Origin of the sequence: Mycobacterium sp., from assembly GCF_965277065.1 — a bacterium.
Classification (GTDB): Bacteria; Actinomycetota; Actinomycetes; order Mycobacteriales; family Mycobacteriaceae; genus Mycobacterium.
Window position 1 is genome coordinate 508,592 of record NZ_CBDIBT010000017.1, and the last position, 56,968, is coordinate 565,559.

Consider the following 56,968-nt stretch of genomic DNA (forward strand, 5'->3'; position numbering starts at 1 on the left):
ACGTATTTCCACGCTTTGACGAACGGATTGGCCATCAGTTAGCTCTGCCTTCGTGTGTCGATGTATGCCGTCAGGCTCAACTTATCGTCTCCGCCGCAATTGCCACACCCTTGCGTGTCGTGATCAGGCGATAGCTAGGGCGGCGACCGGGGGAATGACGACCTTGGTGCTGGCATCGATACTCGTGGCGATCGGCGAGCCGACCTTGGTCGACTCCTGCGCCGCCTTCTGGCCGAGCAGCTGTTCGCTGGCGTCCGTGAGCAACTGCGACAGCGGAAAGTCCAGTGCATTGCAGATCGCGCTGAGCAGCTCGCTGGATGCCTCTTTGCGGCCGCGCTCGACCTCGGAGAGGTATCCCAGGCTGACCCGGGCAGCGTCGGAGACCTGTCGCAGTGTCCGACCCTGGTTGATGCGGGCTTCACGCAGTACGTCGCCGAGAACCTCGCGTAGCAATGACGGCATCGCGCTCTCCTTACGTCCGGTCAGCTTGATTCTTCATCAGCTCAACGCACCCGGCGCGGCCATTGGTTCCCGGCTGGATTCATTCGACCCGTTAGGCCGCTTCGACAAGTGCCCGCAGTCGGCTGATCGACTCGCGAACCGCTGAGAGTCGGATATCCCAGCGCGTCCCGGACAGGTGTAGCTCGACCACTTCGACGGCAGCTGTTTCACCGGGGCCAGCCAAACCCAGGAACACGGTGCCCACGGCATGGCCGCCGTGTGGCTCGGGTCCGGCGACGCCGGTCAACCCCACACCCCAGGTCGCTTCGCAGCGTTGACGTGCACCGACAGCCAAGGCCCGAGCCGTCGGGGCCGCGACAGGTCCGACTTCTTCAAGAATCTGCGGCGCAACACCGGCCAGCGCGATTTTGGTGTACTCGGTATAGGTGACCAGGCCACCGCGCAGTACCTCACTGGCGCCGGGCACGCCGGCGAGCGTTGCCGCCAGCAGCCCCGCCGTGAGCGATTCAGCGGTCGCGACGCTCTGTTGGCGAATCCTCAGATCGGCGACCAGCCCACGCGCGTCCTCAGTCAGCAGCGGGTCGTCCACGGCTGTCTCTGACAGCGGAAACCACGTAGTCCAGTCCCGTGACCACGGTCAGCACGATCGCGGCCGCCATTATCACCCAGGCGACCACCAGCCACGTCCCCGATACCGGCAGCACGTACAACCCGATCGCGACGGCCTGGACGAGGGTCTTGAGTTTCCCGCCGCGGCTGGCGGGGATGACGCCGTGACGCAGCATCACAAACCGCAGCACGGTGACCCCGACTTCTCGGGCCAGGATGACCACCGTCACCCACCAATGCAGGTCGCCGAGCATCGACAACCCGATCAGCGCCGCGCCGATCAACGTCTTGTCTGCGATCGGGTCGGCCATCGTGCCGAATTCGGTCACCATCCCGTAGTTGCGAGCCAGCGCACCGTCGAAGCGATCGGTGATGACCGCGACCGCGAAAACGACGAAAGCGATGATGCGGCTGGGGGTTTCGTGCCCGTTACCGGCGAACAACGCCAGCAGGAAGACCGGCACCAACACCAATCGCAACAGCGTCAGGACGTTGGCGAGGTTGGTGACCCGCACGCGCGGAACCACCGGACCTGACTGCGGCTGCCCCGACACCGCAACAGAATATCCGTAACCGGGCTCATCAGCTGTATTGCCCGCTCCTCCTCATCGCGCCACGCGCTCTGCATCGTCGCCGGGCGGGGCCAAACCGATACTCTGCATTTCGTGAGCGCTGCGAGCGAAGCACCTGCCGACGAGCCGACGATCCGGCGCGCGCACACCTCCGACGTCCCCCTGATCAAGCGGCTCGTAGACACCTACGCCGGCAAGATCCTGCTGGAAAAAAACCTGGTAACGCTCTATGAGGCCGTCCAGGAGTTCTGGGTGGCCGAGTACGAGGGCAAGGTGGTCGGCTGCGGAGCGCTGCACGTGCTGTGGTCAGACCTCGGCGAGGTTCGCACCGTGGCCGTCGATCCCTCGATGACCGGCCGCGGGATTGGCCATGCCATCGTCGACCGGCTGCTGCGCGTCTCCCGCGACCTGCAGCTACAGCGGCTTTTCGTGCTGACCTTCGAGACTGAGTTCTTCGGCAGGCACGGGTTCACCGAGATCGAGGGCACCCCGGTGACGACCGAAGTGTTCGCCGAAATGCAGCGCTCCTACGACATCGGTGTCGCCGAGTTCCTCGACCTGAGCTACGTCAAGCCCAACACCTTGGGTAATTCGCGAATGCTGCTGATCCTTTAGTCGCCGAGTGCCCGGCTAGCGGAGCGCTAGGAGCCGAGTGCCCGGCTGGCGGAGCGCTCCAGCCCGGCTACCCGTCGTCGTCGGACCCGTCGGCGTTGGAACCGCCACGGATCAGCATCAGCGTTCCGGCCAGATCCTCGGGCTTGACCAGCACGTCGCGGGCTTTGGATCCCTCGCTGGGTCCGACGATTTCGCGGGTCTCCATCAGGTCCATCAGCCGGCCGGCCTTGGCGAATCCGACCCGAAGCTTGCGCTGCAGCATCGATGTCGACCCGAATTGACTCGACACCACCAACTCGACGGCTTGCAGGAACACGTCCATGTCGTCGCCGATGTCGGGGTCGACGTCCTTGCGCTCGCCGGTGGACTTGGCCGCGGTGACGCCCTCGGTGTATTCGGGCTCCGCTTGTTCCTTGCAGGCGGAGACGACGGCCTGGATTTCCTCGTCGGAGATGTAGGCGCCCTGTAGCCGCACGGGCTTGCCGGCCCCCATCGGCAGGAACAGGCCGTCACCCATACCGATCAGCTTCTCCGCGCCGGCTTGGTCCAGGATCACTCGGCTGTCGGTCAGCGACGAGGTGGCGAACGCAAGACGCGACGGCACGTTGGTCTTGATCAACCCGGTCACCACGTCGACCGATGGCCGCTGGGTGGCCAGCACCAGGTGAATGCCTGCGGCACGGGCCTTTTGGGTGATCCGAACGATGGCGTCCTCGACATCACGCGGGGCGGTCATCATCAGGTCGGCCAGCTCGTCGACGATCGCGACGACGTACGGGTAGGGCCGGTATTCGCGCTGGCTGCCCAGCGGTGCGGTGATCTCTCCGCTGCGGACCTTCGCATTGAAGTCGTCGATGTGACGCACCCGGGATGCCTGCATGTCCTGGTAACGCTGTTCCATCTCCTCGACCAGCCACGCCAGCGCCGCCGCCGCCTTTTTCGGCTGCGTGATGATCGGCGTGATCAGGTGCGGAATGCCTTCATATGGCGTCAGTTCGACCATCTTCGGATCGATCAGGATCATCCTGACCTCTTCGGGGGTGCAACGAGTCAACAGCGACACCAGCATCGAGTTGACGAAGCTGGACTTTCCGGATCCGGTGGAGCCGGCGACCAGCAGGTGCGGCATCTTGGCCAGGTTGGCCGAGATGAAGTCGCCTTCGATGTCCTTGCCCAGACCGATCACCAGCGGGTGGTGGTCGCGGCGCGTCGCCGGCGCGGTGAGAACGTCGGCGAGGCGCACCATTTCGCGGTCGGTGTTGGGCACCTCGATGCCCACCGCGGACTTGCCCGGGATCGGCGCGAGCATCCGGACGCTCTCGGTGGCGACCGCGTAGGCGATGTTCTTCTGCAGCGCGGTGATCTTCTCCACCTTCACGCCTGGGCCCAGTTCGACCTCGTAGCGCGTGACGGTCGGTCCGCGAGTGCAGCCGGTGACCGCGGCGTCGACCTTGAACTGATCCAGCACCGAGGTGATCGAGTCGGCCATCTGGTCGTTGGCGGCGCTGCGTTTCTTCGGCGGATCGCCCGCTATCAGCAGGTTCAGCGACGGCAGTGCGTATGAGCCCTCGACGATCCGGTCCACCACGAGAGTGTCTTGCTTGGCGGCCGCTTTGGGCTCACGCTTGCGGCCGCGCGACACCGCGGGCTCCGGCACCGTCGGGCTCTCGTCGACCGCCACGGCGCTCGACGGCCACGCCTGGGCTGCCGCAGCGTCGTCATAGGCCGACGGATCGTCGTAGTAGCCGTCGGAAAAGTCCTCGGCGACATCGCCTTCGACGGCTTCGTCGTCGTAGTAGACATCGTCGCCGTCGCGATAGTCGAACATCCGGGTGCCAAACATGGTCCGCACGGTGTCGGGCACCTCGCGAATTGTGGTGCCGGTCAACAGCAATAGGCCGAACAACACACCAATGAACAGCAGCGGCGCGCAGATCCAGGCGGTCAGCCCTTCCGAAAGCGGTCCCCCGATGGCGAAGCCGATGAATCCTGCGGCGTGTGCGCGTCCTGCCGGCGTGTCCGGCGAACCGGCCCACAGATGCCACAGCCCCAGTGCCGGCAGCGCGACCATCGCCGCGCCCAACACGAGCCGTGGGCGGGCCTCGGGGTTCGGCTCGGTGCGCATCAACAGCAGCGCAACCGCAGCAATGGCGACGGGCAAAACCCCAACGGCGGAGCCGATGAAGATCCGCACCACCGAGTCCACCCAGGCGCCGACCGGTCGGGCGGCGTGGAACCAGGAACTCGCGGCGATCACGACAGCAACACCCAGCAGCGCCAGGGCAATACCGTCGCGACGGTGACCCGGATCGATCTCGCGGGCCCGACCCACCGACCGCGCGGTGCTACCGGTCCCCTTGGCCAGCATCAGCCACGTCGCGCGGACCGCTCGGCCCGCGGTGAGTCCCGCGCCGGCCACCACACCGTGATGACGCCGCCCGGCCGGCCGGCGCCGAGCGGGCTTCTTCCGCGGCCGCGCCGATCGAGCGTCGCTTCGCGGAGCCGCCTTTGACCTGCTGGTTCGAGCTCCTGAGCGCACGACAGTCTTGCTAGGCATGGGGCAAGCGTAATCGCAAATACACCATCCGCACCATCCGCCACACTGGTTACCTCAGCGTTACCGTCGAACCGGCGATTCAGCGGGGAAAACAGCTGGGTAGGGTGACAACCGTCACTCTTCGTCCAGGAGGCCTGAATGCCCGTCGTCGTCGTCGCCACCCTGACCGTCAAGCCCGAATCAGTCGACATCGTTCGTGACATCCTCACGACAGCGGCCGCGGAGGTGCACGAAGAGCCCGGTTGTCAGTTGTATTCGGTGAACCAATCCGGCGAGACGTTCGTCTTCGTCGAGCAGTGGGCCGACGAAGACGCGCTGAAGACGCACAGCAGCGCCCCGGCGGTTGCCAACATGTTCAGCGCGGCCGGCGAGCACCTGGCCGGCGCCCCCGACATCAAGATGCTGCAGCCCGTTCCGGCCGGCGATCCCGACAAAGGAGTGATTCGCCGGTGACCGATGCCGGCCCGGCAGGGCCGCTAGCGGGGAAAGTCGCGCTGATCACCGGCTCTGCCCGCGGTCAGGGCCGCGCCCACGCGGTCCGGTTGGCAGCTGAGGGCGCCGACATCATCGGGGTCGACATCTGCGCCCCGATCGCCAGCGTCCCCTATCCGCTGGCGACCACCGAAGATTTGGCCGCCACCGTCAAACTCGTCGAGGACACCGGAGCACGAATCGTTGCCAAGGAGGCCGACGTCCGCGACCGCGCCTCGCTGTCGGCCGCGGTGCAGATCGGCATCGACGAACTCGGCCGCCTCGACATCGTGGTGGCCAATGCCGGCATCGCGCCCATGCAGTCGGGTGACGACGGCTGGCACGACGTCATCGACGTCAACCTGACCGGGGTCTACAACACCATCAAGGCCGCGATACCGACCATGATGCGACAAGGGGCCGGCGGATCCATCGTGCTGATCAGTTCCGCGGCCGGACTCGCCGGCGTGGGTAGCGCCGACGCCGGCTCGGTAGGCTACGCGGCCGCCAAACACGGCGTGGTCGGCCTGATGCGTGTGTACGCGAATTTGCTTGCCCAGCACAATATTCGGGTCAATTCGGTTCACCCGACCGGGGTCGAGACACCGATGATCAACAACGAGTTCACCCGCGAGTGGCTGGCCAAAATGGCTGCCGCGACGGACACCCCGGGCGCTATGGGCAACGCGTTGCCGGTGGAGGTGCTGCAGCCGGAGGACATTGCCAACACCGTGGCCTGGCTGGTCTCCGACCAGGCCCGCTACATCACTGGCGTGACCCTGCCGGTCGATGCGGGCTTTCTGAACAAGTAGGCCGAGATGCCACAAAATCCCGCGGCGCAAACAGCTTTCGGCCCGATGGTGCTGGTCGCCGTCGAGCAGACCGAACCGACCGGCCGCCCCCTCACCACCTCGCCGATCGAGTGGACGGCCTATGCCGAGAAGACGTAGGCGAGTAGCGCCCCGACACGCCGTGACGTGGGCATTCCCACGGCACGGCGGCCGGCAGGGCCATACTCCATACGTGGCCAGCGACGAGGCTGTCCCGCTACCGGGAATACCGCCGGGGGCTGTTGCCGAACCGGCGTACCGCTACCTGTCAGCACATCAGGCCGCTGTACTCGACGCCGCCACTCGCGGTTTGGATCTCGGCTCGCAGGACGACCCGGACGAGCATCGCGTGATCATCTACGTCGACCGGCTGCTGTCGGTGCTCAACGTCGCGCCGGGCGGCCTGCATGTGGTGGGATCGCTACGACAGCGGGTGGCCGAACTTCGCAATCAATACACCGGCGGGATCGCCCTACTCGATCAGCTGGCCGGCGGCGATTTCACCACGGCGTCGCCACTGCGCCAACAACTCATCCTGGCGCGCAGTCAGCTGGCCGCGTTTGTCGGCATGCTGTTCGGCCACATCATCGAAGCGATGGGCCTGCTCGACGCCGAGGTCAGATTTCGATAACAGTCGGCACGATCATCGGCTGGCGGCGGTAGGTCTCCCCCACCCATTTGCCGACAGCGCGCCGGACTGCCTGCGCGATGCGCGTTGGATCGGTGACATTCTGTGCCGCAAGCGATTCCAGCTCCGCTTCGACCTTGAGGACGGCGGGCTCCAGCGCCTTGGGGTCCTCGGAGAAGCCGCGCGAATACAGCAGCGGCCGTGCGGCCGGCACGGCGGTCTCGCGCCGGACCACCACGGTGATCGCGATGAAACCCGAGGAAAGAATGAGCCGTTCACCCAACGTCGTGTCACCGACGTCCCCGGTGATCAAGCCGTCGACGAACATCTTGCCGACCGGCACCGCACCCGCGATGCTCACCGCGCCGCCGACCAGGTCGACGCTGACGCCGTTCTCGGCCACCACGATCGACTCTTCGGGCACACCGGTACTCGCGGCAAGTTTGGCGTTCGCGCGCAGCATCCGCCAAGTGCCATGCACCGGCATCACATTGCGTGGGCGGATCCCGTTGTAGAGGAACAGCAGCTCGCCAGAATAGGCGTGACCCGAAACATGCACTCGGGCTTGCTGATTGGTGACGACCCGAGCCCCGATCTTGGCCAGCTCGTCGATGACGCCGTAGACGGCCTCCTCGTTGCCCGGTATCAACGACGACGACAAGATGATCAGGTCCCCGGACGTCAGCGTGATGCTGCGATGCTCGCCGCGCGACATCCGCGACAGCGCCGCCATCGGCTCGCCCTGTGTTCCCGTGGTGATCAGCACCACCTGGTCGGCCGGCATCATCTCGGCGGCGCCGATTTCAACCAGGTCGGATTCGTCGACTTGCAGGAATCCCAGATCGCGCGCTATTCCCATGTTGCGCACCATCGACCGCCCGACGAAGGACACCCGCCGGCCCAATGCCGTTGCGGCATCGATGATCTGTTGCACCCGATCCACGTTGGAGGCAAAACAGGCGACGATGACGCGACCGTCCGCACCGCGGATCAGCCGGTGCAGCGTCGGCCCGATTTCGCTTTCCGAGGGCCCGACGCCGGGGATCTCGGCGTTGGTGGAGTCGCACAGGAACAGATCCACCCCGGAGTCCCCGAGCCTGGACATGCCCGGCAGATCGGTGGGCCGGCCGTCGAGCGGCAGCTGGTCGAGTTTGATGTCGCCGGTGTGCAGCACGGTTCCGGCACCCGAGCGCACCGCGATGGCCAGCGCGTCGGGAATGGAATGATTGACCGCGAAGTACTCGCACTCGAACACTCCGTGCGTGCTGCGCATCCCCTCTGCCACTTGGATGAACACCGGCTTGACCCGGTGCTCACGGCATTTCGCCGCTACCAGGGCCAGGGTGAACTTCGAGCCGACGACCGGAATGTCGGGACGCAGCTTGAGCAGGAACGGAATCGCCCCGATGTGGTCTTCGTGTGCGTGAGTGAGAACCAGCGCCTCGACGTCGTCGAGTCGGTCTTCGATGTGACGCAGGTCGGGCAGGATCAGGTCGACGCCGGGCTCGTCGTGGGTCGGAAACATCACCCCGCAGTCGATGATCAGCAAGCGGCCCAGATGCTCGAAAACAGTCATGTTGCGACCGATTTCGCTGATTCCGCCCAGCGCTGTCACCCGCAGACCACCTTTGGCCAACGGACCTGGCGGCTGAAGGTCTACCTCCACTGGCTCACCTGAGCACCGAGGCTGCACGCATGTCGGCAGCCAGCGCATCGATTTGCTCGGCCGTCGCGGCCACCTGCGGCAACCGTGGGTCACCCACCTCGATGCCCTGCAGTCGCAATCCCGCTTTCGACATGGTCACGCCCCCGAGTCGGCTCATCGCGTTCGACAGTGGGGCGATCGCCACGTTGATCTTGCGGGCGGTGGCGTGATCTCCAGAAGCAAAGGCAGTCAACAAATCTCGAAGCTGGCCGGGCGCCAAATGCGAGATCACGCTGATGAATCCGGTGGCGCCCATCGCGAGCCACGGCAGGTTCAGCGCGTCGTCGCCGGAGTAATAGACCAGACCCGACTCGGCCATCAGTTGGGTGCCGGCGTGCAGATCGCCTTTGGCGTCTTTGACACCGACGATGTTCGGGTGTGCCGACAGCGCGCGCAACGTGTCGTATTCGATTGGTACCACCGAGCGCGGCGGAATGTCGTAGAGCAGAACCGGCAACGGCGTCGCGTCGGCCACCGCCGTGAAGTGCGCGAGCAACCCGGCCTGCGGTGGCCGCGAGTAGTAGGGCGTCACCACCAGAAGACCGTGCGCTCCCTCGGCGGCGCTTGCCCTCGCCAGGTGGACACTGTGGGCGGTGTCGTAGCTTCCCGCACCGGCGATGACGCGGGCCCGGTCGCCGACGGCCTCGAGAACGGCCCGCAGCAGGGCGAGCTTTTCGGCGTCGGTGGTGGTCGGCGATTCGCCGGTGGTTCCGGATATCACCAAACCGTCGCAACCGGCGTCGACCAGATGCGTCGCTAGTCGGGCCGCGGCCGGCAGGTCCAGGGAGCCGTCCGGGGTGAACGGCGTCACCATCGCGGTCAGCAGCGTGCCCAGGCGCGTGTAAACGTCGATTCCGCCGGTGCTCACGGACCCAAGGTTACCTGGCGGTACCAAACCCATTTGCCCCTGCAGCGCCCTTTGCTCAGGCCCTGAGTGCTCAGGCCTCGGTGGCCAGCGGACTTGTCGCCACCTCGGTGCCGTCGGCCAGCGCGGCGATCTCGAAGTCGTTGAATATCGCCGGTGCGACGCCCACCAGCAACCGCAGGCAAGCAATGGCCAGGCGCCGAATCTCGATATCGGCGTGTTCGCTGGCCCGCATTGCGACGAAGTGCCGCCACGCCCGGTAGTTGCCGGTGACCACGATGCGCGTCTCGGTGGCATTGGGCAATACGGCTCGCGCGGCCTGACGGGCCTGTTTGCGGCGCAGCACCGCATTGGGTTGATCCGCCGCGAATTTGGCTTCCAGTTTGTCCAGCAGATCGCGATAGGTGGCGCGGCTGGCGTCGGCGGCCTCGGCGAGGATGCGGCGCAGTTCCTCGTCGTCTTCGATACCTGGCGGCACGACGATCTGTGACTGGTGTTCCGGCACGTACCGCTGCGACAGCTGCGAGTAGGAGAAGTGACGGTGACGGATTAGCTCGTGACTGCACGACCGCGAGATGCCGGTGATGTAGAAGGAGACGCTCGCATGCTCGAGCACCGAAAAATGACCGACGTCGATGATGTGCCGCAGATAGCTGGCATTGGTCGCGGTTTTGGGGTTGGGCTTGGACCAGCTCTGGTAGCAGGCCCGACCGGCGAATTCGACGAGCGCCTCGCCGCCGTCGGCGTCGGTGTCCCATTGCACCTCGGGCGGGGCGATGAAGTCGGTCTTGGCGATCAGTTGCACGTGCAACGGCGCGGCGCGGTCTCGGCCACGGCGAATGAGGAGGAACCGGGCAACCCTAGCCCGGCGACGATGCAGAGCGCGCAGCGCGATGAGGAGGAACCGGGCAATCAGGCCTAGCCCGGCGACGATGCAGAGCGCGCAGCGCGATGAGGAGGAGCCGGGCAATCAGGCCTAGCTGTTGGCCCTAGCTATTGGCCCTCAGCTGTCCCTCAGCGCCAGCGCGCCCAGACGTACGGCACCAGCGCGCGCAGGAAATCCAGATCCGGCCCGGGCTCGGCATCGGCGAACGCTTCTTCGAAATACTCTTCGGCCACCAGCAGGATGCCCTCGGCGTATTCGCTGGTGTACTCGATGCTTCCGTAGTCGTCCATCAGCGCGCGGACGCGCCGCACCAGTTCGTCCGATCGCTCCGGTCGGCTGCGCACCAGATAGTCGCGGACCAATTTGCGGTCGCCGCCTTGCGCGTTGGAAAGCAAATGCACCAGCGGCAGCGTCCGCTTGCCCTCGTAGAGATCACCCAGAATTTCTTTGCCGTAGACCTGTTCGTCGCCCACCAGGTTCAGCAGATCGTCGCGGATCTGAAACGCGGCGCCGAAATGAAAGCCGAACCGCACCAGTGGTCCAAGGTTGGCGGTACCGCCCGAGCCGACGATGGCGCCGACCCGCAGCGGATGGATCGTCGTGTACCAGCACGTTTTGTGCATGATCAGATGCAAGTAATCGTCAGGCCGCAGATCTTCGACGTTGTCGAGCTGCCAACCGACCTCGGTGGCCTGCCCCTCGAGGGTGCGCATCGCCATGGTGTCGAACTCAGCCCAGACCAGGTCCGCAAGATTGCGGTCCAGGCGCCGGGTTGCCCGACGCAACACCTGGCCGGCGACCACCGCCAGTGCGTCGCCGGCGTTCAGGGCGGCAGCCATCCCGTGCGAGGCGGCCAAAGTTGGCCTGCCGCGCCGCATTTCGCTGCCGTCAGCGATGTCGTCGTGTACAAGAAATGCGTTGTGCAGCAATTCGATCGCGACGGCCAGACCCAACAGCTCGTTCGGCTCGGCCCCGAATGCGCGACCCGCCGACAGGCAGAGTGCCGGGCGCAACGCCTTGCCTGGCCGCGACGGATATTCGCGCATCGGCGCGTAGAGCCACTGACTGGGCTCCCCATCGGGCAACGCGTCGAGCATGGATCGGCGAACCAGCTTCGCGACCTCGCGCAGACGTTCATCGACGACACCCACCAGCGCGGCGCGGTCGGCGGTGCTGGTCATGTGGTGGGCAGCCGGACGGTGAGCGTCACGGGCAGCCACAGATCGGGGTTGCCACTGGCCAGCACGGTGCCCCGGTAGACCCCGGGCCGCACTTCCGCACCGACGTCGACCGTGACGACTACACCGCGACTGGATCGGGCCGGCATCGGCACCACCTCGGTGTCGATGCGTAGTGCGGCAGCGGGAATCACGCTGCCGTCGTGGCCGAGCAGATCACTGGCTTGCAGCCGCACGTCACCGCGGTCGTCGGATCCCCGGTTATGCAACCAGATTTCGCTGCTGGTCGATTCACCTATGGCCACATCAAAATTCACTCCGCGTGGGGTGCCGGGTCCACCGACATCCAGACTCACCGATTCGCCGCCGGTCTTTGCCGTCGCCGGCAGCGACTGGAGCAGGAACTGCCCGGCCATCGACCACCACGCCCGCGTCAGCCGCTCGAACTCGTGAACGCCATCCCCTGCCGCGCTGTGGCTACCCGGATCGGCGTCCGACTCCGGGGCATCGGCGTGGGGTTCGACGGCGCGAACGAACCGGTTGACGATGCGGCTGGCGGCCCGGAACCCCTCGGCCTGAATCGCGCTGAGGGCCCTCGCATTAGCGGCCGGGTCGAACACCGACGCCCAGGGCAGATCGTCGATGGTGCCGTCGTCGCTGAACCCCCGATCGGTCAACGATCCTCCCGCGCGGCCGGCCGTAGTGGGCAAACGTGAATTCCATATGAGTTAACGCTGTAAATCAACCCTTGCGACGGTATGGTAGCTGGGCAAACCGGTACCGGGAGGCCCAATGGCAACTCCTTCTCCAGCGACGCCTGCTCAAGCACTGCTCGCGCTCTATGGCGCGCTCGATCAAGCGGTGAGCACTGGCAACACCGACATCGAAGCCACCGTCGCGCGATATCTTCCCGGCAGCACCGGCGCCACCGCGGGCTGGTACGAACAACTCCTGGTGTTTCTCGGACACCGCGCCGGCCAATTCACCCACACGGCAAGCGTCCCCGATTTGGGCGATGCGTTGTCGGTCCTGAAGCAGCATGCAGCGGCGTCACAGCCGGCCCCGGCATCGCGGGCCGTCAGCAAGAAGACCGGCAAAACTCCCAAAAAAGAACCCGCTGCAACGGCGGGTTTTAGCGGAACCCGGCCCACTCCGCCCGAGCCAGACCGGCCGTTGTCTACTGTGCAAAAAGCACGCATGGTGTACGCGATCGCAATGCTCAGTCAGCTGCCGGGCTGGTATCTGCAAAACGTATTGGGCGCCTCGTGGGAACAACAGCTCGACGACGCACTCGACTTGGTCCGCGGCACCAATAGTGGCCTATTCGACCACCTCCGGCTCAATCTGAACTCTCGCGACGGATACCCGAAAGTCATCGAAATTGCCGGCGACCGGGGGCTGGTCGATCCCAAAGTGGCACTCGTGCCGCTGTGTCAGCCCAAGCTGATGATCGTGCGTAACCATCCCTCTCTTGTGATCACCACCGAATTCAGCAGCGACGACGTCTCGCTCGACGAGCTGAAAGATGTGATCGATCCGGCCAACTGGGCCAAGTGTCTATCGACTTTCTTCTGCGACATGCGCCCGAAACCGGACCGCGACGACGGCTGGGCCCGAGTGCTCGAGCAAGTCAGCACGACCTGCCCAATCCTGCCGACCCGTATGACAACCCCGCTGAAATACTGGAAGACCGAGGGGCTGGACGACACCACGCAGCTGCCCACGGCCTGCCTGGAGTACGCGCTCGACGAGCAGCCCGTTCACGACGCAGAAGGCGACGGGCTTATCGTCCTCGACGAGGGATTCATCAGAATGACGTCGACGGGCAGCGGCGTGCGAATACGCACGAGAAAGGTTGTCGGCTTTCGCAACTCGGCGATCACCCCGTGGGGTGTACTCGCCTGCGCGATGGGATACGGCGACCAGGGCATCGACATGATTCTCGATGGTGTGGAGAATCACGCCAGCAATTCGCAAGGCTGGACGCCTTGGAAGATGTCGACCTTGCCACCGGTGAAGGCTCCGAATCAACCCACAACCCCGCCGTCGCAAACACCCCCGGCGCCGGCACCGGATACGAGTCGTCGTGCCGTAGAACTGGCGGTCGAGATGGTCAACGAATGCGTCGACGACATGTCCGAGAAAACCGCAGCCGTCGCGGCAAAATGGGCGAGCGGTACGGTGCCGATCGCCGAGATGATCGAGCTGAACGCCGAATTCACGGCCCGGGTGATCACCGATCCCTGGCGTTATCTGGAGCGGCTGCGAAACCCGGCGCGGAAGGGTGGCACGTGACAATCGACCCGAAAACGCGCGCGTCGCAGTACACCGCAACCTCGCGTCGCCTCGTCGATAAGGCGGGCAAGATCGTGCTGGACGCCAACGCCGAGATCACCAATGGAACATTCAGTTTCGAGAAGTGGGCGAAATCGGCCAGCCAGTTGTTCGATCTCGCCCTGAACACCGGCCTCGAGATGATCCCGACCACGATTCCGTATCCCTGCATTCCGACCGGATCGGAGAGCTACGGGCTCTCCGACTGGATCGTTGTCGACGTCGACAACAGTTGCGAGAGAGCACTATCCGTAGCCGTGCCGTTCACTAGAGCCGGTGAGCCGTCATGCGTGATCCCGAGCGAGTATGTCGCCTTTTCCGTCGCGATCCTCCCCCGCGGTGAGAGCAGGTTCCGGGTGAAGGTCACCTGGCCCGAACTCCGCAGTGGGGCGTACGGCGGAAAGATCCGGTTGACCCAGATCGGGGTCGCCAAAGCGCATGCCGTCGAGGTAACCCGCACCATCGACCTGTGAGCACGACCGGCGAGCCTCGCGCGATCGACGAGTTGCTGGACCGCGCGGTGCGCGCACTCAACAGTGGGGATCGCGCCACCGCGAGCGCGCTGGCCCAGCAGGTGCTGGCCGTCGACAGCGGCAATCAGGACGCCGAGGACCTGCTTGCCACCCCAGCGGCTGGGACCGGCGAATTACGGCGGTTGACAATACTTTTCGCCGATATCGTCGACTCAACCGCGCTGTCTACCCGCATCGAGCCCGAAATATACCGCACAGTGATCGGGCGTTACCGCCAGCAGGTCAACGACATCGTGAACCGCTATGAGGGTCATGTCTTCTCCACCAAGGGCGACGGCCTGCTCGCGGTGTTCGGTCACCCAAAGGCCCACGAGAACGACGTGCGACGGGCGGTACAGGCCGGTCTGGATATCGCCCGGGAGGTAGCCCGGCTCAGCACGCAGGTGCGATCGCGATTCGACTTCGACATCTCGGTGCGGGCCGGAATCCATCGCGGCCTGGTGTATCTGGATGTCGCGCAAGACGATGTCTATGGCCTCGGCGCCAACCTGGCTTCCCGGGTATCAGGGCTGGCGCCACCGGGTGGCGTCGTCGTCTCCGGCGCGATCGCGCCATTGGCTCGGGCCTACTTCGAACTCGAAGCGAAGCCGGCGCAAACGGTCAAAGGAATCGACGAGCCCGTCGAGCATTCCCAAGTCCTCGGCGAACGCGTCAACTGGACTCGAATACCCCTCGGCCCCCTTGTCGGCCGTAGCGCGGAGTTAGATCATCTGCAAGCCAGTTGGGCTGAGGCGCAACGTGGCTCGCTGACCAAGCCGGGCGTTGGCTTCACCGGTGAGGCCGGTGTCGGGAAGAGTCGGCTGGCCACCGTGGCCGCCGACATCGCCGAGCAGTCGGGCCACCCGGTTCTCGCCCTGATCGGGTCGCCATTTCACAGCGACGTCGGCCTGTATCCGATTCGCGCACTCATCGAGCAACGGTGTGGGATCGAGCGGACCACCGAACAGGCCGACCGGTTGAGACTGCTGGACGAGCAGGTGCGCACCCACGGCTTCGATCCGGAATCCTCGGTCCCGCTGCTGGCGCTGGTGTTGGGTATCTCCGCCGACCACGGTTACGAACCGGTTCGTGCCGAGGGAGCCAAACTGTCGCGTTTGATCACCAAAGCGATCCAGCGCTATGTGATTGCCGTCGTCGGCGACAGCCCGGCCGTGATTTTAGCTGAGGACATGCACTGGTTCGATTCGTCGACCCTCGGCGTTGTCGAATCACTGCTCCGCGCGAGCACTGGGCGGGTACTCGTCATCCTCACCGCGCGCGAGCCCAACTCGTTGCCAAACATCCCTGAAATCAAGACCTTTGAATTGTCGCCGCTGACATCGACAGAGACCGATGAACTGATCACCGCGCTCGACCCCACGTTGTCGGCAGACGAGCGGGCCGACGTCCAGCATCGCTGCGACGGTGTGCCGCTCTACATCGAAGAGATCGTCACCAAGCTGCACGAGCAGCCTACCGACGGCGCACGTTGGGCACGCGTACCGGACGCGCTGTACGAGCCGCTGTTCGCCCGTCTTCGGGCCAGCGACGTCACTATTCAGGTCGTGGAGGCCGCAGCGACGATCGGCCGAGAATTCGACCGCGACACGCTGCGAAGCGTGCTGGACATGGCTGGAACGGACTTCGACGTCGCCATCCGCGATCTCGAGAACGCGCGTGTTTTCGAGCCGACGACGGTGGACAGCTGGCGATTTCGTCATCAGCTGTTGCGCGAGGTCGCGTACGAACTCCCGCCGCCGAGCGTCCAACGAATCCTCCATAGTCGGGTGGCCGATGCCCTTGTCGGCGACTCGGAGCATCCGGATTGGCACCTGGTCGCCCTGCACTATGAGCACGCGGAACGATTCGATGAGGCGGCAAATGCGCACCGACAGGCGGCGCATGACGCTCGGCGTCGCGGCGCGCTCGACGAATCCCGCGCCTGCCTGACCCGTGCCATCGCACAGATCGAACGCGCGGCGCCCGGGATTGCGCGGGACCGAAGGGAAGTCCGCCTCCGGCTTCGCCGCGGGTTCCTGGCGTCGGCTGCTGAAGGTACCGCGAGCCCGCAGGCGGCGATCGACTTCGAACGCTGCCTTGAGCTTGGCGGGACGGAACTGCGTGAATCGGAGCTCTTTGCGACCTTGACCGCGCTGTGGGCCTACTACCTGCCGCGCAGCGACCTCAGGCGCACGTTACGGCTATCGGAATCGATGCGAGAAAGGGCGTCGAGATACCAGAACTGGTTTCGCCCTGCGAATGACATCGCCTTCGGCATCGTCGCCTGGTACAGCGGGGATTTCACTGCGTCCCTGGCGTTACTCGAAGAAGCCACGGCAGCACTGGCCGCCGGGGGCATCCCCAATCTCGACACCGCATGGTTTGTACCCAACGAGCCGATCGTGTCGTCGCATACCCACCTGGCTCTCGCGCGGTGCGTTCACGGTGATTTCAAAGGCGCCGAGGAGCAGTTCAACGACGCTGTGCGTCAAGCGGTTCTGCTTGACTTCCCGCAAGGGCCATACAGTCATGCCTTTCAGCGCTGCTACGAGATTTGGGTGCGCACGGAGGCTGGCCAGCTCGATCGTGCCGCAACCCTCGCCAACGAACTCCACAGTGAAGCACGACGGCACGGCTTCGACTACTGGGTTGCAATGGCTACCGCTCAGCAGGCGACCGTCGCTGCGCTTGCGACGCTATCGGGCAGCGAAATTCCTCCAGGGGATTTGCAGAATCACATCGCGATCCTGACGTTCATCGTGCAGAGCTGGCGGGAAGCCGAGGCGACACTGTTTGTGACGTACTACGACGCGGTGCTTGCGCAATTGCTCGCCGCAGCAGGCAAGCGCGACGATGCCCGTGAGCGTCTCGACATCGCGTTGCAGTTGGGCGACGAGACCGGGGTGAATTTCTACCGCGCGGAGCTGTTGCGCCTGCGCGCCCGTATGACCGACGACCACGACACACGCGATGCGGACCTGCACGCCGCTATCGAGACGGCTCGTGCGCAGCAGGCGCCGATCTTCGAATTACGCTCCGCGATAGATGATTTTGAACTGCACGGTGAGCGCTCGAGGAACACGCTTTCTGATGCCATGAGTCGGTTTCCCGCCGCCAGCCAATGGCCGGACCTGGTCCGAGCGCGAGCACTGCTCGGGTGAGCCGGCCGGGAGGCAAGGTCGCCATCCTCGGTGGCGGCATGGCCGGATTGAGTGCGGCCTGGCGGCTCAGCGAGCCGGGTTGGCGCGATCGCTTCGATTCCATCACCGTCTATCAGCGTGGCTGGCGACTCGGCGGCAAGGGCGCATCCAGCCGCGGCCCGAACGGCCGCATCGAAGAGCACGGCTTACACATCTGGCTGGGATACTACGAGAACGCTTTCGGAATGCTGCGGGAGTGCTACGCCGAAATCGACCGCGCCACCAGCGATCCGAGCGCTCCCATCACAACCTGGGATCAGGCGTTGATACCTGGCGACAATCTCGGGTTGGCCGACCGGTTCGGCAACGACTGGCTGATGTGGCTGGGAACGTTCACCCGCAATGGCGGGCTTCCCGGCGAACCGGACGCCACCGGCCGCGAGATGACCGTGTTCGACTTCACCCGACGGGCCGTGCGATTGGTCCGCGACTTCGCCGAATCCCAGCGCAGCGCCGCACCTGTCGGACTGGAACTGTCCACCTCCGCCGACCCCTCGCCGGTGTCGGGTTGGATCGACGCGGTCCAGTGCGCGGCGATGGCCGCGCTCCTCGCACTCGCCGACCCCCAGGCTGTAAAGCCGACGTTCAACTCGCTGATCGACAACGCGGTCACCGCCACGCGAGAGGCGCTTGAGTACGAACGACGCCCGGACCACCGGCGATCGTGGCAGCTGCTGTCGATGATGGTCGCGGTGATCCGCGGAATACTCGCCGACAACCTGGTCACCGATCCGCGTGGGTTTCGCGCGATCAACGACGAGGACTACAACGCATGGCTGTTGCGCCACGGCGCGCATCCCGACGTCTTGGATTTCGCGTTGGTGCGCGGCCTCTACGACCTGGTCTTCGCCTACGAGGATGCCGACCCGCAGCGGCCGTCTTTCGGTGCGGGACAAGCCATCTTCCTGACCGCGTTGGCCCTGTTCCAATACAAGGGCGCGATCTTCTGGAAGATGACCGCCGGAATGGGCGACATCGTGGTCGCCCCGCTGTATCAGGCACTACGGCAGCGCGGCGTGGAATTCGAGTTCTTCCACCGCCTCGACGCCCTGCATCTCGATGACCGGCATCTAGCGGTTGAATCGATCACGATGGGCCGGCAGGTCCGCCTCGCCGAAGGCATCGACACCTACGATCCGTTGACCAAAGTGCTTGGTCTGCCGGCGTTTCCGAGCATCCCGTTGACCGAGCAACTGTCGGACGGCCAGATCCCCAGCGGAGGTTGGCATTCGCTGGAAACTCACTGGTCCGAGCGCGCCGACGCAGAGACGCGGGTGTTGCGCCGCGGCACCGATTTCGACCACGTCGTGCTCGCGGTGTCGGTGGGCATGCTGCCGATCGTGGCCGGCGAGCTGATCGAGGATCGGGTCGACTGGCAGGAGATGACGTCGCGGATTCGCACCGTCGCCACTCAGGCGTTCCAAATCTGGCTCCGCCCAGACGAACCCACGTTGGGCTGGAACGAGCCGGCGGTGACGATCAGCGCCTACCTTCGTCCCTTCGAGACCTGGGCATCGATGCCACAGACGCTGTGGAGCGAGGACTGGCCGGAGCATGATCGACCCGGCACCGTCGCCTACTTCTGCGGCACGATGCATGCGCCGTGGCCGACCAGCGAATCGGGTGCCGGCTATCTGGATCGGTATCAGCAGCAGGTGCGCGACCAGGCCGCCGATTACATCGACCGGAACCTGCGACCGTTCTTCCCCAACGCGGTCACCGAGCACGGATTCGACTGGCATCTCCTCAGTGGCGTCAACGGCAAACGGGGCCGCGCAGCGCTGGACACTCAGCACGTGAGCGTCAACGTCGATCCGTCGGACCGCTACGTGCAGTCGATTCCCGGCACCGAGCGCTATCGCCTGCGGCCCGACGAAAGCGGCTACGACAACCTGGTTCTGGCCGGCGACTGGACGGACTGCGCCATGAACGCGGGCTGCATCGAAGCGGCCGTGATGTCAGGGCTCATCGCGGCCAACGCACTGCTCGGCCGGCACCGCTTCCACCGCATCCGTGGGCTCTACCTGCCCTGAGCCCGCAGCGCGCCGGCCAGATCGCCCCGTCTGCCAACGGTCACGCGGGCCAGTCCCAACCACTGCGCCATGGTGTCCAGCTCGCGGGCCAACGCCTCGGCCACCCGCGATGGCGAGCGATCCGCCTCGACGAACGCACCCACCACATGCAATGCGTCCGCGGAGCGGTCGGCTTTGAGGTCAACGCGCGCCACCAACTCACCGTCGAGCAGAAACGGCCACACGTAGTAGCCGTATTGACGCTTCTCGGCCGGCGTATAGATCTCGATGCGGTAGTGAAACCCGAACAGCCGCTCCACCCGCGGCCGGAAAAAGATCAGCGGATCGAACGGGCACAGCAGCGCGATACCGCGGTCGCGGCGTGGAATCGTCTGTCCTGCAGGTAGATACGCCAATGCCGACCAGCCTTCGACCTCGGCCTGCTCCAGCTTACCGGCGGCGAGCAGCGCGGCGATCGCCGGCTTCGCCTGGCCCGCGGCCAGCCGGAAGTAGTCGCGGAGGTCGGCCTCGGTGGCTACCCCGAGCGCGGTGGCCGCGCGCAGGACGAGCTCACGCACCGCGTCGTGTTCAGCGACGCCGCGCGCCACGACCTCGGCCGGCAGCACCCGTTCGGCCAGGTCGTAATGCCGGGCGAAACCCACCCGGGTCGCGGTGGTCAGAGTGCCGGCGGCGAACAACGCCTCAGCCACCCACTTGGTGTCGCTTCGGCTCCCCCACCAATCGCCCCGCGGACCACGCGGCGTGGTGGCCAGACGCGCCTCGATCTGCCCGGCCGTACTCGGCCCGAGTTCCTCGACGGCGGCCACGATGTTGTCGGCGAGCTTCGGGTTGGCTTTGACGATGTGGGTGCCCCAGCGGCCGTGCCGGTATTGACCCATCCGCCAGCGCATCAGCGGCCAGTCGTCGACGGCCATCAGCGCGGCTTCGTGCGCCCAGTACTCGACCAGCAACCGGGGCGAGCGCGCGCTGTGTGCCCATGCCGCACGATCCAGTACGTCCCGGTCGTAGGGCCCGAGCCGGCTGAACACCGGCGCATAGTGGGCACGTACCGCGACCGACACCGAGTCCAGCTGCAGCACCTGGATCCGGGAGATCAGCCGGCGCAGATGCGCGCGGGTGACCGGTCCGCTCGGTTTCGCGTCCGCGAAGCCCTGCGCGGTCACGGCAATCCGCCGGGCCTGCGCAGCACTCAGCCGAATCATGCGCGGTGGTAGCTGTGAAACCGGTATCGCACGCCCGCGCGGCTGGTGTGCCACCCTCCCGGCGTGCCGACCCACTGCTCGTCGAGCACCGGGGCCACGGCATCGCCGTCATCGCGGGGCAGGTCGATATCGATCTCGGTGACCTCACAGCGACTGGCCTGCGGCAGCGCCAGCGTGTAGATCTGTTCGCCGCCGATCACCCAGGTGTCGGGATCGGTCAGCGCCGCATCGAGGCGGTGTACCACGGTCGCACCGTCAGCCATGAAGTCGATCTGGCGGGTCAGTACGACATTCCTGCGTCCCGGCAGCGGCCGGAATCTCGGGGGCAACGAATCCCAGGTCCGACGGCCCATCACCACGGTGTGACCGAGGGTGACCTCTTTGAAGCGGATCAGGTCCTCAGGGACCTGCCACGGGATATCGCCGTCTCGCCCGATCACTCCCGACGTCGACTGCGCCCAGATCAGGCCGAGTCCCGTCATACAGCGACGGGGGCTTTGATCGCGGGGTGCGGGTGATAATCCTCGACGACGACATCGTCGTAGGTGTAGTCAAAAATCGAGTCTCGCTGTGCCAGAACAAGTTTAGGATACGGGCGCGGATCACGAGTCAGCTGCTCGGTGACCTGCTCAACATGGTTGTCGTAGATGTGGCAGTCGCCGCCGGTCCAGACGAAATCGCCGACACCGAGGCCTGCCTGCGCAGCCATCATGTGAGTCAGCAGTGCGTAGCTCGCGATGTTGAACGGCACGCCGAGAAACAGGTCGGCGCTGCGCTGGTAGAGCTGGCAGCTGAGCCGGCCATCAGCCACGTAGAACTGGAACAACGCGTGACAGGGCGCCAACGCCATCTGCGGGATCTCGCCGACATTCCAGGCCGACACGATGATGCGTCGCGAGTCCGGGTCGGTCCGCAGCAGGTGCAGGGCCGCGCTGATCTGGTCGACGTGTTCGCCGGACGGCGTCGGCCAGGATCGCCACTGAACCCCGTATACCGGACCGAGATCGCCTGTGTCGCTGGCCCATTCATCCCAGATCGAGACACCGCGCTCGTGCAACCAGCTGACGTTGGAGTCGCCGCGCAAAAACCACAGCAACTCATAGACCACCGACTTCAGGTGTACTTTTTTGGTGGTGATCAGCGGGAAGCCGTCGGACAGGTCGAATCGCATCTGGTGTCCGAACAGGCTGCGGGTACCGGTGCCGGTGCGGTCGGCTTTGGGTGTGCCCTGCTCGAGTACCAGCCGCAGGAGGTCCTCGTACGGCGTGGGGATCGGCACGGTGTTCACATTAGCGGCGATCGCAAGCGCAGCGAAGCTGGGCGCGGCGGGTCGACGTCGTTAAATCACGTTCAGACCCCAGCGGCGTAGCACAGTATGTGCTACCTTGGTAGGCATGGAGGTCATCGGCGTCCGAGAACTACGACAGCACGCATCGCGATATCTCGCCCGGGTTGAAGCCGGCGAGGAACTCGGTGTCACCAACAACGGACGGCTCGTGGCTCGACTCGTCCCGGTGCAGGCTGCAGCACGGTCTCGTGAAGCACTGATTGATGCAGGTGCCCTGATTCCAGCGCGGCGCCCACGAAACTTTCTCACGGTCACCGCCGTGCCCGCCCGAGGCCGCAAGCGCAATCTGTCCGATGTTCTCAAAGAGATGCGCGCCGAGCAGTGATCTACATGGACACCTCAGCCCTGACGAAGCTACTCATCGCCGAGCCTGAGACACCCGAACTGCGATCATGGCTCACGGCGCACAGTGTCCAGGGCGAGTACCCGGCGACGAGCTCGCTCGGCCGGGTCGAATTGATGAGAGTCGTTGCCCGGTATGGGGAACCGGGCCAAGCGGAGCGTGCGCGTTACCTACTCGACGGGCTCGACATCCTGCCGCTGACCGAACCTGTGATCGCTCTGGCTGAAACCATCGGCCCGGCCACCCTGCGCTCTCTCGACGCGATCCATCTCGCGACCGCAGCCAATATCACGAGGGAACTGACCGCGTTCGTCACATACGACCACCGCTTGTTGGACGGCTGCCGCGAGGTCAGGCTCCCGACTGCATCCCCCGCGTAGACCGCTGAACGCGATCAAGGGGATCCTCATCGAGCGAAACAACTCATTTCCCAAGCGAACAACCAAACAAAAGAGATGAGTAGCAGTAGAACGGATGGCATGCCGAACATCACCGACACCGTCACCACTCCCGATGGCTCCGCCCCGGTCCGCCTGTTCACCCCCGAAGGACAGGGCCCCTGGCCAGGTGTGGTCATGTTTCCCGACGCCGGCGGAACCCGACAGACCTTCGTCGACATGGCCGCCAGGCTTGCCGACTTCGGTTACGCGGTCCTGCTGCCCGACGTCTATTACCGCCAGGGCGACTGGGAGCCGTTCGACATGAAGACCGCATTCAGCGACAACGCCGAGCGCAAACGCCTGATGTCGTTCATCGGCAGCATCAGCCCCGACAATTGGGCATCGGATGCAAACGCGTACTTCGACTACCTGGCGGCACGGCCCGAGGTCAGTGGGACAACATTCGGCACCACCGGCTACTGCATGGGCGGTCGCGCGTCATTCATCGTTGCCGGGCGTGTTCCGGACCGGGTTGCGGCCGCGGCGTCCTTCCACGGCGGCGGGCTGGTCACCGACGGCAGCGACAGCCCGCATCTGCGGGCCGATCAGATCCGGGCCGCGGTCTACGTGGGCGGCGCCGCGAACGACGCATCGTTCACCGCCGACCACGCCGAACAACTCGAGAAGGCGTTGACGGCGGCCGGCGTCGACCACACAATCGAAACCTATTCCGCCGCACACGGCTACGCCGTGCCGGACAATCCACCCTATGACGCAGACGCCGACGAGCGGCATTGGACCGCCACCCGCGAGTTCTTCGGGGCGAACCTCTGAGCACTGGCTAGCTCCAGCTATGCACGTCGATGCGATGACCGTCCCGCAGCCGCTCGGCCAGGTCGCCGGACTGGCCGAGCGAACGCAGGCCGCCGGCTTCTCCGGTCTGCTGTTCACCGAGACGGGCCGCACGGCGTATCTGAACGCCGCGGTGGCCTCGCAAGCCGCACCCGGCCTCGAGTTGTCGACCGGTGTCGCGGTGGCCTTTCCGCGCAGTCCGTTCGTGACCGCCGCCGCGGCGTGGGAACTGCAGGAGGCGTCCGGCGGTAACTTTCGGCTGGGCCTGGGCACCCAGGTACGCACTCACGTCGTCCGGCGTTACGGCGTGGATTTCGAGCGACCGGGCCCACGGCTGCGCGACTATCTGCTGGCGGTCAGGGCCTGCTTTTCAGCGTTTCGGTCCGGAAAGCTCGATCACCACGGCGAGTTCTACGACCTGGATTTCATCACCCCGCAATGGAGCCCGGGTCCGATCGACGCCCCTGACCCCAAAGTCGACGTCGCAGCGGTGAATCCGTGGATGCTGCGGATGGCCGGCGAAGTGGCCGACGGCGTGCACGTCCACCCGATCGGCGAGCCCGGTTACATCGCCCGCCACGTGATACCGCAAGTCGCTGAGGGAGCCCAGAAATCGGGGCGGTCCCCGTCGGACGTCGCGATCATCGTGCCGGTGATGACGATCGTCGGCGACACAGACGAAGAGCGCGACAAGCAGCGCGAAACGGTGCGCGCCAGCATGGCGTTCTATGGGAGCACGCCTAACTACGCGTTCATCTGGGACGAGGCCGGGTTCGAGGGCACGACCGCGCGGATCCGGGAACAGCAGAAGTCCGGCGACTTCGCCGGGATGGCGGCTCAGGTCAGCGATGACCATGTGGCCGCCTTCGCCACCGAATCGTCCTGGGACACGTTGGCCGACAAGCTGATCGACAAGTACGCCGGGACCGCGACGCGCTTGGTGTTGTACAACGCGGTGGGCGATCCGGAACGCTTCGAGCGATACGGCGAGGTGGCCCGCCGGGTCAGCGCCCGATCAGCCGCTGCATGAAGTCGGGGTAACGCGCGCCCTGCACCTCGATACCGGCTGACACGGAATCGATTTCGCTCAAGTCCTCAGCGCTCAACTGGACCTCGGCTGCCCCGAGATTCTCCTCGAGCCGCTGCAACCGCCGGGTGCCGGGGATCGGCGCGATCCAGGGTCGCTGAGCAAGCAACCAGGCCAGCGCGATCTGGCCGGCGGTCGCGCCCTTGCGGTCCGCGATCGCCTGGAGCAAATCGACGACGGCGCGATTGGCGCTGCGGTTGTCGGCAGCGAAACGCGGGATGCTGCTGCGGATGTCGGAGCTGTCGAATTGGGTGCTGTCGCTGATACTTCCGGTGAGAAATCCTTTGCCCAGGGGGCTGTAGGGCACGAAGCCGATACCGAGTTCGGACAGGGTCGACAGCACGCCGGTCTCCGGAGACTCCGGTTCGCGCCACCACAGCGAATATTCGCTTTGCAGCGCGGTGACAGGTTGTACGGCGTGCGCTTGGCGAATCGTCTGCGGTGACGCCTCCGACATCCCGAAGTGCCTCACCTTTCCGGTGTCGATCAGTTCCTTGACGGTTCCGGCGACGTCTTCGATGGGGACGTCGGGGTCGACGCGGTGCTGGTAGAGCAGGTCGATGGTCTCCACGCCGAGTCGGCGCAGCGAGTTCTCGGTGACTTCTCTGATGTGCTCGGGCCGGCTGTTCAGCCCGCTGATGTTGCCGTCGGCGGCGAAGGCGAACCCGAATTTTGTCGCGATCGTCACCTGCCCCGCGAATGGCGCGAGGGCCTCGCCGACTAGTTCCTCGTTGTCCCCGTACGCCTCCGCGGTGTCGAAGAACGTGACGCCGCGCTCGACCGCGCCACGGATCACCGCAATCATGTCGGCCTTGGGCCCCGACGGGCCGAAGCCCCGACTCATTCCCATGCAGCCCAACCCAATTGCCGAGACTTCGAGATTGCCACCCAGAATGCGTGTGTCCATGTGTTACTCCCCTTACGACGCCGGAAGACCCACCAGCCCGGCCAACCGGGCGCGGTGACGGTAGGTGGTGCCGAACGCCAACTGATCGCTCTTGGCCCGCTTCAGATACAGATGCGCCGGATATTCCCACGTCATGCCGAGGCCGCCGTGCAACTGCACGCACTCCTCGGCCGCGTGCACCGCTGTCCCGCTGCAATAGGCCTGCGCAACGGCGGCAGCGATCGTGGCGTCGGCGTCGTGGCGGGCACACGTGTCGGCGGCGTATCGGGCCGCTGCCGCAGCGGAATTCAACTCGACCCACAAATCCGCGAGGCGATGCTTGATGGCCTGGTAAGAGCCGATCGCCCGGCCGAATTGCTTGCGCTGCTTGGCATATGCCAGCGTGGTTTCAAAGCACCACTGAGCGACGCCCAGTTGCTCGGACGCGAGTAGCGCCGCACCGGTCTCCAGCGCGGCCGCCACTGCGGCATCGGCCGGCTCCGAACCGACCCGCGATGAGTCCGCACCCGAGAATTCCACGTTGGCAAGGGGTCTCGTCATGTCCAGGCTCAGGACCGGTGACACCTTCACTCCCGCTGCGTCGCGGCCGACGGTGTGCAACTCCAGCCCGTCGGTTCCCGCGACCGGAACCAGCAGCACGTCGGCCTCCCCGACCCCGATCACGCTGGTGACCCGGCCGGTCAGACCGTTGCCGCCGGCAGAGACGCCGGTGATCGTGTCACCGGGCGCGGTCGACAGCGGCAACGTCAGCGCAGCGGTGACCGAACCCGCCGCCAACCGCCGGATTGTGTCGGTGTCGCCGACCTGGCGCAGCGCGACCGTGGCCACCACGGCGCTGGACAGATACGGCACCGGCGCGACGGCGCGACCGATCTCCTCCATCACCACGGCTGCCTCGCGGGCCGATGCGCCCGCCCCGCCGAGCTCCTCGGGTATAAGCAGCCCGGCCATGCCCAGTTCGGCAGCCAGCGTGTGCCAGACACCCGAAAAATTCTGCGGCGCAGCGTCATACACCGATGTTATTGCCTCGGGTGGACACCGATCGGCGAACAGCCGTCGCACACTGTCGCGTACCGCGTCCTCGGTGTCGGAGTACAGCAGATCGCTCATTTGTTCAGGTCCTTATACGCGACGTCCTTGTCGACCCGGTGCTCCGGCGGCAGACCGAGAATGCGTTCGGCGATGGTGTTGCGCAGTATCTCTGACGTGCCGCCCTCGATCGAGTTGCCTTTGGCCCTCAGATATCGGTATCCGGGATCGCGGCCGACGAAATCGACCGAATCCGGTCGCCGCATCGTCCAATCGTCGTACTGCAAGCCCTCTTCCGGATGCAATTCGATCTCGAACCCCGAAACCGCTTGGGCCAGCCGGGCGAACGCCACCTTCATCCCCGCGCCTTCGGGTCCGGGCTGTCCGACGGCCATGCGCTGACGCATTCGCAGACCGGTCAGACGGACGACTTCGGCCTCCACCCACAGCTTCATCAGCTCGTCGTGCATCGCGGCATTGCGCAGCGTGGGTTGCGTGCGCCACGCCTCGGTCACCTTGCCGATGATCCCGCTTTCCCGTGTGCCGCCGGCCATCGAGCCGATGGCGACCCGCTCGTTGTTCAGCGTGGTGGTGGCGACCTTCCAGCCGCCGCCCTCGGCGCCCAGCCGGTTGGCGTCGGGCACGCGTACGTCAGTCAGGAACACCTCGTTGAATTCGGCTTCGCCGGTGATCTGCCGCAGCGGTCGTACGTCGACGCCGGGGTCGGTCATGTCGAGGACGAAGTAGGTCAGGCCTTGGTGTTTGGGCACGGTCGGATCGGTTCTGGCGACCAGGATCGCCCGCTGCGCGTTCTGTGCGCTGGACGTCCATACCTTCTGCCCGTTGACGATCCAGCTCTCACCGTCACGAACCGCGCGGGTAGCCACGCCGGCCAGATCGGACCCCGCCCCCGGCTCGCTGAACAACTGGCAGTAGATGTGTTCGCCAGTGAACAACGGCCGCAAAAAGTCGCGCCGCTGCTGATCGCTGCCGAAGGCCGCGATGGTCGGCGCGGCCATACCCATCCCGATGCCGTTGCGGGCGCCCCCACCGCCCGGGGGCGCACCCGCCGCGGTCAGCTCGTCCTCGACCTGCGCCTGGAAATTGCGCGACAGGTCCAGCCCGCCGGAGCCGACGGGAAAGTGCACCCAGGCCAGTCCGGCGTCGAACCGCGCCGCGAGGAATTCGTGCGGGTCGCTATGCGCCGGGTTGTGCTCGTCGAGCAGAGCTCGCAACCGCGTGCGCAGATCCTCGGCGCTCACCGGAAGCCCGCCGGATCGCCGAGCAGCCGGCCGCCGTCGAGCACCAACGTCTCACCGGTGATCCAGCTCGACTCATTAGAGACCAGGAACGCCACCGCCGCTGCCACGTCGGGCGGCTCGCCGATGCGTCCCAGCGCGGTTCCCGCAGCCACCAGGTCTTCATGCTCCTTCCAGAGCGCTTCGGCGAGCTTGGTCCGAACCACACCCGGGGCGATCGCGTTGACCCGGACCCGTGGTGAAAGTTCCAGTGCCAGTTGCTTGGTGATGTGGATCAGCGCGGCCTTGGTCGCGTTGTACATGCCCATGTTCGGCGCCTGATGCATGCCGCCGATCGAGGCCGTGTTGACCACCGCGCCGCCGTGTTCGCGCATCCAGGCTTTGGCGGCCAGCGATGTCCACAACAGCGGCGCCCAGAGGTTGACGTCGAAAGTCTTGGCGAAGCGCGCGTGGTCCTGTTCGATCAGCGGGCCGTAGGCCGGGTTGGTGCCGGCGTTGTTGATCAGGATGTCGATGCTGCCGAAACGTTCGAGGGTCACATCGACGCAGTGCCGGGCGGCGTCCTCGTCGACCGCGTGTGCGGCAATGCCAATTGTGTTGCCGCCGACCTGCTCCGCGGCGACATCAGCGCTCTCTTGCTTGCGTGAGGTCAGCACGATGTTCGCACCGCCTTGGGCCAGCCGTTGAGCGATGGCCAAGCCGATCCCCCGGGAGCCTCCGGTGATGATCGCGGTGCGGCCGTCAAAATTCGTTGCAGTCATAGCGCCTCCATCAGGCTGTGTTGGTAACGACGCATGCCGCGCAGCCAGCGGTCATAGTCGGCGCCCTTGTGCCGGTACATGTCCAGCACGGCTGGGTGCGGGAGGATCAAGAAGCGTTCCTCGTCGACCGCGGCAAGCACGATCTCTGCGACGTCGGCCGGCTCGATCACGTTGCCGGCGGAGGTGACGGCGCGGGTCGCGAGCCGGGCCAACGGATCTTCGGATTCCCCAGGCGAATACAGCAGTTTGGTGTTGACACCCATCGGGCACAGGCAGCTGACCCGCACGCCCTGATCGCCGAACGTGATGTTCAGCCATTCGGCGAAGCCGACCGCGGCGTGTTTGGTCACCGAGTACGTGGCCGATCCGAGTTGGGTGAGCAACCCGGCCGCCGAGGCGGTGCTGACAAAGTAACCCTCACCGCGTTCGACCCAGGCCGGCACCAGCAGCTGCGCGGCGCGAATATGCGCCTTCAGGTTCACGTCGATGGACTTGTCCCACTCGTCTTCGGTGACCTCCAACCCGGACACCCCGGTGATGCCCGCATTCGCGAAATACAGGTCGACAGGTCCGAATTCGTTGTCCGCCAACCCGATCAACTGTTGTATATGTGCGGTGTCGGAGACGTCGCCCCCGGACGCGACGGCCACCCCCGGCCGCTCGGCGTTGATGGTGTCCGCCACCGCCTGCGCGGCATCACCATCTAAGTCGGCCACGACGATCCGGGCATCCAGGTGCGCCAGCTTCGCGGCCAGCGCGGCTCCGATACCGTTGCCGCCACCAGTAACGATGGCGACCTTGTCGGCAACTTTCACAAGCGGCCCCCTTCTTGGTTGATGTGGGCTTCTCTGCACAGCAGCCGGATGATCCAGCCCCGGGTGTCTGCCGGGTCGATCACGTCGTCGAGCTCGAATGTGGTGGCCGAGGTGAGCGCCTTGCCGTGCTGATAGGCGGCCTCGACCAGCTTGTCGAACAGGTTCTGGCGTTCGTTCGGGTCGTCGAGGGAAGCGAGTTCCTTGCTGAACCCCAACCGAACCGCGCCCTCGAGACCCATGCCGCCGATCTCCCCGGTCGGCCAGGCAACGGTGAATTCCGGTGCGTGAAAAGAGCCGCCGGCCATCGCCATCGCGCCGAGCCCATAGCCCTTGCGCAGGATGACCATGCCGAACGGCACGGTCATCCGCGCACCGACGATGAACAACTTGCTGAATCGCCGAACCGCGGCCGCGACTTCGGCGTCTGGGCCGACCATGAAGCCGGGCGTATCGCACAGCGAAATGACCGGCAGCCCCGCCGATTCGCAGAGCGTCAGGAAGTCGGCCAGCTTGTCGGAGGCATCGGCATCGATCGCGCCACCGGGGTGATGACTGCTGTTGGCCAGCAAGCCGAAGGGCGCACCTTCGACGCGAACCAGCGCGGTGACCACGCCGACCCCGTAGTCCGCCCGTAACTCCAGAACGGATCCGACGTCGACGATCGACTCGATCGCGTGGTGGACGTCGTAGGCCCGTAATCGGTTCTCCGGCACCACATGCCGCGCCCGCCGTGGATCGGGCGCCTCCCAGTCACTCTGTCTGCCTTGGAAATACGACAGGTACTGCTTGGCCAAAGACACGGCGTGCGCCTCGTCGCGGGCAGCCAACCCGACGACACCGTTGCGTCGCTGCACATCGATGGGGCCGATGTCTTCGGGACGGTACCGCCCGAGGCCGCCTCCCTCGATCATCGCCGGACCGCCCATGCCGATGTTGGCGTCCGGCGTCGCGATGATCACGTCGCAGGTGCCGGCCAGCGCTGCATTACCGGCGAAGCAGCGGCCGGACACGATCGATATCAGCGGCACCTGGCCGCTGAGCGCGCCGAGCGACCGGAACGTCGGCACGTCCAGCCCGGCAACGCTCGCGACGTCGGTGTCGCCGGGCCGGCCGCCGCCGCCCTCGGCGAACAGCACAACCGGCAGCCGTCGCCGGGCGGCGAGGTCGAAGACCCGATCGGTTTTGGCGTGGTTGCGCATGCCCTGCGTTCCCGCGAGCACGGTGTAGTCGTACGACAGCACGACCACCTCGCCGCCGCCGATCCTGGCCACCCCGGTGATCAGGCCGTCGGCCGGGGTGTTGGTGATCAGGTCCTCTTCCGAGCGCCGGCTGCGTTGCGCGGCCACCGCCAGCGCGCCGTATTCCACGAAACTCCCCGTGTCGACCAGGTCGTCGATGTTCTGCCGCGCGGTGCGCCGATTCTGGTTGTGCCGCTTGGTGATCGCTGCCGGCCGGCCCTCGTCCAGGGTGAGCAGGTGCCGGCGCCGGACCTCGTCGAGGTCAGCTCGATCCCGGTCGAGGTCGAGCACCCGGTCAGTGTCGGCGGCTCCCACGCTGTCGCCGGTGCGGGTGAATACGACCAGCGGGTCACCAGTTCCGATGACTTGACCGGGCGTCACCAAGTTCCGGATCGTGCGCACCGCGTCGGGTGCGGTCAGCACGTGCTGCATCTTCATTGCTTCAAGGACCGCCAACTGCTCGCCCGCGGCGAACTCCTCCCCTTCGGCGGCGACCTCGATCACGGTGCCGGCGAGCTGAGCGCGCAGCACCTCCTCACCCGGATACAGCTCGGGGGTTGTCAGCCGCGCCTCGTGGTGCTGTGACTGCGCGGCACCGACGAATGCGGACAGGTTCTCGTCGACGAAGCTCGTGGTGACCGGGTCTGCCTGAGTGAGGCTGTGCGACAGGATCTCCCGGAGAAATCCGATATTGGTGCGAATGCCCTCGATGCCGAACTCGTCCAGCGCGGTCTGCGCTTTGCGCACCGCCCCGGAGTACGAGGATCCACGCACCCGGGTGATCACCTTCGCCAGCAACGAGTCATACCGTGGGCTTGGCGTCAGCCCCGCCCGGCCGAAGGTGTCCACCCGCACTCCGGGTCCGCTTGGCGGCGAGAACGCCGTCAGGGTGCCCGCCGTCGGAATCACCGACCCGTCGGCGTCCATCGTTTCCATGTTGACCCGCGTCTGGATCGCGATCCCGCGCACCGCGGCCAGCGCGCCGACCACCTCGCCGCCTTCGGCCGTCACGCCGGCCGGCAACCTCAGCTGATGAAACGGTGCGCCCTGCGCGATGCGCAACTGTACGGCCACCAGGTCGACGCCGGTGACCTCTTCGGTCACCGTGTGCTCCACCTGGATACGCGGGTTGACTTCGAGGAAGACGAACCGTTCACCGGCCACCAGAAACTCGACCGTGGCGACGCCGCGGTACTTGGCCTGTGCGCACAGTCGAGCCGCGGCCCGGTGCAGATCACGGCGAAGCGTCGGTGAAATAGCCTGTGCCGGAGCGATTTCGATCAGCTTCTGATGGCGCCGCTGGATGCTGCAATCGCGGTCGCCCAGCGCAAGTGCGCGACCCGGCATGGCGACGATCTGTACCTCGATATGACGCGCGCCGGCCAGGTGCGCCTCAGCGAACAACGCCGGATTTCCGAATCCCAGTTCCGCTTCGGCGGCAGACTGCCGATAGGCATCGCCGATCCGCTCGGGGTCGTCGACGATTCGCATACCGCGACCACCGCCGCCGGACAGCGCCTTGATCACGATCGGGCCGCCCTGGGCGGTCGCAAAGGCGCGAATCTCGTCGACGCTGCTCGGCCCGTCGGTGCCGGGCAGCACGGGGACGCCCGCGGCCGTCGCCGCCCGTCGTGCCAATGCCTTATTGCCGAACAGGTCGAGCGAGGCAGCGTCCGGTCCGATGAAAGTGAACCCGGCGCTCGCGCATGCCCTGGCGAACCCGGGTTGTTCGCTGAGGAACCCGTAGCCGGGATGGATCAACTCTGCGCCGGAGTCCTTGGCCGCCGACAGGATCGCCGCGTGGTCGAGGTATGCGGCCGGGCCGGCGCCTGGCAGAGCGATCGCTTCGTCGGCTGCGTGCACGTGCGGGCTGTCGGCATCGTCCTCGGCGTAGACGGCGACCGTGTCGAGCTCCAACTCGGTTGCCGTACGGATGATTCGGAGCGCGATCTCACCGCGGTTAGCGATCAGCAGGCGCGTCACGTCTGGTCCTTCTCGAGGTCGACCCGGGCGGAGTTCAGCATCCATCCCGATCACATCATGCCGCTCCCGCGAATACCTGAATATCGGCCCCCATCGGGTCAGGCGTTTAATGACCCACCGACGCCCATCGATGATCGAGCAGTACACCTCTGTAGTGGAGAACAAGATGACGAAGCGCTACCTGACCGCAGCCATGGGAGCCGTGATCACGACCGCTGGATTGATCGCCACCGCGGCCCCGGCCAGTGCCGGATGTGTGAACCCCGGGCCTGGGATGACGCAGTTGTGTGACAGCCCCGTCGACAGCGACGGCATGTGGGAACGCTGTCTGACCTCGTATCCCGGCGGCCCGCTGAACCCCGCCAAACTCGACTGCGAAACGATGAGCGCGGGTGATCCTCCGAAGGAGTCCGACCCGATCTTCACGTCGATCCCCACGCACATCGACCCATAGCGGAAAACCAGATCGACATTACGCGGTGGCCCGGATAGGGCCTCTGGGGTAATTTCGGCGAGTGTCAATCAACCGTCGCAAAGTCCTAGGTGGGGTGGGCCTGGCCGGTGCGCCGGCGGCGGCCGGGGTGGGCGTCGATCATGTGGTCTCGGGCCACCGCACCGCCAAGGAAGTGTCGCTGGCAGACGATGCCGAACGCTTTGGCGATCCCCGCCTGCCCGATGAGACCATCACCTCGAACTCGCATCTGTTCCATCTCGGCGCCCAGCCCATCAGCAGCTTCGACGGCGGTTCCTTCCAGCAGGCGGACGAAGAGAATTCCCGATCCTGAAGGGTCAAGAAGCCAGCATCCAGCTGATCACGTTGCGGCCCGGCGCTATTCGCGAACCGCACTGGCATCCCAGCGCGTGGAGATCAACCTGGTCACCAAGGGAGTCGCGAGCTGGGTCCTGATCGACGGCAACGGCATCGGCGAGTCGTTGAGTAAGCTTCCGAGCCAATGTTGTCCGCCATCTTCGGCGTGCCCGCGGACGCGTTCAACTCGTTCAAGAAGTTCGACAACGCGATCACCATCCTGCGCCCACACTGACGCCGGATACGTGCGTCAGCCCATCAGAGTCGCCGCGAGAGTTGCACCCAGCTCGTAGGCCCGCTCGCGGACGCCGGCGTCGATCGCGCCGGTAATCTCGAGTGCATCAGCGGCTTTGGCTAGCGCCAGCCCGGTGACGACCTTCTCCACCGACGCCACCGCGCCGACGGTGTCGTTATTGCCGTGCACCCACAGGCCGTACGGACGGCCCGCCACATGATCCAGACTCGGGTAATACACCGTGTCGAAAAAATGCTTGAGCGCCCCGGACATGTATCCGAGGTTGGCCGGGGTGCCGAACAGGTAGCCGTCGGCGTCGAGCAGATCGGGAACGGTTGCCGCCAGCGCGGGCCGTACCAGCACGTCCACGCCGTCGATGTCCGGATCGTTGGCCCCGGAAAGCACCGCCTCGAGGATCTCCCGGGTGGCCGGTGACGGAGTGTGGTGAACGATCAACAGCGTCTTGCTCATTCACGCCCCTCTAGCTCGACGGCCTTTTTCATCGCTTCGCGGGCGCGGCCCCGGTCTCCCGCGTAGTCGTACGCGCGGGCCAGCCGATACCAGCAATGCCAGTTGTCCGGATCTTTCTCCAATTCGGCACGGACGCGGGCGAAGAGAGCATCGGCGGCGTCGCGTTCGATACGCCCCGACGGACGACGCGGCAAGGCGCTCACGTCGAGCTCCGTCCCGTCGTCGGCGCTAAGGCGGGCCAGCTTCTGATGCGCGACGCCGGCGTTCAACGTGGCGATCATCGTCCACAACCCGATCACCGGCAGGATGAGCAGCGCACCACCCAGCGCGATACCGACGGCGTGCCCGGAGCGGATCATCAGGACCGCAGTCCTACCCAGCAGCACGATGCACACCAGCAGTGCTGCGCACATGAGCGCGATCATCAGCTGGATGCGCATACCGCGCGACGTGGAAGTCATTGCAGATTGAGCAGCGATTCGATTCCTATTGTGAGCCCGACATGTTCGGCGACCCGGCGAACCGCAAGTAAGACGCCCGGCACGAACGACGTGCGGTCGATGCTGTCGTGCCGGATGGTCAAGGTCTCCCCCAGCGTGCCGAACAGCACTTCCTGGTGTGCGACCAACCCGGCCAGCCGCACCGAGTGCACCGGCACGCCGTCGACGTCCGCACCGCGAGCACCGGGCAGGCTCGTGCTGGTGGCGTCCGGGTTGGGCGGCAAGCCTTTTCGCGCCTCGGCGATCAGCGCGGCAGTCCGGGCAGCAGTACCCGACGGCGCATCGGCCTTCTGCGGATGATGCAGCTCGATGACTTCGACCGACTCGAAGAACGGTGCGGCCTGCTTGGCGAAATGCATGGACAACACCGCCCCGATGGCGAAGTTGGGCGCGATGAGCACCGCGACACCTGGCTTGGCTGCCAGCCGGGTCCGAACCTGTTGCAGCCGTTCGTCGGTGAAGCCGGTGGTTCCCACAACGGCGTGGATGCCGTGGTCGATCAGGAATTCGAGGTTGGCCATCACGACGTCGGGATGGGTGAAGTCGATGACCACTTCAGTGTTGTTGTCGGTCAGCAGGCTCAGCGCGTCACCAGCGTCGACCTGGGCGGACAGGGTCAGATCGTCGGCGTCCTGCACCGCCTGCACCATCGTGGTTCCGACCTTGCCCTTAGACCCCAGCACAGCTACCCGCATGGCTTCACCCTAAAGCGTGCCGACTTTGTCCACCGTTGGGCCTTTATCCACAGTTGCCGTCAGTGTGTCGTCTTCGTGTTGCCTCTTAAGCCCGCTTCGAATAATTCGACCACCCTGCAGGAACTCAGCTCCGCCACCGGACAGGCGGTGACCGGCGGCGGGACGCTGCTGCCGATGCGCGACCTGATCCGGATGGCCAGCCGCGCATACCACTACTTGGCAGTCTTCGATGAACACCAAAACCGGCCGCTGTATTTGGGCCGGGCCCGTAATAGCTTCCGCGGACCAGCGACTGGTGCTCTACGCGAAGGATCGTGGCTGCACCTGCCCGGGCTGCGATATCCCCGCATATTGGACCGAGGTTCATCACGACGACGACTGGGCCCGCGGCGGCCGGACAGACATCGATCGATTGACATTGGCGTGTAAGCCCGACCATAAAAAGATTGATCAAGGCTGGCGGACAATAAAACTCGCAAACGACAACACCCCGTGGATTCCACCGCCACATCTCGACCACGGCCAAGCGAGAGTCAATGACTATCATCATCCCGAACGCTTCTGTTGACGACGAGCGTTAGCGCGAGTGAGCACTTCGGCGTTCGCATTCGTCACCGTGCGTTCACCCAGAAGAATCACCAAACTCACACGAAGCCAGAAGCTCCTGTGATACCCACCAACAGGTGCTCGACGCACTGACCGCTCCACGAAAGGAACCGGATCATGACGATCACACGCGGTTTTGCCGCCGGCGCGCTGTTCGCCGGTCTCGCCCTGGTACTCACGGCTCCTGTGGCCTCGGCGGACCCGCTCGACGGCCACTACATCGAGACCGAGAGCTACCCGGACGGCCACTCGATCCACGACGATTGGTTCATCACCCCCTGCGGTGACGGGTGCGCCTCCATCAAGGAGTTGGGCGAGGCACATCTGGTCAACGGGCAGTGGTCGCTGGACGGCAAGGGTGGCGTGTCCTGCGAAGACGGCGGTGATGTTCACGACGCCATCGGCTTCCACTATTCGTGGGACGCCAACACGCTGGACGGCACCGTGCAGATCACCAACAACGTGGCCGCCTGTGGCAACCCGCAGGGGTACCAGGAGACCAACAATCTGCACTTGGATCGAGCGACCTAAGCGTCGATTACCACTCGGCCACCGGTCGCACGGGAGACACACACCAGCATCTCGCTGTCGGCTTCGGCGGTGCGACCGCGACGGTCAACCTGCCCACCAAGCACTCTGACCCTGCAGTTCCCGCAGAAACCCTGGCGGCAGGAGCATTCCCGGTACCGCTGGTATCGGGAATACTGCGCGGTCAGACCGGTGCGGCCCCTCGCAGGTGTTCGAAGATCAGCGATGTCTGGGTGCCGGCGACGTCGGCGTCGGAGTTGAGGTTCTCCACGACGAACGATCGCAGGTCCTCGGTATCGCGGGCAGCGACGTGCAGGATGAAGTCGTCGGTACCGGCCAGGAAATAGACGTCCATCACCTGGGGGCGGCGCCGAATCTGCTGGATGAAGTCGCGGATCTTACCGCGGGCGTGGGACTGCAGGCTGACCGAAATCATGGCCTGCAGCGGCAATCCCACCGCGGTCGGATCGATGTCGGCGTAGAAGCCGCGGATCACGCCGGTCTCCACCAACCGACGGACGCGGCCGTGACACGTGGATGGGGCGATGTCGAGTTCCTCGGCGAGGGCGCTGTTGGTGATCCGGGCGTCGGCGTGCAGCAGGCTGAGAATTCTGCGGTCGACGCAGTCCAGATCCGTGACTCGAAGATCCTTCGACACCGACCGGGTGCGGTGTGCATATTCCGTGTTTCCTTCAGTCATATTCGGATATTACCGCTGTGTCTTCTTCGTCTTTGCACCTACAGCGAAGTTTCTTCACACTTGGAGGCATGCGTGTAGGCATCCCGACCGAAGTGAAGAACAACGAATTCCGAGTGGCGATCACCCCCTCCGGTGTCGCTGAATTGACCCGACGCAGCCACGAGGTCGTCATCCAGGCGGGCGCCGGTGAAGGCTCGGCGATCACCGACAACGACTTCAAGGCCGCCGGGGCGCAGGTCGTCTCCACCGCCGAGGCTCTGTGGGCCGACGCCGACCTGATCCTCAAGGTGAAAGAGCCCATGCCGCTTGAATATTCGCGGATGCGTCGCGGCCAGACACTGTTCACCTACCTGCATCTGGCAGCGTCGCGGGCCTGCACCGAGGCGCTGCTGGCCTCCGGCACCACGTCGATCGCCTACGAGACTGTGCAGACCGCCGACGGCGCATTGCCGCTGCTGGCTCCGATGAGCGAAGTCGCCGGTCGGCTGTCCGCCCAGGTCGGGGCCTACCACCTGATGCGCACCCACGGTGGTCGAGGCGTGCTGATGGGCGGCGTACCCGGCGTCGAACCGGCCGCGGTGGTGGTCATCGGCGCGGGGACCGCGGGCTACAACGCCGCCCGAGTCGCGCACGGAATGGGTGCTGTCGTCACGGTGCTCGATGTCAACATCAGCAAGCTGCGCGAGGTCGACCACGCTTTCGGTGGCCAGGTGCAGACCCGCTATTCGACGGCCCTGGAACTGGAGGAAGCAGTCAAACGCGCCGACCTGGTGATCGGCGCCGTGTTGTTGCCCGGCGGCAAGGCTCCGACCTTGGTATCGAATTCGCTTGTCGCTCACATGAAGTCGGGTGCGGTCCTGGTGGACATCGCCATCGACCAAGGGGGTTGCTTCCAGGATTCACGTGCGACCACCCACGACGACCCGACCTTCGCGGTGCACGACACGCTGTTCTACTGCGTCGCGAACATGCCGGCAGCGGTACCCAAGACGTCGACATATGCGTTGACCAACGCCACCATGCCGTACGCGATCGAACTCGCCGACAGAGGCTGGCAAGACGCCTGTCGGTCGAATCCAGCTCTTGCCAAGGGTCTTTCGACTCACGACGGAGCGCTGCTCTGCCAGCGGGTTGCCGCCGATCTGGGGCTGCCGTTCACCGACCCCGCGGCCGTGCTGGTCTGACGTTGGGGTTCGTGCTACACAAGCCGCGTGACGTCACTCGCCGATCAGACCCAATGGATGGATGCCGTCGACCAGGCCGCCCTGGTGGCTCGCGGTGAGGTCACTCCGCTCGAACTGCTCGACGCGGCCATCGAGCGGATCGAGCGCATCGATCCCGTGCTCAACGCGGTGGTGATCCGCTGGTTCGACCACGCGCGTGACACCGCTCGGGCGTCGCTGCCGGACGGGCCATTTCGCGGCGTGCCGTTTCTGATCAAGGACCTGTTCGCCGGCTACGCCGGTCAACCGCTCACCAACGGCAACCGCGCGCTGAAGAAGGAAGGGGCCACCTCGGCGGCCGACACCACCTTGGTGAGCCGATTCCGCGATGCCGGCCTGGTGATCGCCGGCCGGACCAACAGCCCCGAATTGGGCAGCGTGCCAACCACCGAGCCGCTCGCATGGGGCGCGACCCACAACCCGTGGGATGTCGGTCGCTCGCCAGGCGGCTCGAGCGGCGGCGCGGCGGCCGCCGTCGCCAGCGGCATGGTGCCGTTCGCGCACGCCAGCGACGGTGGCGGCTCGATTCGCATCCCCGCGTCGTGTTGTGGACTGGTCGGGCTGAAGCCCAGCCAGGGCCGGATCTCGCTCGGACCGATCCGCGACGAAACCGCGCTGTCGGTTGAGCTGTGCGTCAGCCGCACGGTGCGGGACACCGCGACACTCCTCGACGCGGTACGCGGGCCCGGTGTCGGCGACACGGTCATCGCGCCAGCTCCCACTCGCAACTACGTCGACGAGCTCGGCGCCGAACCAGGCCGATTACGAATCGGCCTGCTCGACCACCGCCCGCAGGGCGGGGCGGTGGCGCCCGAATGCGCGGCGGCGGCCCGCTCCGTCGCGACGCTGCTCGAATCCTTGGGCCACACCGTCGAGCAGGCGTGGCCGAAAGCGTTGGAGGACACCTCGCTGCGCGTGCACTTCGCCACGCTGTGGAGCACGAACATGGGCGTCGGGTTGCGACGGATCGAAGAGCAGATCGGAAGGCCGCTGACCGCCGACGAATTCGAGCCGGTCAACCGGATGCAAGCCGACGTCGCGGCACATTTCACCGCCGTCGACTACGCGCTGGCGTTCTCGGCCGCCACCCACTTTCGCCGGTCGGTGCAGGCGTGGTGGTCCGACGGCTGGGACGTGTTGCTCACACCGACGGTCGCCGAACTGCCGTTGCCGTTGGGGACGATCGCCAGCAACCCCGACAATCCGCTGGCCGCCATGGAGCGCGCGTTTGAGTTCATTCCGTTCACCCCGCCGTTCAATCTGAGCGGTCAGCCCGCGATCAACGTCCCGGTCGAGTGGACCGACACCGGGCTGCCGGTCGGGGTGCAACTCGTGGCCGGTTACGGGCGCGAGGATGTTCTGCTGCAGGTGGCCAGCCAACTGGAATCCGCCAAGCCTTGGGCGCACCGCACGCCACCGGTCTAGATGTGACCGAGTTTGTCGACGATGTCCTTTGTCGGCGCGGCGACGGTCTGTCGATACGCGGTCCCCGCCCATAGGTTGGTGCCGTGCGGGTCTTCCAACTCGACAGCGGCTCTACGGATCGGTGATGTCATCTGGTTGACCTCGGGATAGCCAAGCGGCGCAATGTGATCCAGCATCCGGGTGAAGTCGTTCGCCAGACCGCGGGCGTACCGGCCCGAAAACGCGCGGGTGACAACGGTGTTGTCGAATTGCGGGTGGCCCAGAGCCGACCGGTGCGCCTCGTTGGTGCCGGCCTCCTCGGCCAGCAGCAGCGCGGTGCCGATCTGGGCGGCGGCCGCTCCCCTGCGCAACACGGCGGCGACGTCTTCGGTGGTACCCAGCCCGCCTGCGGCGATCAGCGGAACGTCGTGAGCGTGTCCGATGCGATCCAGCAAGTCGATCAGTGACATGGTTCCCGGTTCCATGTCCGGCGCGAACGTACCGCGATGCCCGCCCGCATTCGGGCCCTGGACGACCAGGCCGTCCGCCCCCGCGGCGACGGCCACGCCGGCCTCGTATGCCGACGTGACGGTGATGTAGAGCAGCATTCCCAATGCACCGAACCGACGCAGCACATCCGGCGATGGCGCACCGAATGTGAATGACACCAACTCGGGCCGAAGGTCGGCGACAACCTCGAGCTTCTGCTGCCAGCCGTCGTCGTCACCGAATTCCGGATAGGCGACTTCGACGTCGTAGTGCTCGGCCAACTCGTCGAGCGCCTCGGCGTAATGGTCCAGCGCGAGAACGTCGGCCACGCTGGGCTGGGGCACGAACAGGTTGACGCCGATCGGGCCGGTGGTCTTCGCGCGTGCCGTCACGATGTCGTTGGCCAGGCGCTCCGCGCTGAGATAGCCGCCGGCCAGAAAGCCGAGTCCACCCGCGTTGGAGACCGCTGCGGCCAGCGCGGGCGTTCCGGGGCCGCCCGCCATCGGCGCACCCACGATCGGCACCTCGAGATCCCAGAAGCCCAGTACCATCGCGTTACCTCGTCATTGTCCGAAGTTGTTGCGGCAGAGATTTTTTCGACTGGTGCGGCCCAAGCACGGCTGCGCCGTAGGGCTGGGTGAGAAGTTGGCGCGCAATCGCGTTGACCTCGTCCAGAGTGACCTCATCGAGCTCCTGCAGCGTCCGGTCGATGCTTCGGTGCTCAGCGTAGTTGAGTTCGCCACGACCGATGCGGTGCATCCGTGAACTGGAATCCTCGAGGCCGAGCACCAGCCCGCCGCGCAGCGAGCCTTTGGCGATCCGGCATTCCGTCTCGGTGATGCCGTCGCGCCCCACTTCCTCGAGCACATCGGCGGTCACCTGGATCACTTCGGCGAACCGCTCGGGCAGGCACGCGGAGTACACCGACAACGCTCCGGCGTCGGAGAAGGTGTCCACCGACGAGTACACCGAGTACGCCAGACCGCGAGACTCCCGAACCTGTTGGAACAAGCGGGAACTCAGTCCACCACCCAGGGCGGTGTTGAGCACTGTCAAAGCCCAGCGGTGTTTCCAGTGTCGGCCGGGGGTCCGAACTCCGAGAAAGACATGCGTCTGCTCGGCATCGCGGTTGGCGACGGTCAAGTGCGGGCGGCCGGTGACCCGGCCGGCGCCTTTGCGCGGCGCTATCGCCTGACGCCCCCGAACCAACCGAGGCCCGAAGTGCTCACGAACCAGCTTCACCACGGTGTCGTGGTCGACATTGCCGGCCACCGCGACGACCATCCGCTCGGGCGTGTAGCGCCGCTGATGAAACGAATGCAGCTGGGCACGCGTCATCGACGACACCGACTGCACGCTGCCGATCACCGGGCGGCCCACCGGATGATCGCCGAATAGCGCCGCCAAGAACTGGTCGGCCAGCGCATCTTCGGGATCGTCGTCACGCATCGCGATCTCCTCGAGAACGACGTCGCGTTCCAGCTCGACATCGCTTGCGGCACAACGCCCGTTGAGCACCACGTCACTGACCAGGTCGACAGCCAGCGCGAGGTCGCTGTCGAGCACATGCGCGTAATAGCAGGTGTGCTCCTTGGAGGTGAACGCGTTCAGCTCGCCGCCGACCGCATCCATCGCCTGCGCGATGTCGACAGCGGTGCGCGTCGGGGTCGACTTGAACAGCAGGTGTTCCAGGAAGTGCGCGGCGCCGGCCACGGTGGCACCCTCGTCACGCGATCCGACGCCGACCCACACCCCTACCGAGGCAGAGCGAACCCCGGGCAGGTACTCGGTGACAACCCGTAAACCGCCGGGAAGTGTAGTGCGCCGGAACGCGGCGGACGGCTCGGAACTGGGCCGGCCGCGGCGTAACGGCTGCGTCGATGGGCTAACTGCTGGCCGTCGCGGCATCGGCTTCCGACGGCTGCGCGGCCTCCGGGCTTGCGGCGGTGTTATCGCCGCCGGAATCCCCGCCGGAATCGCCGGCATCTTCGTCCACGAGCACCAGGGAGATCTTGCCCCGCTTGTCGATGTCGGCGATCTCGACGCGCAGCTTGTCGCCTAGGCTCACGACGTCTTCGACCTTCGCGATGCGCTTTCCCCTACCGAGCTTGGAGATGTGGACCAGACCGTCGCGCCCCGGCAGCAGCGAGACGAACGCACCGAAATCGGTGGTCTTGACCACGGTTCCGAGGAACCGCTCGCCGGTCTTGGGCAGCTGCGGGTTGGCGATCGCGTTGATCTTGTCGATCGCGGCCTGCGCCGCCTCGCCGTTGGACGCACCGACGAACACGGTGCCGTCGTCTTCGATCGAGATCTGCGCACCGGTCTCCTCGGTGATCGAGTTGATCATCTTGCCCTTGGGCCCGATGACCTCGCCGATCTTGTCGATCGGCACCTTGATCGTGGTGATCCGTGGCGCGAACGGGCTCATCTCGTCGGGCTCGTCGATGGCCTCGGCCATCACCTCCAGGATGGTCAGTCGGGCATCCTTGGCCTGGGACAGCGCACCCGCCAGCACCTGCGACGGGATCCCGTCCAGCTTGGTGTCCAACTGCAGCGCTGTGACGAAGTCCTTGGTGCCCGCGCACTTGAAGTCCATGTCACCGAATGCGTCCTCGGCGCCGAGAATGTCGGTCAGAGTGACGAAGCGACGCTCGGTCTTGCCGTCTACCTCGACATCATCAGAAACCAGGCCCATGGCGATGCCGGCGACCGGCGCCTTCAGCGGCACACCGGCGTTCAGGAGCGACAGCGTCGAGGCACACACCGAGCCCATCGACGTAGAACCGTTGGAGCTCAACGCTTCCGAGACCTGCCGGATCGCGTAGGGGAACTCTTCGATGCTGGGCAGCACCGGCATCAGCGCCCGCTCGGCCAGCGCGCCGTGGCCGATCTCGCGTCGCTTGGGCGAGCCGACCCGGCCGGTCTCGCCGGTGGAGAACGGCGGGAAGTTGTAATGGTGCATGTAGCGCTTGGACGTTTCCGGCCCCAGCGAGTCGATCTGCTGAGCCATCTTGACCATGTCGAGGGTGGTCACGCCCATGATCTGAGTTTCGCCACGCTCGAACAGTGCGCTGCCGTGCGTCCGCGGAATGACCGCGACCTCGGCCGACAACGCACGGATGTCGGTGATGCCGCGACCATCGATGCGGAAGTGGTCGGTCAGAATGCGCTGGCGCACAAGCTTTTTGGTCAGCGAGCGGAACGCCGCGCTGATCTCTTTCTCGCGGCCCTCGTAGGTCTCGCCGAGCCGCGCAAGAACTTCGGACTTCAGCTCGTCGGTGCGGCCGTCGCGCTCTTCCTTGCCCGCGATGGTGAGCGCCTTGGAGAGCTCCTCGGTGGCCACCGAGGACACGGCGTAGAAGACGTCATCCTGGTACTCCGGGAACAGCGGGTACTCGGCGGTCTCCTTGCCGGCGGCGTCGTGCAGCTCCTGCTGCGCACTGCACAGCGCGGCGATGAACGGCTTGGCGGCTTCCAGACCCTCTGCCACGACGCTCTCGGTTGGCGCGCCTGCGCCGCCCGCGACGAGCTCGATGACGTTGTCGGTGGCTTCGGCCTCGACCATCATGATCGCGACGTCATCGGCCGTCTTGCGGCCCGCGACCACCATGTCGAACACGGCGCTCTCGAGCTGCTCGACCGTCGGGAACGCGACCCACTGGCCGTCGATGAGCGCCACGCGCACGCCGCCGACGGGGCCGGAGAATGGCAGACCCGAAATCTGGGTCGACGCGGACGCGGCATTGATCGCCAGCACGTCGTAGAGGTCCTTGGGGTCCAGGCTCAGGATTGTGACGACGACCTGGATCTCGTTGCGCAGTCCGGACACGAACGTCGGCCGCAGCGGTCGGTCGATCAGTCGACACGTCAGGATCGCGTCGGTGGAGGGACGTCCCTCGCGGCGGAAGAACGAACCGGGGATGCGTCCCGCGGCGTACATACGTTCCTCGACGTCGATCGTCAACGGGAAGAAGTCGAAGTGATCCTTGGGCGACTTGCTGGCCGTGGTGGCCGACAGGAGCATGGTCTCGTCGTCGAGGTAGGCGACGACGGCGCCGGCGGCCTGCTTGGCCAGCCGGCCGGTCTCGAAACGGATGGTGCGGGTGCCGAAGCTCCCGTTGTCAATGGTGGCGGTTGACTCGAACACGCCTTCGTCAATTTCAGCTACAGACATATTCGTCCGTGCAGCCTCTCTGGATTTGTTCAGCTATTTCGCGCAGGCACGGACAATCCGGAGGACGTGGGAAAGACGCGGAGTCTGGATGCGGCGACGGCCGTCGATCGAAGCTGCCGACCTACCCCCGAATTGGGGAGCTCGGCAGCCACTACCGAAGACCGCGCGATACAGACTTGTCTTCCTCGAAGTCCTGTTGTGCCTCGCTGGAACGGTGCGCGCGGATTGCGCACGCCGCACCAGGCTCGGGCCGAAGGGCCCAGAACGCCCCTGACTCTACACGCCGACCTGGCGATTCCTGCCATCACAGCCGTCGCGTTATTGGGCTACCGCGACACTTAATGTGTTGCGAAGGCGTGCCGATCGGATTCGCCGTCGTCGAAGTCTCACCGAAGACGGCGCTGGGTCAGCGGCGCAGGCCGAGCCGTTCGATCAACGAGCGGTAGCGCTCCACGTCGAGCTGGGCGACGTACTTGAGCAGCCGGCGGCGACGACCGACCAGCAGCAGCAGTCCGCGCCGCGAGTGGTGGTCGTGCTTGTGCTTCTTGAGGTGTTCGGTCAGGTCAGCGATGCGCTTGGTCAGCATCGCGACCTGCGCCTCGGGCGAACCGGTGTCCGTCTCGTGCAGGCCGTACGAGCCCAGGATTTCTTTTTTCTGCTCGGCGGTAAGCGCCACGAAATATCTCCATCAATAGGTCCGCGATCGTCGAGCTGAGGTGCGGCCACCGCGAACTGCAGCACGCGCCGTGTCGCCGAGAAGTCTAACAGCGGGCCCACCGCAGGCCTGAATTTGCTGGTCAGGTGGCCGAAAGCAGGGTCCGCGCGCGGTCGGTGTCGTTACGCATCGCGTCGACCAGATCGTCGACCGAGCCGAACTTCTCCTGTCCGCGGATGCGCGCGACGAAGTCCAGCGCCACGTGCTGCCCGTACAGGTCCGCGGCGGTGTCGAGGACGAACGCCTCGACCGTGCGGGTGCGCCCGGAGAAGGTCGGATTGGTGCCCACCGACACCGCGGCCTGATAGCGCTCGCCCGGCACCACGCTCCCGGTCACCGGGCCGTGGCCCAACACGGTGAACCAGGCGGCATACACACCGTCGGCCGGGATGGCCGAATGCATCGGAGGTGCCACGTTCGCAGTGGGGAAACCCATGTCGGTCCCCGCGCCCGTCGCCGCGCACCACCACGCCTTCGACCCGGTGCGGACGCCCCAGTGCCTCGGCCGCCGCAACCACATCGCCGGCGTCGACACAGGACCGGATGTACGTCGAGGAGAACGTGACGGTCTCGGTGTTGTGGTGTTCGGAAACCAAAGACACCGCTTCCACTGCGAAGCCGAGTCGCGCACCGGCACTGCGCAGGGTGTCGACGGTGCCCGCGGCCTTCTTGCCGAAGGTGAAGTTCTCCCCGACCACGACTTCCACGACGTGCAGGTCCTCGACGAGTAGTTCGTGGACGTAACGCTCCGGCGTGAGCTTCATAAAAGCGGGGGTGAACGGCATGACCAGAAAGACGTCGATGCCGAATTCCTCGGCCAACTCGGCGCGCCGGGTCAGAGTGGTCAATTGCGCGGGATGGCTGCCGGGGTGCACCACTTCCATCGGGTGCGGGTCGAACGTCATCAGCACCGTCGGCACGCCACGCGCGCGACCCGACTTGACGGCGTGTTCGATCAGCTCGGCATGCCCGCGGTGCAGCCCATCGAACACTCCGATGGTGACAACGCATCGGCCCCAGTCCGTGGGGATCTCGTCCTGGCCACGCCACCTTTGCACGACTCCCAGCCTACGGTGCCAGGTTGCGCGCGGTCGTGCGAGAGCCGCAGATCAGATGAGGATTGCTTAAACTTCCGTTGTGCGCCCTGCTGACGAGTCCAACGATCTCACCGCGGTGGCCCAGGACTACCTCAAAGTCATCTGGAACGCCCAGGAATGGTCGCTTGCCAAAGTCAGCACCAAGATGCTGGCCGACAAGCTTGGAGTGTCGGCCAGCACGGCTTCGGAATCGATCCGCAAACTTGCCGAGCAGGGGTTGGTCGACCACGAGAAGTACGGTGCGGTCACGTTGACCGAGTCGGGTCGCCGCGCGGCGCTGGCGATGGTCCGCCGCCATCGGCTGTTGGAGGCTTTCCTGGTCACCGAACTCGGTTACGGCTGGGACGAGGTGCACGACGAAGCCGAGGTGCTCGAACACGCGGTGTCCGACCGGCTGATCGCGAGTATCGACGCCAAGCTGGGTTTTCCGCAGCGCGACCCGCACGGCGATCCGATTCCGGGCTCCGACGGCCAGGTGCCGACCCCACCGGCTCGTCAGCTGTGGTCGTGCGCCGAGGGCGACGCCGGCACCGTCGCCCGGATATCCGACAAGGATCCGGAGATGCTGCGCTACTTCGACAGCATCGGCATCAGTCTCGACTCACGGTTGCGGGTGCTCACCCGCCGCGAGTTCGCCGGGATGATCTCGGTCGCGGTCGAGTCGGCGGACGGCGCGCCCACCACGGTCGACTTGGGAAGTCCTGCCGCTCAAGCGATTTGGATGGTCGCCCGCTAGCGTCCGCGGCGGCGACGTTTGCTCGGCGGTTCGCCGCAGATCCGGGTGAACGCGCGGGTGAATGCGGCGGTCTCGGAATAGCCGAGCTGGCGGGCGGTCTCTTCGACGGTGAGGCCCGAGTCCAGCAGCGCCGAGGCCAGGTTGACCCGGACCTCGTCGACCAGTGCGCGATAACTGGTGTGTTCGGCGGCAAGGCGACGGTGCATGGTGCGTTCGGTCATGCAGAGTTCCCGCGCGATCACGGCCATGGCCGGCAACTGGCCGGGGTCGCGGATCAGTCGGGTGCGCACGCAGGCGGCCATCCCGCGGCGCTGACGGCGGCCCTGCAGCAGGTCTTCGCATTGCTGCACGCACGCGGAGGCGGTCGCGGCGTCGGCGGCGGGCATCGCCAGATGCAGAACTTCAGCGGGGATGATGACGGCGGTACGCGTCGACGACGTGTCGATTTCGATTGTCAGCCGGGGAAATTCGAGTCGGTCGAGCGGCAGCTCGATGCCAGGCACCTCGACCGTCAGCACGGCGTCGGCATCGAGTCGTCCCATCAAGAGCGGCGCCAGGTTGGTGATCGCGTACATATCGCGCTCGAGCATGAACTCCCGCACATCGGCAGGGAGGTGACTGTTATCGAATTCGATGACCGCGCCGTCGTCGGCATCGTGTCGAACCAGTCGCAGAAATGTCGACGACAACGCCGCGTAGCGGCAAGCGACGTTCACCGCATCACCGATGGTCGGGCTGGCCAGCAACGCATAGCCGAGGATGCCGGTATTGGCGAAGTTGTACTGCAGCCCGACTGCGCGCGCGAACCCGTGCGGATCACGCACGCGAGCAAGGATATTGCGGACGATGCGAAGTTCCTGGCCGGCTTGCACCTCGGTCGCGTTGTTCTCGATGTCGGCAACGGTCAGATCGGTGTCGGCAAGGCAGTCTGCTACCGCGACGTCGTGCATTCGCGCCGCCTCCAACAGGTGGCGGCACCCCGCCGATGGCCGAGGGACATCCCACTCGGCCTGGTGACGGTCTCCGCTGACCCCCATGTGTCCGAACGTATCAAATCGACGTCCGTACGGATCATTCCCGCGGGCGACGTCGGTTCGTAGCGTCGCAGTATGCCGCTGGAAACGACGCTTCGCCGGCCCACACCGTTGCCGCTCAAAGCCGTTCCGCGCCTGCTGCGAAGTGCCCGCCACGATATGGTGCCCGCGCTCAACGTGCTGTTCGAGGCCACCGGCTCGCCGGCCCGGATGCACGTGCCGGGCGTCGTCGACCTGGTCCTCGTCGACCGCCCTCAAGACGTCGAGCAGATCTTCTTGCGTAAGCAGGACGTCTACGTCAAGGGCGAGGAGTACGACGTACCTGCGCTCGGTCTGCGCCGGGGCCTGGTCACCAGCCGGGGCCAGCGCTGGAAACGCGACCGGGCCATGCTCAACCCGATGTTCGCCCGGCGCCATCTCGAGGCCTTCACCAACAGCATGGTCAACCAGGCGAACATCATGCTGGACGGGTGGTCGTCCCACTCCGACGGTGCACGCATCGACGTCGCGCACGACATGATGGTGGTCGCGCTGCAGATCGCCGCGGAGACAATGTTCGGGACACACTTATCCGACGATGAGGTGGCCACCGTCGGCGAGGGTCTCACCCAGGCTCTCGAAGACATGCTGCGAGTAGGTAATTCACCAGCGACCTGGTTGCTGCAGGCACTGCCCGGAATGGACATGGCGTCCGCCGCCTCGGCGCATTGGCGGGCGCGGCGCATCGCTAATCGTTTGCGCGAATTGGACGCGATGATCACCAAACGGATCGAGCAGCGCGCCGGGAATCTCAACGATCAGCCCACGGATTTCCTCGGCCTGGTGCTCGCCGTGCAGGATCAAGCCACCGGCCAACGCCTCTCGCGCGCGGAGGTTTTGGAGCAGTCGGCAACGTTCCTGGCTGCTGGGCACGAGACGACCGCGACCGCCATGGCGTGGTTCTGGCATCTGCTGTCGCAGAATCGCGACGCGCGGGCCCGCATGCTCGACGAAGTGGACACCGTGCTGCAGGGCCGCACTCCCGGGTACAACGATTTCGATCGCCTGCCGTGGACCAAGGCGTGCTTCTCCGAGGCAATGCGCATTCACCCGCCGGTGTATCTGTCGATGCGCCGAGCGACCGCCGACGACGATCTGAACGGCTACCGCATCACCCGGGGCACGATCGTGGTGGTCCTGACCCATCGATTGCATCGCAACCCCGACTTCTGGCCCGAACCAGAACGGTTCGACCCCCACCGGTTTCTTCCCGGCAGCGCCACGGAGCGACCCAAGGCCGCCTACGTGCCGTTCGGTGGCGGCCGGCGCATCTGCATCGGCTCCCAGTTCGCTCTACTCGAGGCGACCATGATCGCCGTAACAACCAGCCAGCGCTTCGTCTTGGACGCGACACCGGGCCATCGGGTGGTCGAAGAAGGCTTCACCACGTTGCGCCCCAAAGGAGGGCTGCCCATGATGATCCGACGCCGCGGATGAAAGAACGAGTTCCGGTGAGCGGACGCACCGCGGTGATCAGCGGCGCCGCCTCGGGCATCGGTCGAGCGCTCGCGGTGCGCCTGGCTGCGCACGGTTGCGCGCTGGCGCTGAGCGACTGGGACGAGGCCGGGCTGAAAGAGACTGCAGCGCTGGTGAATGCACCGGTGAAGTGCCGGGTGCTCGATGTTCGCGATCGCGACGCGCAACTCTGCTGGGCCGACGACGTCGTCGGCTGGGCGCCGACCCGGCTCGGCGTGGTGGTTAACAACGCCGGGGTGGTGCTCACCCAGTGGGCCGCGCAGGCCGACTACGACGACGACAAGTGGTTGATGGACATCAACTTCTGGGGCGTCGCACACGGTACGCGGGCATTCTTGCCGCATCTGATAGCTCAGGGCTCGGGGGTGGTGGTCAACATGTCGAGCATTTTCGGGTTGTGCGCGTTTGCCAGCCAAAGCGCTTACTGTGCGGCGAAATTCGCCGTCCGCGGCTACACCGAAGCGGTCCGTCAGGAGCTGCATGGAACTGGCGTGCGGGCCGTGACGGTGCACCCGGGCGGTGTGCGGACGCCGATCACTCGCAAGGGTCGCGTCCGGGTCGATCCGTTGGGTGATCCCGACCTCGAAAAATTCCACCACAATTTCTCCGCGCTGGCACTGACCTCGCCGGAGCACGCTGCCGAGATCATTCACCGTGGTGCCACTCGGGGCCAGGCCCGGATCATGGTCGGGCTCGACTCGCGGTTGACCTATCTCGCCGCGACGGTCATGCCGACCAGCTACGCCGACGTCATGCGCGTGGCCGCGCCCTTGGCGCGTTCTGCGCTGCAGCGGCGACTGCCCTGGCGTGGTACGCATCCCGGATAGCTTGATCCATTCGTAGGAACGCTCCATCGGTCCCGGTGATTCTCCCCAGGAATCGGCGCGGACGATCTGGCAGGTAAAGGGCTGGGCGTAAGAGGAATTGGAGTCTGCGGGGCGCAAAAGACATACCGCGGTGGCTGCGGGCAGCCGCAACCACGGCCGCGGCAACGTCTTCTGGCTCGACCACTTCACCGTCGATGTCGGCGGCTGCGCATTCGGCCAGATCGGCGTCGAGGTCTCCGATCGCCACCTTGGCGCCCGCGGCCGCGAAGGCCTTCGCGGTGGCCAGACCGATTCCCCGCGCCCCGCCGGTGATGGCCACGACGCGGCCGTTCATTGTTGTCTTCATGCTGACCTCACCAGTGTGTTGATGTCGTAGTCGTTGTTGTCGGGTGCCGCTGCAAGTCGTTGCCGATACGCGTGGGGCGTCCACGGCCACAATTCCGGCAGGCCGTCGGCACCCAGATACCAACTCGTGCAGCCGGACGCCCAGACCGTGCCCGGCATGGCCCGGCGCATGCTCGCGTTGAACTCATCCGTGGCGACCCTGGTGGGCGCAACGTTGTCGAACTCGCCTGCGCGCCAACGCTGGATCCAGCCCAGGATGTGTGCGGCCTGCGCCTCGGCGATCGCGGTCAGCGAGTAGTTGCCGACCGGGCTGTGCGGGCCCATCAGCATGAAGAAGTTCGGGAACCCCGGCAACGCCACGCCCAGATACGCCCTGGGCCCGTCTTCCCACATCTGTTGGATGGTCAGGCCGCCGCGGCCGACCAAGGACATCGGTCGCATGAAAGCGTGGGCGTCAAAGCCGGTGGCCAGCACGATGGCGTCCAGCTCGTGCAAACTGCCGTCGGCCGTGACGATTCCGCGCTTCTCAACGTGGTCGATTCCGGAATCGACCAGACGCACGTTGTCGCGCTGCATGGCCCGGTAGAAGCCCGCAGAAACGACCAGCCGACGGCACATCGGCTGATAGTCGGGGGTGAGGCGGCGGCGCAGATCGGAGTCGCGAACGGACCGAAGGTTGGCCCGGCACAGGCCGCTCATAAACCGACGGCGCCAACCCGGCCGCACCAGCGCGCCGGCCAACCATTCGAATACGAGGTGGTAGACGTAGTACGCCATCGAACTCAGCGTCGGCACCCGGCGATGCATCAGTCCCGACCAGCGCCGGTAGCGCGGGTTCGGCAGCGGCAGAATCCATTGCGCGCTGCGCTGAAAAAGATCGAGACGATTCACCGCATCCGCCAATCCGCAGACGATCTGCACGCCGGTCGATCCGGTTCCGATGACGGCGACCCGTTTACCGCGAAGGCTGACCTCGTGGTTCCAGCGCGCGGAATGCATCACGGGACCGCCGAATTCGGTCAGGCCACTGATCGCCGGCGTTCGTGGCTCACGCAGGATGCCGGTTGCCGCGATCAGGAAGTCGTGCGCTATCTCGTCGCCGGTATCGGTGGTGAGCTGCCAGCGACCTTGGGCGAACCGCGCGTCGACGATCTCGACACCGAACCGGATCACGTCGTTGAGCCGGTAGTGATCACTCAGCTCGCGGAAGTACCCGTAGATCTCGGGGCCCGGGGAGAACAACTTGGTCCAGGCTGGATTCATCGCAAAGGTGAACTGGTAGAAGCGGGACGGTACGTCGCAGGACAACCCGGGATAGGTGTTGTCGCGCCAAGTTCCGCCCACGTCGCGAGATTTCTCGTAGATCGTGACGTCGGTGATGCCCGCTTGCCGTAACACGATGGCCTGGCATAGTCCGGACATGCCGGCACCGATGATGCCCACCGACGGATGTCGTTGCCGCATCAGCGCGCTCCAGAGCCGATTTCGTTTGCGAGCCGTTGCACGCCTGGTAGGGCCCGATCGAGTAGGGCGACGCGCGCACCGGTGATCACCACGACGTTGTGGCTCAGGTTGCGGCTCACCCTCACGACCCTATGACCACCGCACTGCTGAGGTAATGCGAGAAGCGGACACCGAGTTGACACCTTCGGACACGGCGCTGACCCCTCCTTAACCTAGTTGCCGGCGAGTTGCCTTCGCAGCACCTTGCCGGTCTCGTTGCGCGGCAACTGCTCGACGAAAATTACGTCGCGCGGGATCTTGTGCCGGGCCAGATGTGCCCGCACGTGCGACTTGACGGCGTCGGCGTCCAAGCCGGATTCGGGCCGACTGACCACGTAGGCGGCCAGCCGTTTCCCGAAATCGGCATCATCGACACTGATCACCGACGCCTCGACGACATCGGGATGGTCGGCAAGCAGATTCTCGACCTCGAGCGGGAAGACGTTCTCACCGCCGGACACGATCATGTCGTCGTCGCGGCCGTCGATGAACCACAGGCCGGATTCGTCGAAGTGCCCGGTGTCTCCGCTGGACAGTAACCCGTCGACGATCTCTTTGTTCCCGCCGTCGGTGTAGCCGGAGAAGCTCAGCCCACTGGAGACGAACACGGTTCCGACCTTGCCGGGTTCGGTGACTTTGCAACGATTCTCGTCGTAGATGGCCACCGTGCAACCGACCGGTGGGCGACCGACCGTGCCGGGGGCGCGGTGCAGTTCGTCCGGCGTGGCGACGGCGGCGACGGCCACTTCGGTGGACCCGTAGAGGTTGTACAACACGGCGCCGAACGCGTCGTGGGTACGACGGCAGAGGTCGGGCGACAGCGACGAGCCCGCGGCGAAAAGCACCCTCAGCGAGGAGGTGTCGTAGGAAGCCAGCACATCGGGATCGAGGTCGAGGATGCGCTGCAGCATCGTCGGCACCAGCACCACCGCGCCGACGCGATACTCGGCGATCGCTTTCAGCGTCGCCTCTGGATCGAAGCGGCGCGTCATCACGACGCGGCTGCCCATGGCCAAGCCCAGGGCGCACGTGGCCAGACCCGTCGCGTGGAACAACGGTGCGGCAATGTAGTAGGCGGCGTCACGCGGCCAGGGAATCCGATCCAGCAGTTGCGCAGACTGCAACGGGTCAATCTTGGTGCGCGGCACACCTTTCGGGGTACCGGTGGTGCCGCTGGTCAGCAGCGCCATACCCCCGGGCTGCGGCGGCGCGGGCAGCGGCGACGTCGACTGATTGTCGATCAGCTCGTGCTGGCGGCCGCTGGTGAACCGCAAGGTCTCCGGCGGCAGCGTGGCAAGAAGGTCCTCGAACTCGTCGTCGACCAGGATGCAGCTGACGTTTTCCCGTGCCGACACATCGGCCAGTTGCGGGCCGGCGAAGCCGGTGTTCATCAGCACCGTCCGAACCCCGATTTTGTTCGCCGCACCGATGGTCACCATGACGTCGCGACTGTTGCGCTGCAATGTCGCGATCACCGCACCGGCCCAAATTCCCCTGGCCGCCAAGCCACGCGCCAACGCATTGGACGTCTCGTCGATCTCGCGGAAACTGAGGGTGCCGCGGTCGTCGCTGATGGCGGGCGCGTCCCCGTACCGGACGACGACGTTGGCGAGCAATCCGCCGAAAGCTCCATGGCTGCGGATGGCCAGGAGAGCCCGCAGCGCCTCGTCGGGGCGCCATAAGTCGACCACTCCACGACGGACCAGCACTCGGGCCGCGGCCAGTCGGTCGCGGACGTGGGCCATCCGGAAGAGGGTCACGCGGTGTTGGCCTCGGCGATCGATGTCCGCAGAAAACGCCCGGCGACCTGCAAGCTGGTGAGCCCACCGTCGCGCGGCCACAGCCAATAGCCGTGCATCAGACCCGGCCACAACTGCTCCTCGCAGCGACCGCCCAATTCCACCACTTGCTTGGCGAAAGCCTCCGCATCGGCTCGCATGACTTCCCTTGACCCGAAATGTATTTGGATCGGCGGCAGAACAGACAGGTCGGCATTCAACAGATTCAGCCGGGGGTCTTGATCATCGTGATCCCCGACGTACAACGCGACGGCACGTTTGGCCGTGCGCGGATCCAGCGGCTGGCTGCGGACCCGCGGGTCGGCGATACAAGCTCGGTAGGACGGATCGATCAGCGGGCCGAACAGCGCGAGCGCCGCCGGTAGCGGGAGCCCTTCGCTGTGTAGTCGCACGGCAAGCGCGACAGCGAGGTGCCCGCCGGCCGAGTCGCCGGCGACGACGATCTTCGCCGGATCGTGCCCCAGGGCCAACAGCCAACGGTAGGCCGCGAATGCATCGTCTTCGGCCGCCGGAAAAGGATGTTCCGGCGCGAGCCGGTAGTCCACGGCAAAGGTTGGCATGCCCGAGAATTCGGACAGATGCGAGGCAAAGCCGCGGTGGGTGCGAGCCGAGCAGATCAGGTAGCCACTGCCGTGCAGGACCAAGACCACCCCGGCTGCTTCGTCGGCTCCCGGTGCCCAGACCCACTCCCCCCGAACCGGTGTGGAGGCCTGCTTGAGCCGGATGCCCGGTACCACCGGGGCGGTCTGGGCAATCAGGTAGTCGGCGGCCGGGCGCAGCCCGGTGAACAACCATCGTTGCGAGACCAGCACATTGAGCATGACGTTGAGGGTCAGCCGCGAGACCGGGACGTAAGTCAATCGCTCGACTATGGTCAGCGCTCTGCGCCGCAGCACCTTTGCTGTGGAGCTGGCCTTCATTCGGCGAGCAGCCCCTTGGCGATGTGAGTCACCTGCACCTCGTTGCTTCCGGCGTAGATCATCAACGATTTCGCGTCGCGGGCCAGTTGTTCGACGCGGTACTCCGCCATGTAGCCGTTGCCGCCGAAAAGTTGCACGGCATCCATTGCGACGTCGGTCGCCGCCTCCGAGGCGTACAGCTTGATGGCCGACGCCTCGGCCAGCGACGGCATCTTGCCGGCCTGGACCTTCTCCAGGGTTTGGAACACCATGTTCTGCACGTTAATCCGTGCGACCTCCATCTTGGCCAGCTTGAGCTGAATCAGTTGGAACTGGCCGATGTTCTTGCCCCACAGCGTGCGGGTTTTGGCGTAGTCGATGCAAAGCCGGTGACACTCGTTGATGATTCCCAGCGACATCAGCGCAACGCCGATCCGTTCGGCGGCGAAGTTCGCCCGCGCGCTGTCGCGGCCATCCCCGCGGGCGTGCTGTTCGGTCTCGCCGAGCAGACGGTCGGGTGTGAGCCGGACGTTGTCGAAGAACAATTCGCCGGTCGGCGAGGACATGATGCCCATCTTTTTGAACGGCTTACCCTGCACGAGGCCCTTCATGCCGGCGTCCAGCACGAAGGCCAGTACCGGCCGGTTCCGCCGGTCCGTGGAGCCGTCATCGAGTTTGGCGTAGACGATCAGCACATCGGCGTAGGGACCGTTGGTGATGAAGGTCTTGGAGCCGTTGAGGATGTAGCTGTCACCATCGCGCTTGACCGTGGTCCTCATCCCGCCGAACGCGTCGGAGCCGGAATCCGGCTCGGTGATCGCCCACGCCGCGATCTTCTCCAGGGTCATCAGTTCCGGCAGCCAGCGCTCCTTTTGAGCCAGCGTCCCGCGGCTCATGATCGTCGTCGCTCCCAGACCGAGGCTGACACCGACGGCGCTGAGCAAGCCGAGGCTCACCCCGGCGAGTTCGGAGACCAGCACCGCGGCCATCGACGCCTGCGCGCCCAATCCGCCCAGTCCCCCGGACGACTTCTTCTCGGTGGCTGGGTCGTGCGGGGCGGACTGCCGGGCTTCCTGCTTCGCGCGCTCCTTGTCCAGCATCGTCTTGACCGCCTCGGCGGCGAGCACGTCGAGACCGAACTCGCTGAACAGCTTGCGCGCGATCGGGTATGGCGAAATCTGGCCGGTCTCCAGCTCGTCCAGATGCGGCCGGATCTCCTTGTCGATGAATCCGCGCATAGTGTCCCGCATGATCAGGTCGGTGTCGGACCATTCGAACATGTTCTGCTCCTTGATTACTGCGGCAGCCGGGTGGCGATGTCGTCGATCAGCCACAGACCATCGGTCTCGATCGTGTCTTCGTCGTGCCAGCCGGACAGCGACGAGATCGCGCCGCCTTGCACCGCGTACACCTTGCCGGTGATCGGGCACTTGTCGGTGGCCAGGTAGGCGACCAGCGGCGAGATGTTGGCCGGACTGAACAGGTCGAGCTCGCCTTCCTCGGGTTCGGCCATCAGCGAACCCATGCCGGGCGTGGCCAGCGTGAGCCGGGTCCGGGCAATCGGTGCGATCGCGTTGACCCGTACGCCGTAACGTTCCAGTTCCTCGGCAGCGATCAACGTCAGAGCCGCGATGCCCGCCTTCGCCGAACCGTAGTTGGCCTGGCCGGCATTCGGCAGTGTCACGCCGGAGCCCGAAGCGGTGTTGATCACCGCGGCGTTGGGCTGATCGCCGGCTTTGGATTGGGCTTTCCAGTAAGCGGCCGCGTGGTGAAGCATCGCGAAATGGCCCTTCAGGTGCACCGCGATCACCGCGTCCCACTGGGCTTCCTCCATGCCGGCGATGAACGCGTCGCGCAGGATCCCCGCGTTGTTGACCAGGATGTCGAGGCCGCCGAACTCGTCGATCGCCTGTTGCACAACTCTTTCCGCGCCGCTCCAGGTGGAGACGTTCTCGGTGTTGACGACGGCGGACCCGCCGGACGCTTTGATCTCTGCGGCCA

53 protein-coding genes and 5 pseudogenes (2 of these 58 cut by a window edge) are annotated in these 56,968 nt (G+C 65.7%); 22 read left to right on the plus strand and 36 right to left on the minus strand.

Annotation, left to right across the window (positions count from 1 at the left end; all coding sequences use genetic code 11):
• The 4 genes from pspA to pgsA form a co-directional block, all read right to left on the minus strand.
• On the minus strand, positions 1–35 hold the 5' portion of the coding sequence (pspA, locus tag ACQY5A_RS10960; protein ID WP_428340370.1) for a phage shock protein PspA. The gene continues 793 nt to the left of window position 1, outside the view; only the first 35 of its 828 coding nucleotides appear in the window; its start codon is at positions 33–35; its stop codon lies beyond the left edge, outside the window.
• 88 nt (positions 36–123) lie between these two features.
• On the minus strand, positions 124–462 hold the full coding sequence (gene clgR / locus ACQY5A_RS10965; protein WP_428340371.1) for a transcriptional regulator ClgR: 339 nt from the start codon (positions 460–462) through the stop codon (positions 124–126).
• A gap of 91 nt (positions 463–553) precedes the next feature.
• On the minus strand, positions 554–1,051 hold the full coding sequence (locus ACQY5A_RS10970; protein WP_428340372.1) for a CinA family protein: 498 nt from the start codon (positions 1,049–1,051) through the stop codon (positions 554–556).
• A complete protein-coding gene (gene pgsA / locus ACQY5A_RS10975; RefSeq protein WP_428340373.1) occupies positions 1,029–1,625 on the minus strand; it encodes a CDP-diacylglycerol--glycerol-3-phosphate 3-phosphatidyltransferase in 597 nt (198 codons plus the stop codon). The genes ACQY5A_RS10970 and pgsA overlap by 23 nt, the downstream gene beginning before the upstream one ends.
• Before the next feature lie 111 nt (positions 1,626–1,736).
• Between pgsA and ACQY5A_RS10980 the strand changes: the two genes are divergently transcribed.
• Positions 1,737–2,258: an amino-acid N-acetyltransferase gene (locus ACQY5A_RS10980; protein WP_428340374.1), complete on the plus strand. Its 522-nt coding sequence runs from the start codon at positions 1,737–1,739 to the stop codon at positions 2,256–2,258.
• A gap of 67 nt (positions 2,259–2,325) precedes the next feature.
• Here ACQY5A_RS10980 and ACQY5A_RS10985 read toward each other — a convergent pair whose 3' ends face one another.
• Positions 2,326–4,815, minus strand: a complete 2,490-nt coding sequence (locus ACQY5A_RS10985) for a DNA translocase FtsK (protein ID WP_428340375.1) — start codon at positions 4,813–4,815, stop codon at positions 2,326–2,328.
• Positions 4,816–4,953: 138 nt separating this feature from the next.
• On the opposite strand from ACQY5A_RS10985, the gene ACQY5A_RS10990 reads away from it, so the two are divergent.
• From ACQY5A_RS10990 to ACQY5A_RS11005, 4 genes are all read left to right on the plus strand, one after another.
• Positions 4,954–5,268, plus strand: a complete 315-nt coding sequence (locus ACQY5A_RS10990) for a putative quinol monooxygenase (protein WP_428340376.1) — start codon at positions 4,954–4,956, stop codon at positions 5,266–5,268.
• A complete protein-coding gene (locus ACQY5A_RS10995; RefSeq protein ID WP_428340377.1) occupies positions 5,265–6,098 on the plus strand; it encodes a mycofactocin-coupled SDR family oxidoreductase in 834 nt (277 codons plus the stop codon). The genes ACQY5A_RS10990 and ACQY5A_RS10995 overlap by 4 nt, the downstream gene beginning before the upstream one ends.
• Positions 6,099–6,104: 6 nt before the next feature.
• A complete protein-coding gene (locus ACQY5A_RS11000) occupies positions 6,105–6,236 on the plus strand; it encodes a hypothetical protein (RefSeq protein ID WP_428340487.1) in 132 nt (43 codons plus the stop codon).
• 73 nt (positions 6,237–6,309) lie between these two features.
• Positions 6,310–6,747 carry a hypothetical protein gene (locus ACQY5A_RS11005; RefSeq protein WP_428340378.1) on the plus strand — a complete coding sequence of 146 codons (438 nt, stop codon included), beginning with the start codon at positions 6,310–6,312 and terminating at the stop codon, positions 6,745–6,747.
• Here ACQY5A_RS11005 and ACQY5A_RS11010 read toward each other — a convergent pair.
• The 5 genes from ACQY5A_RS11010 to ACQY5A_RS11030 all read right to left on the minus strand — a co-directional run bounded on the left by ACQY5A_RS11010 (position 6,734) and on the right by ACQY5A_RS11030 (position 12,055).
• Positions 6,734–8,410: a ribonuclease J gene (locus ACQY5A_RS11010; RefSeq protein ID WP_428340379.1), complete on the minus strand. Its 1,677-nt coding sequence runs from the start codon at positions 8,408–8,410 to the stop codon at positions 6,734–6,736. The two genes, ACQY5A_RS11005 and ACQY5A_RS11010, sit on opposite strands and share 14 nt — an antisense overlap.
• Positions 8,411–8,414: 4 nt before the next feature.
• A complete protein-coding gene (gene dapA, locus ACQY5A_RS11015; protein ID WP_428340380.1) occupies positions 8,415–9,317 on the minus strand; it encodes a 4-hydroxy-tetrahydrodipicolinate synthase in 903 nt (300 codons plus the stop codon).
• Between the two features lie 70 nt (positions 9,318–9,387).
• On the minus strand, positions 9,388–10,155 hold the full coding sequence (thyX, locus tag ACQY5A_RS11020) for an FAD-dependent thymidylate synthase (RefSeq protein ID WP_428340485.1): 768 nt from the start codon (positions 10,153–10,155) through the stop codon (positions 9,388–9,390).
• A 173-nt stretch (positions 10,156–10,328) separates the two neighbouring features.
• The gene (locus ACQY5A_RS11025; protein ID WP_428340381.1) at positions 10,329–11,381 is read right to left on the minus strand and encodes a polyprenyl synthetase family protein; all 1,053 of its coding nucleotides are present in this window, start codon (positions 11,379–11,381) and stop codon (positions 10,329–10,331) included.
• Positions 11,378–12,055 (minus strand): hypothetical protein, encoded by a 678-nt coding sequence (locus tag ACQY5A_RS11030; RefSeq protein WP_428340382.1) that lies wholly within the window; start codon positions 12,053–12,055, stop codon positions 11,378–11,380. Before ACQY5A_RS11030 ends, ACQY5A_RS11025 begins: the two co-directional genes overlap by 4 nt.
• A 115-nt stretch (positions 12,056–12,170) precedes the next feature.
• On the opposite strand from ACQY5A_RS11030, the gene ACQY5A_RS11035 reads away from it, so the two are divergent.
• From ACQY5A_RS11035 to ACQY5A_RS11050, 4 genes are read left to right on the plus strand one after another with little or no spacing between them, the layout of a single operon-like run.
• Positions 12,171–13,673: a hypothetical protein gene (locus ACQY5A_RS11035; RefSeq protein ID WP_428340383.1), complete on the plus strand. Its 1,503-nt coding sequence runs from the start codon at positions 12,171–12,173 to the stop codon at positions 13,671–13,673.
• The gene (locus ACQY5A_RS11040) at positions 13,670–14,185 is read left to right on the plus strand and encodes a hypothetical protein (RefSeq protein WP_428340384.1); all 516 of its coding nucleotides are present in this window, start codon (positions 13,670–13,672) and stop codon (positions 14,183–14,185) included. Before ACQY5A_RS11035 ends, ACQY5A_RS11040 begins: the two co-directional genes overlap by 4 nt.
• Positions 14,182–17,385, plus strand: a complete 3,204-nt coding sequence (locus ACQY5A_RS11045) for an ATP-binding protein (RefSeq protein WP_428340385.1) — start codon at positions 14,182–14,184, stop codon at positions 17,383–17,385. The genes ACQY5A_RS11040 and ACQY5A_RS11045 overlap by 4 nt, the downstream gene beginning before the upstream one ends.
• Entirely contained in the window at positions 17,382–19,457 is a 2,076-nt protein-coding gene (locus tag ACQY5A_RS11050) for an FAD-dependent oxidoreductase (protein ID WP_428340386.1), read from the plus strand. Before ACQY5A_RS11045 ends, ACQY5A_RS11050 begins: the two co-directional genes overlap by 4 nt.
• Here the strand turns inward: ACQY5A_RS11050 and ACQY5A_RS11055 are convergent.
• The 3 genes from ACQY5A_RS11055 to ACQY5A_RS11065 are packed head-to-tail and all read right to left on the minus strand — an operon-like array spanning position 19,445 to position 21,938.
• Positions 19,445–20,659, minus strand: coding sequence for a winged helix-turn-helix domain-containing protein (locus ACQY5A_RS11055; protein WP_428340387.1), 1,215 nt, complete (start codon positions 20,657–20,659; stop codon positions 19,445–19,447). The two genes, ACQY5A_RS11050 and ACQY5A_RS11055, sit on opposite strands and share 13 nt — an antisense overlap.
• Entirely contained in the window at positions 20,656–21,141 is a 486-nt protein-coding gene (locus ACQY5A_RS11060; RefSeq protein ID WP_428340388.1) for a dihydrofolate reductase, read from the minus strand. Before ACQY5A_RS11060 ends, ACQY5A_RS11055 begins: the two co-directional genes overlap by 4 nt.
• Positions 21,138–21,938, minus strand: coding sequence for a thymidylate synthase (locus ACQY5A_RS11065; protein WP_428340389.1), 801 nt, complete (start codon positions 21,936–21,938; stop codon positions 21,138–21,140). Before ACQY5A_RS11065 ends, ACQY5A_RS11060 begins: the two co-directional genes overlap by 4 nt.
• A gap of 115 nt (positions 21,939–22,053) precedes the next feature.
• On the opposite strand from ACQY5A_RS11065, the gene ACQY5A_RS11070 reads away from it, so the two are divergent.
• From ACQY5A_RS11070 to ACQY5A_RS11085, 4 genes are all read left to right on the plus strand, one after another.
• Entirely contained in the window at positions 22,054–22,332 is a 279-nt protein-coding gene (locus ACQY5A_RS11070; protein ID WP_428340390.1) for a type II toxin-antitoxin system Phd/YefM family antitoxin, read from the plus strand.
• Entirely contained in the window at positions 22,329–22,730 is a 402-nt protein-coding gene (locus tag ACQY5A_RS11075) for a type II toxin-antitoxin system VapC family toxin (protein ID WP_428340391.1), read from the plus strand. The genes ACQY5A_RS11070 and ACQY5A_RS11075 overlap by 4 nt, the downstream gene beginning before the upstream one ends.
• A 99-nt stretch (positions 22,731–22,829) precedes the next feature.
• On the plus strand, positions 22,830–23,564 hold the full coding sequence (locus ACQY5A_RS11080; protein ID WP_428340392.1) for a dienelactone hydrolase family protein: 735 nt from the start codon (positions 22,830–22,832) through the stop codon (positions 23,562–23,564).
• Positions 23,565–23,583: 19 nt separating this feature from the next.
• On the plus strand, positions 23,584–24,612 hold the full coding sequence (locus ACQY5A_RS11085) for a TIGR03617 family F420-dependent LLM class oxidoreductase (protein WP_428340393.1): 1,029 nt from the start codon (positions 23,584–23,586) through the stop codon (positions 24,610–24,612).
• Here ACQY5A_RS11085 and ACQY5A_RS11090 read toward each other — a convergent pair.
• The 6 genes from ACQY5A_RS11090 to ACQY5A_RS11115 are packed head-to-tail and all read right to left on the minus strand — an operon-like array spanning position 24,587 to position 32,706.
• The gene (locus ACQY5A_RS11090) at positions 24,587–25,576 is read right to left on the minus strand and encodes an aldo/keto reductase (protein ID WP_428340394.1); all 990 of its coding nucleotides are present in this window, start codon (positions 25,574–25,576) and stop codon (positions 24,587–24,589) included. The genes ACQY5A_RS11085 and ACQY5A_RS11090 overlap by 26 nt on opposite strands.
• A gap of 12 nt (positions 25,577–25,588) precedes the next feature.
• Positions 25,589–26,686, minus strand: a complete 1,098-nt coding sequence (locus ACQY5A_RS11095; RefSeq protein ID WP_428340395.1) for an acyl-CoA dehydrogenase family protein — start codon at positions 26,684–26,686, stop codon at positions 25,589–25,591.
• Positions 26,683–27,867 carry an acyl-CoA dehydrogenase family protein gene (locus ACQY5A_RS11100; RefSeq protein WP_428340396.1) on the minus strand — a complete coding sequence of 395 codons (1,185 nt, stop codon included), beginning with the start codon at positions 27,865–27,867 and terminating at the stop codon, positions 26,683–26,685. The genes ACQY5A_RS11095 and ACQY5A_RS11100 overlap by 4 nt, the downstream gene beginning before the upstream one ends.
• Positions 27,864–28,625, minus strand: coding sequence for an SDR family oxidoreductase (locus ACQY5A_RS11105; RefSeq protein WP_428340397.1), 762 nt, complete (start codon positions 28,623–28,625; stop codon positions 27,864–27,866). Before ACQY5A_RS11105 ends, ACQY5A_RS11100 begins: the two co-directional genes overlap by 4 nt.
• Positions 28,622–29,440 carry an SDR family oxidoreductase gene (locus tag ACQY5A_RS11110; protein ID WP_428340398.1) on the minus strand — a complete coding sequence of 273 codons (819 nt, stop codon included), beginning with the start codon at positions 29,438–29,440 and terminating at the stop codon, positions 28,622–28,624. Before ACQY5A_RS11110 ends, ACQY5A_RS11105 begins: the two co-directional genes overlap by 4 nt.
• On the minus strand, positions 29,437–32,706 hold the full coding sequence (locus ACQY5A_RS11115; protein ID WP_428340399.1) for a carboxyl transferase domain-containing protein: 3,270 nt from the start codon (positions 32,704–32,706) through the stop codon (positions 29,437–29,439). Before ACQY5A_RS11115 ends, ACQY5A_RS11110 begins: the two co-directional genes overlap by 4 nt.
• Before the next feature lie 64 nt (positions 32,707–32,770).
• Here ACQY5A_RS11115 and ACQY5A_RS11120 point away from each other — a divergent pair, with 64 nt between their 5' ends.
• Together ACQY5A_RS11120 and ACQY5A_RS11125 are read left to right on the plus strand one after the other, a co-directional pair.
• Positions 32,771–33,115 (plus strand): CDGP domain-containing protein, encoded by a 345-nt coding sequence (locus ACQY5A_RS11120; protein ID WP_428340400.1) that lies wholly within the window; start codon positions 32,771–32,773, stop codon positions 33,113–33,115.
• Positions 33,116–33,176: 61 nt separating this feature from the next.
• Positions 33,177–33,704, plus strand: a pseudogene (locus ACQY5A_RS11125) (cupin domain-containing protein).
• A gap of 15 nt (positions 33,705–33,719) precedes the next feature.
• Here ACQY5A_RS11125 and ACQY5A_RS11130 read toward each other — a convergent pair.
• From ACQY5A_RS11130 to dapB, 3 genes are read right to left on the minus strand one after another with little or no spacing between them, the layout of a single operon-like run.
• Positions 33,720–34,175, minus strand: coding sequence for a flavodoxin family protein (locus ACQY5A_RS11130; protein ID WP_428340401.1), 456 nt, complete (start codon positions 34,173–34,175; stop codon positions 33,720–33,722).
• Positions 34,172–34,636 (minus strand): hypothetical protein, encoded by a 465-nt coding sequence (locus ACQY5A_RS11135; protein ID WP_428340402.1) that lies wholly within the window; start codon positions 34,634–34,636, stop codon positions 34,172–34,174. Before ACQY5A_RS11135 ends, ACQY5A_RS11130 begins: the two co-directional genes overlap by 4 nt.
• Positions 34,633–35,370: a 4-hydroxy-tetrahydrodipicolinate reductase gene (gene dapB, locus ACQY5A_RS11140; RefSeq protein WP_428340403.1), complete on the minus strand. Its 738-nt coding sequence runs from the start codon at positions 35,368–35,370 to the stop codon at positions 34,633–34,635. The genes ACQY5A_RS11135 and dapB overlap by 4 nt, the downstream gene beginning before the upstream one ends.
• A 105-nt stretch (positions 35,371–35,475) precedes the next feature.
• Here dapB and ACQY5A_RS11145 point away from each other — a divergent pair.
• Both ACQY5A_RS11145 and ACQY5A_RS11150 read left to right on the plus strand, forming a co-directional pair.
• A pseudogene (locus tag ACQY5A_RS11145) lies at positions 35,476–35,938 on the plus strand (DUF222 domain-containing protein); the annotation flags it as partial.
• 155 nt (positions 35,939–36,093) lie between these two features.
• On the plus strand, positions 36,094–36,507 hold the full coding sequence (locus ACQY5A_RS11150; RefSeq protein WP_428340404.1) for a hypothetical protein: 414 nt from the start codon (positions 36,094–36,096) through the stop codon (positions 36,505–36,507).
• Here the strand turns inward: ACQY5A_RS11150 and ACQY5A_RS11155 are convergent.
• Positions 36,504–36,650, minus strand: a pseudogene (locus ACQY5A_RS11155) (2Fe-2S iron-sulfur cluster-binding protein); the annotation flags it as partial. The gene ACQY5A_RS11150 and the pseudogene ACQY5A_RS11155 sit on opposite strands and share 4 nt — an antisense overlap.
• Before the next feature lie 38 nt (positions 36,651–36,688).
• Positions 36,689–37,204 carry an Lrp/AsnC family transcriptional regulator gene (locus tag ACQY5A_RS11160; RefSeq protein ID WP_428340405.1) on the minus strand — a complete coding sequence of 172 codons (516 nt, stop codon included), beginning with the start codon at positions 37,202–37,204 and terminating at the stop codon, positions 36,689–36,691.
• Between the two features lie 68 nt (positions 37,205–37,272).
• On the opposite strand from ACQY5A_RS11160, the gene ald reads away from it, so the two are divergent.
• Both ald and ACQY5A_RS11170 read left to right on the plus strand, forming a co-directional pair.
• Positions 37,273–38,388, plus strand: coding sequence for an alanine dehydrogenase (gene ald / locus ACQY5A_RS11165; RefSeq protein ID WP_428340406.1), 1,116 nt, complete (start codon positions 37,273–37,275; stop codon positions 38,386–38,388).
• 27 nt (positions 38,389–38,415) lie between these two features.
• Complete coding sequence (locus tag ACQY5A_RS11170) at positions 38,416–39,852, plus strand: amidase (RefSeq protein ID WP_428340407.1); 1,437 nt, start codon at positions 38,416–38,418, stop codon at positions 39,850–39,852.
• Here the strand turns inward: ACQY5A_RS11170 and ACQY5A_RS11175 are convergent.
• From ACQY5A_RS11175 to ACQY5A_RS11195, 5 genes and pseudogenes are all read right to left on the minus strand, one after another.
• Positions 39,849–40,871 (minus strand): nitronate monooxygenase, encoded by a 1,023-nt coding sequence (locus tag ACQY5A_RS11175; protein WP_428340408.1) that lies wholly within the window; start codon positions 40,869–40,871, stop codon positions 39,849–39,851. The two genes, ACQY5A_RS11170 and ACQY5A_RS11175, sit on opposite strands and share 4 nt — an antisense overlap.
• Positions 40,872–40,875: 4 nt before the next feature.
• A complete protein-coding gene (locus tag ACQY5A_RS11180) occupies positions 40,876–42,228 on the minus strand; it encodes a M16 family metallopeptidase (RefSeq protein ID WP_428340409.1) in 1,353 nt (450 codons plus the stop codon).
• Positions 42,206–44,497 carry a polyribonucleotide nucleotidyltransferase gene (locus tag ACQY5A_RS11185; protein WP_428340410.1) on the minus strand — a complete coding sequence of 764 codons (2,292 nt, stop codon included), beginning with the start codon at positions 44,495–44,497 and terminating at the stop codon, positions 42,206–42,208. Before ACQY5A_RS11185 ends, ACQY5A_RS11180 begins: the two co-directional genes overlap by 23 nt.
• Positions 44,498–44,903: 406 nt before the next feature.
• The gene (gene rpsO / locus ACQY5A_RS11190) at positions 44,904–45,173 is read right to left on the minus strand and encodes a 30S ribosomal protein S15 (RefSeq protein ID WP_428340411.1); all 270 of its coding nucleotides are present in this window, start codon (positions 45,171–45,173) and stop codon (positions 44,904–44,906) included.
• A gap of 121 nt (positions 45,174–45,294) precedes the next feature.
• Positions 45,295–46,270: pseudogene (locus ACQY5A_RS11195) on the minus strand (bifunctional riboflavin kinase/FAD synthetase).
• Positions 46,271–46,349: 79 nt separating this feature from the next.
• Between ACQY5A_RS11195 and mntR the strand changes: the two are divergent.
• Positions 46,350–47,045: a manganese-binding transcriptional regulator MntR gene (gene mntR, locus ACQY5A_RS11200; RefSeq protein ID WP_428340412.1), complete on the plus strand. Its 696-nt coding sequence runs from the start codon at positions 46,350–46,352 to the stop codon at positions 47,043–47,045.
• On the opposite strand, the gene ACQY5A_RS11205 is transcribed toward mntR, so the two are convergent.
• The gene (locus ACQY5A_RS11205; protein WP_428340413.1) at positions 47,042–48,082 is read right to left on the minus strand and encodes an AraC family transcriptional regulator ligand-binding domain-containing protein; all 1,041 of its coding nucleotides are present in this window, start codon (positions 48,080–48,082) and stop codon (positions 47,042–47,044) included. The two genes, mntR and ACQY5A_RS11205, sit on opposite strands and share 4 nt — an antisense overlap.
• 72 nt (positions 48,083–48,154) lie before the next feature.
• On the opposite strand from ACQY5A_RS11205, the gene ACQY5A_RS11210 reads away from it, so the two are divergent.
• A complete protein-coding gene (locus ACQY5A_RS11210) occupies positions 48,155–49,555 on the plus strand; it encodes a cytochrome P450 (protein WP_428340414.1) in 1,401 nt (466 codons plus the stop codon).
• Between the two features lie 14 nt (positions 49,556–49,569).
• A complete protein-coding gene (locus ACQY5A_RS11215; protein WP_428340415.1) occupies positions 49,570–50,421 on the plus strand; it encodes an SDR family NAD(P)-dependent oxidoreductase in 852 nt (283 codons plus the stop codon).
• A gap of 184 nt (positions 50,422–50,605) precedes the next feature.
• Here ACQY5A_RS11215 and ACQY5A_RS11220 read toward each other — a convergent pair.
• The 6 genes and pseudogenes from ACQY5A_RS11220 to ACQY5A_RS11245 form a co-directional block, all read right to left on the minus strand.
• Positions 50,606–50,767 (minus strand): annotated as a pseudogene (locus tag ACQY5A_RS11220) (SDR family NAD(P)-dependent oxidoreductase); the annotation flags it as partial.
• On the minus strand, positions 50,764–52,230 hold the full coding sequence (locus ACQY5A_RS11225) for a flavin-containing monooxygenase (RefSeq protein ID WP_428340416.1): 1,467 nt from the start codon (positions 52,228–52,230) through the stop codon (positions 50,764–50,766). The pseudogene ACQY5A_RS11220 and the gene ACQY5A_RS11225, both read right to left, overlap by 4 nt.
• Before the next feature lie 212 nt (positions 52,231–52,442).
• Complete coding sequence (locus tag ACQY5A_RS11230; protein ID WP_428340417.1) at positions 52,443–54,014, minus strand: acyl-CoA synthetase; 1,572 nt, start codon at positions 54,012–54,014, stop codon at positions 52,443–52,445.
• Between the two features lie 11 nt (positions 54,015–54,025).
• Entirely contained in the window at positions 54,026–54,988 is a 963-nt protein-coding gene (locus tag ACQY5A_RS11235; protein WP_428340418.1) for an alpha/beta hydrolase, read from the minus strand.
• Entirely contained in the window at positions 54,985–56,247 is a 1,263-nt protein-coding gene (locus tag ACQY5A_RS11240; protein WP_428340419.1) for an acyl-CoA dehydrogenase family protein, read from the minus strand. The genes ACQY5A_RS11235 and ACQY5A_RS11240 overlap by 4 nt, the downstream gene beginning before the upstream one ends.
• Positions 56,248–56,261: 14 nt before the next feature.
• On the minus strand, positions 56,262–56,968 hold the 3' portion of the coding sequence (locus ACQY5A_RS11245) for an SDR family oxidoreductase (RefSeq protein WP_428340420.1). Its footprint extends 163 nt past the window's final position; the window shows 707 of its 870 coding nt (coding positions 164–870); its start codon lies beyond the right edge, outside the window; the stop codon is at positions 56,262–56,264.

Coding starts and splice junctions, on each gene's coding strand:
- clgR (WP_428340371.1), bottom strand. CDS start 462: ATGCCGTCATTGCTACGCGAGGTTCTCGGCGACGTACTGCGTGAAGCC.
- ACQY5A_RS11150 (WP_428340404.1), top strand. CDS start 36,094: ATGACGATCACACGCGGTTTTGCCGCCGGCGCGCTGTTCGCCGGTCTC.
- ACQY5A_RS11000 (WP_428340487.1), top strand. CDS start 6,105: ATGCCACAAAATCCCGCGGCGCAAACAGCTTTCGGCCCGATGGTGCTG.
- ACQY5A_RS11090 (WP_428340394.1), bottom strand. CDS start 25,576: ATGGACACACGCATTCTGGGTGGCAATCTCGAAGTCTCGGCAATTGGG.
- ACQY5A_RS11035 (WP_428340383.1), top strand. CDS start 12,171: ATGGCAACTCCTTCTCCAGCGACGCCTGCTCAAGCACTGCTCGCGCTC.
- ACQY5A_RS11105 (WP_428340397.1), bottom strand. CDS start 28,625: ATGACTGCAACGAATTTTGACGGCCGCACCGCGATCATCACCGGAGGC.
- ACQY5A_RS11175 (WP_428340408.1), bottom strand. CDS start 40,871: ATGGTACTGGGCTTCTGGGATCTCGAGGTGCCGATCGTGGGTGCGCCG.
- ACQY5A_RS11120 (WP_428340400.1), top strand. CDS start 32,771: ATGACCCACCGACGCCCATCGATGATCGAGCAGTACACCTCTGTAGTG.
- ACQY5A_RS11025 (WP_428340381.1), bottom strand. CDS start 11,381: ATGACCAGCACCGCCGACCGCGCCGCGCTGGTGGGTGTCGTCGATGAA.
- ACQY5A_RS11080 (WP_428340392.1), top strand. CDS start 22,830: ATGCCGAACATCACCGACACCGTCACCACTCCCGATGGCTCCGCCCCG.
- ACQY5A_RS11055 (WP_428340387.1), bottom strand. CDS start 20,659: ATGATTCGGCTGAGTGCTGCGCAGGCCCGGCGGATTGCCGTGACCGCG.
- ACQY5A_RS11225 (WP_428340416.1), bottom strand. CDS start 52,230: ATGCGGCAACGACATCCGTCGGTGGGCATCATCGGTGCCGGCATGTCC.
- ACQY5A_RS11060 (WP_428340388.1), bottom strand. CDS start 21,141: ATGACGGGACTCGGCCTGATCTGGGCGCAGTCGACGTCGGGAGTGATC.
- ACQY5A_RS10985 (WP_428340375.1), bottom strand. CDS start 4,815: ATGCCTAGCAAGACTGTCGTGCGCTCAGGAGCTCGAACCAGCAGGTCA.
- ACQY5A_RS11135 (WP_428340402.1), bottom strand. CDS start 34,636: ATGACTTCCACGTCGCGCGGTATGCGCATCCAGCTGATGATCGCGCTC.
- dapB (WP_428340403.1), bottom strand. CDS start 35,370: ATGCGGGTAGCTGTGCTGGGGTCTAAGGGCAAGGTCGGAACCACGATG.
- ald (WP_428340406.1), top strand. CDS start 37,273: ATGCGTGTAGGCATCCCGACCGAAGTGAAGAACAACGAATTCCGAGTG.
- ACQY5A_RS11180 (WP_428340409.1), bottom strand. CDS start 42,228: ATGCCGCGACGGCCAGCAGTTAGCCCATCGACGCAGCCGTTACGCCGC.
- ACQY5A_RS11185 (WP_428340410.1), bottom strand. CDS start 44,497: ATGTCTGTAGCTGAAATTGACGAAGGCGTGTTCGAGTCAACCGCCACC.
- ACQY5A_RS11160 (WP_428340405.1), bottom strand. CDS start 37,204: ATGACTGAAGGAAACACGGAATATGCACACCGCACCCGGTCGGTGTCG.
- ACQY5A_RS11205 (WP_428340413.1), bottom strand. CDS start 48,082: ATGGGGGTCAGCGGAGACCGTCACCAGGCCGAGTGGGATGTCCCTCGG.
- ACQY5A_RS11230 (WP_428340417.1), bottom strand. CDS start 54,014: ATGGCCCACGTCCGCGACCGACTGGCCGCGGCCCGAGTGCTGGTCCGT.
- ACQY5A_RS11130 (WP_428340401.1), bottom strand. CDS start 34,175: ATGAGCAAGACGCTGTTGATCGTTCACCACACTCCGTCACCGGCCACC.
- ACQY5A_RS11095 (WP_428340395.1), bottom strand. CDS start 26,686: ATGAGCGATCTGCTGTACTCCGACACCGAGGACGCGGTACGCGACAGT.
- ACQY5A_RS11085 (WP_428340393.1), top strand. CDS start 23,584: ATGCACGTCGATGCGATGACCGTCCCGCAGCCGCTCGGCCAGGTCGCC.
- ACQY5A_RS11210 (WP_428340414.1), top strand. CDS start 48,155: ATGCCGCTGGAAACGACGCTTCGCCGGCCCACACCGTTGCCGCTCAAA.
- ACQY5A_RS11115 (WP_428340399.1), bottom strand. CDS start 32,706: ATGGATGCTGAACTCCGCCCGGGTCGACCTCGAGAAGGACCAGACGTG.
- ACQY5A_RS11240 (WP_428340419.1), bottom strand. CDS start 56,247: ATGTTCGAATGGTCCGACACCGACCTGATCATGCGGGACACTATGCGC.
- ACQY5A_RS10990 (WP_428340376.1), top strand. CDS start 4,954: ATGCCCGTCGTCGTCGTCGCCACCCTGACCGTCAAGCCCGAATCAGTC.
- ACQY5A_RS11235 (WP_428340418.1), bottom strand. CDS start 54,988: ATGAAGGCCAGCTCCACAGCAAAGGTGCTGCGGCGCAGAGCGCTGACC.
- ACQY5A_RS11070 (WP_428340390.1), top strand. CDS start 22,054: ATGGAGGTCATCGGCGTCCGAGAACTACGACAGCACGCATCGCGATAT.